The 57102-nt window shown below is 52.6% G+C and carries 53 protein-coding genes and 1 pseudogene (2 of these 54 running past the window's edge); 23 read left to right on the top strand and 31 right to left on the bottom strand.

Annotated elements, in window-relative coordinates:
* The 3 genes in view from JXQ85_RS16435 to JXQ85_RS16425 are tightly spaced (each overlapping or abutting the next) and all read left to right on the top strand, a layout consistent with a single transcriptional unit that may run on beyond the window.
* A protein-coding gene (locus JXQ85_RS16435) for a restriction endonuclease subunit S (protein WP_421750053.1) crosses the window boundary here: on the top strand, window positions 1-997 show its 3' portion. The gene continues 230 nt to the left of window position 1, outside the view; the window shows 997 of its 1227 coding nt (coding positions 231-1227); its start codon lies off the left edge, out of view; the stop codon is at window positions 995-997.
* Window positions 998-1705: a hypothetical protein gene (locus tag JXQ85_RS16430; RefSeq protein ID WP_421750052.1), complete on the top strand. Its 708-nt coding sequence runs from the start codon at window positions 998-1000 to the stop codon at window positions 1703-1705.
* On the top strand, window positions 1702-4569 hold the full coding sequence (locus tag JXQ85_RS16425; RefSeq protein ID WP_421750051.1) for a type I restriction endonuclease subunit R: 2868 nt from the start codon (window positions 1702-1704) through the stop codon (window positions 4567-4569). Before JXQ85_RS16430 ends, JXQ85_RS16425 begins: the two co-directional genes overlap by 4 nt.
* 19 nt (window positions 4570-4588) lie before the next feature.
* Here the strand turns inward: JXQ85_RS16425 and JXQ85_RS16420 are convergent, their stop codons facing one another.
* The 5 genes and pseudogenes from JXQ85_RS16420 to JXQ85_RS16400 form a co-directional block, all read right to left on the bottom strand.
* Complete coding sequence (locus tag JXQ85_RS16420) at window positions 4589-5914, bottom strand: hypothetical protein (RefSeq protein WP_421750050.1); 1326 nt, start codon at window positions 5912-5914, stop codon at window positions 4589-4591.
* A gap of 35 nt (window positions 5915-5949) precedes the next feature.
* Window positions 5950-6597 carry a recombinase family protein gene (locus tag JXQ85_RS16415; RefSeq protein ID WP_421750049.1) on the bottom strand — a complete coding sequence of 216 codons (648 nt, stop codon included), beginning with the start codon at window positions 6595-6597 and terminating at the stop codon, window positions 5950-5952.
* Between the two features lie 576 nt (window positions 6598-7173).
* Window positions 7174-7473 (bottom strand): hypothetical protein, encoded by a 300-nt coding sequence (locus JXQ85_RS16410; protein ID WP_421750048.1) that lies wholly within the window; start codon window positions 7471-7473, stop codon window positions 7174-7176.
* Complete coding sequence (locus JXQ85_RS16405; protein ID WP_421750047.1) at window positions 7473-8159, bottom strand: tyrosine-type recombinase/integrase; 687 nt, start codon at window positions 8157-8159, stop codon at window positions 7473-7475. The genes JXQ85_RS16410 and JXQ85_RS16405 overlap by 1 nt, the downstream gene beginning before the upstream one ends.
* 35 nt (window positions 8160-8194) lie before the next feature.
* Window positions 8195-8677 (bottom strand): annotated as a pseudogene (locus JXQ85_RS16400) (integrase arm-type DNA-binding domain-containing protein); the annotation flags it as partial.
* A gap of 367 nt (window positions 8678-9044) precedes the next feature.
* On the opposite strand from JXQ85_RS16400, the gene JXQ85_RS16395 reads away from it, so the two are divergent.
* Both JXQ85_RS16395 and JXQ85_RS16390 read left to right on the top strand, forming a co-directional pair.
* A complete protein-coding gene (locus JXQ85_RS16395; protein ID WP_421750046.1) occupies window positions 9045-10052 on the top strand; it encodes a class 1 fructose-bisphosphatase in 1008 nt (335 codons plus the stop codon).
* Window positions 10053-10116: 64 nt separating this feature from the next.
* Window positions 10117-11745 (top strand): alpha-D-glucose phosphate-specific phosphoglucomutase, encoded by a 1629-nt coding sequence (locus JXQ85_RS16390; RefSeq protein WP_421750045.1) that lies wholly within the window; start codon window positions 10117-10119, stop codon window positions 11743-11745.
* A gap of 46 nt (window positions 11746-11791) precedes the next feature.
* Here the strand turns inward: JXQ85_RS16390 and JXQ85_RS16385 are convergent, their stop codons facing one another.
* The 4 genes from JXQ85_RS16385 to JXQ85_RS16370 form a co-directional block, all read right to left on the bottom strand.
* Complete coding sequence (locus JXQ85_RS16385; protein WP_421750044.1) at window positions 11792-12850, bottom strand: DUF2793 domain-containing protein; 1059 nt, start codon at window positions 12848-12850, stop codon at window positions 11792-11794.
* Window positions 12851-12972: 122 nt separating this feature from the next.
* On the bottom strand, window positions 12973-13806 hold the full coding sequence (kdsA, locus tag JXQ85_RS16380) for a 3-deoxy-8-phosphooctulonate synthase (protein ID WP_421750043.1): 834 nt from the start codon (window positions 13804-13806) through the stop codon (window positions 12973-12975).
* The gene (locus JXQ85_RS16375) at window positions 13806-14597 is read right to left on the bottom strand and encodes a 3-deoxy-manno-octulosonate cytidylyltransferase (protein WP_421750042.1); all 792 of its coding nucleotides are present in this window, start codon (window positions 14595-14597) and stop codon (window positions 13806-13808) included. The genes kdsA and JXQ85_RS16375 overlap by 1 nt, the downstream gene beginning before the upstream one ends.
* Window positions 14594-15586 (bottom strand): KpsF/GutQ family sugar-phosphate isomerase, encoded by a 993-nt coding sequence (locus tag JXQ85_RS16370; protein ID WP_421750041.1) that lies wholly within the window; start codon window positions 15584-15586, stop codon window positions 14594-14596. The genes JXQ85_RS16375 and JXQ85_RS16370 overlap by 4 nt, the downstream gene beginning before the upstream one ends.
* A 192-nt stretch (window positions 15587-15778) precedes the next feature.
* Here JXQ85_RS16370 and JXQ85_RS16365 point away from each other — a divergent pair, with 192 nt between their 5' ends.
* Both JXQ85_RS16365 and JXQ85_RS16360 read left to right on the top strand, forming a co-directional pair.
* Window positions 15779-16228, top strand: coding sequence for an Lrp/AsnC family transcriptional regulator (locus JXQ85_RS16365; protein WP_421750040.1), 450 nt, complete (start codon window positions 15779-15781; stop codon window positions 16226-16228).
* 113 nt (window positions 16229-16341) lie between these two features.
* Window positions 16342-17448, top strand: coding sequence for a saccharopine dehydrogenase family protein (locus JXQ85_RS16360; RefSeq protein ID WP_421750039.1), 1107 nt, complete (start codon window positions 16342-16344; stop codon window positions 17446-17448).
* A 398-nt stretch (window positions 17449-17846) separates the two neighbouring features.
* On the opposite strand, the gene glpD is transcribed toward JXQ85_RS16360, so the two are convergent.
* Together glpD and JXQ85_RS16350 are read right to left on the bottom strand one after the other, a co-directional pair.
* Entirely contained in the window at window positions 17847-19424 is a 1578-nt protein-coding gene (glpD, locus tag JXQ85_RS16355) for a glycerol-3-phosphate dehydrogenase (RefSeq protein WP_421750038.1), read from the bottom strand.
* 1 nt (window position 19425) lies between these two features.
* A complete protein-coding gene (locus tag JXQ85_RS16350; protein WP_421750037.1) occupies window positions 19426-20190 on the bottom strand; it encodes a DeoR/GlpR family DNA-binding transcription regulator in 765 nt (254 codons plus the stop codon).
* Between the two features lie 246 nt (window positions 20191-20436).
* Between JXQ85_RS16350 and JXQ85_RS16345 the strand changes: the two genes are divergently transcribed.
* From JXQ85_RS16345 to JXQ85_RS16305, 9 genes are all read left to right on the top strand, one after another.
* Complete coding sequence (locus JXQ85_RS16345) at window positions 20437-21141, top strand: ABC transporter permease (protein ID WP_421750036.1); 705 nt, start codon at window positions 20437-20439, stop codon at window positions 21139-21141.
* Window positions 21135-21851 (top strand): ATP-binding cassette domain-containing protein, encoded by a 717-nt coding sequence (locus JXQ85_RS16340; RefSeq protein WP_421750035.1) that lies wholly within the window; start codon window positions 21135-21137, stop codon window positions 21849-21851. Before JXQ85_RS16345 ends, JXQ85_RS16340 begins: the two co-directional genes overlap by 7 nt.
* The gene (locus JXQ85_RS16335; protein WP_421750055.1) at window positions 21851-22651 is read left to right on the top strand and encodes a substrate-binding domain-containing protein; all 801 of its coding nucleotides are present in this window, start codon (window positions 21851-21853) and stop codon (window positions 22649-22651) included. The genes JXQ85_RS16340 and JXQ85_RS16335 overlap by 1 nt, the downstream gene beginning before the upstream one ends.
* A 69-nt stretch (window positions 22652-22720) precedes the next feature.
* Window positions 22721-23146: an NUDIX hydrolase gene (locus JXQ85_RS16330; protein ID WP_421750034.1), complete on the top strand. Its 426-nt coding sequence runs from the start codon at window positions 22721-22723 to the stop codon at window positions 23144-23146.
* Window positions 23143-24255, top strand: coding sequence for a CaiB/BaiF CoA transferase family protein (locus tag JXQ85_RS16325; RefSeq protein ID WP_421750033.1), 1113 nt, complete (start codon window positions 23143-23145; stop codon window positions 24253-24255). The genes JXQ85_RS16330 and JXQ85_RS16325 overlap by 4 nt, the downstream gene beginning before the upstream one ends.
* A 307-nt stretch (window positions 24256-24562) precedes the next feature.
* Entirely contained in the window at window positions 24563-27646 is a 3084-nt protein-coding gene (locus tag JXQ85_RS16320) for an Ig-like domain-containing protein (RefSeq protein WP_421750032.1), read from the top strand.
* 119 nt (window positions 27647-27765) lie between these two features.
* Window positions 27766-29076 carry a TolC family protein gene (locus JXQ85_RS16315; protein WP_421750031.1) on the top strand — a complete coding sequence of 437 codons (1311 nt, stop codon included), beginning with the start codon at window positions 27766-27768 and terminating at the stop codon, window positions 29074-29076.
* Window positions 29073-31319 carry an ATP-binding cassette domain-containing protein gene (locus JXQ85_RS16310; protein WP_421750030.1) on the top strand — a complete coding sequence of 749 codons (2247 nt, stop codon included), beginning with the start codon at window positions 29073-29075 and terminating at the stop codon, window positions 31317-31319. Before JXQ85_RS16315 ends, JXQ85_RS16310 begins: the two co-directional genes overlap by 4 nt.
* The gene (locus JXQ85_RS16305) at window positions 31316-32497 is read left to right on the top strand and encodes an HlyD family efflux transporter periplasmic adaptor subunit (RefSeq protein ID WP_421750029.1); all 1182 of its coding nucleotides are present in this window, start codon (window positions 31316-31318) and stop codon (window positions 32495-32497) included. Before JXQ85_RS16310 ends, JXQ85_RS16305 begins: the two co-directional genes overlap by 4 nt.
* Window positions 32498-32547: 50 nt before the next feature.
* On the opposite strand, the gene JXQ85_RS16300 is transcribed toward JXQ85_RS16305, so the two are convergent.
* The 10 genes from JXQ85_RS16300 to JXQ85_RS16255 all read right to left on the bottom strand — a co-directional run bounded on the left by JXQ85_RS16300 (window position 32548) and on the right by JXQ85_RS16255 (window position 40922).
* Window positions 32548-33276 carry a trypsin-like serine peptidase gene (locus JXQ85_RS16300; protein WP_421750028.1) on the bottom strand — a complete coding sequence of 243 codons (729 nt, stop codon included), beginning with the start codon at window positions 33274-33276 and terminating at the stop codon, window positions 32548-32550.
* Window positions 33277-33476: 200 nt separating this feature from the next.
* Window positions 33477-34673, bottom strand: coding sequence for an MFS transporter (locus tag JXQ85_RS16295; RefSeq protein ID WP_421750027.1), 1197 nt, complete (start codon window positions 34671-34673; stop codon window positions 33477-33479).
* Window positions 34674-34758: 85 nt separating this feature from the next.
* Window positions 34759-35883, bottom strand: a complete 1125-nt coding sequence (locus JXQ85_RS16290) for an EscU/YscU/HrcU family type III secretion system export apparatus switch protein (RefSeq protein WP_421750026.1) — start codon at window positions 35881-35883, stop codon at window positions 34759-34761.
* Window positions 35884-35895: 12 nt separating this feature from the next.
* Window positions 35896-36651, bottom strand: a complete 756-nt coding sequence (locus JXQ85_RS16285) for a flagellar biosynthetic protein FliR (protein WP_421750025.1) — start codon at window positions 36649-36651, stop codon at window positions 35896-35898.
* Window positions 36652-36653: 2 nt separating this feature from the next.
* Complete coding sequence (flhA, locus tag JXQ85_RS16280) at window positions 36654-38750, bottom strand: flagellar biosynthesis protein FlhA (RefSeq protein WP_421750024.1); 2097 nt, start codon at window positions 38748-38750, stop codon at window positions 36654-36656.
* Window positions 38751-38757: 7 nt separating this feature from the next.
* Window positions 38758-39549 carry a lytic transglycosylase domain-containing protein gene (locus tag JXQ85_RS16275; RefSeq protein WP_421750023.1) on the bottom strand — a complete coding sequence of 264 codons (792 nt, stop codon included), beginning with the start codon at window positions 39547-39549 and terminating at the stop codon, window positions 38758-38760.
* Window position 39550: 1 nt separating this feature from the next.
* On the bottom strand, window positions 39551-39820 hold the full coding sequence (gene fliQ, locus JXQ85_RS16270; RefSeq protein WP_421750022.1) for a flagellar biosynthesis protein FliQ: 270 nt from the start codon (window positions 39818-39820) through the stop codon (window positions 39551-39553).
* The gene (locus JXQ85_RS16265) at window positions 39820-40143 is read right to left on the bottom strand and encodes a flagellar hook-basal body complex protein FliE (RefSeq protein ID WP_421750021.1); all 324 of its coding nucleotides are present in this window, start codon (window positions 40141-40143) and stop codon (window positions 39820-39822) included. The genes fliQ and JXQ85_RS16265 overlap by 1 nt, the downstream gene beginning before the upstream one ends.
* A gap of 9 nt (window positions 40144-40152) precedes the next feature.
* Entirely contained in the window at window positions 40153-40563 is a 411-nt protein-coding gene (gene flgC, locus JXQ85_RS16260) for a flagellar basal body rod protein FlgC (RefSeq protein ID WP_421750020.1), read from the bottom strand.
* A gap of 11 nt (window positions 40564-40574) precedes the next feature.
* Window positions 40575-40922, bottom strand: a complete 348-nt coding sequence (locus tag JXQ85_RS16255; RefSeq protein ID WP_421750019.1) for a flagellar basal body protein — start codon at window positions 40920-40922, stop codon at window positions 40575-40577.
* Between the two features lie 68 nt (window positions 40923-40990).
* Here JXQ85_RS16255 and JXQ85_RS16250 point away from each other — a divergent pair, with 68 nt between their 5' ends.
* Complete coding sequence (locus tag JXQ85_RS16250; RefSeq protein ID WP_421750018.1) at window positions 40991-42352, top strand: FliI/YscN family ATPase; 1362 nt, start codon at window positions 40991-40993, stop codon at window positions 42350-42352.
* Between the two features lie 108 nt (window positions 42353-42460).
* Here JXQ85_RS16250 and JXQ85_RS16245 read toward each other — a convergent pair whose 3' ends face one another.
* From JXQ85_RS16245 to JXQ85_RS16225, 5 genes are all read right to left on the bottom strand, one after another.
* Window positions 42461-43282, bottom strand: coding sequence for a flagellin (locus JXQ85_RS16245; protein WP_421750017.1), 822 nt, complete (start codon window positions 43280-43282; stop codon window positions 42461-42463).
* 376 nt (window positions 43283-43658) lie between these two features.
* Window positions 43659-44492, bottom strand: a complete 834-nt coding sequence (locus tag JXQ85_RS16240; protein WP_421750016.1) for a flagellin — start codon at window positions 44490-44492, stop codon at window positions 43659-43661.
* A 130-nt stretch (window positions 44493-44622) separates the two neighbouring features.
* Entirely contained in the window at window positions 44623-45108 is a 486-nt protein-coding gene (locus JXQ85_RS16235) for a flagellar biosynthesis protein FlgI (protein WP_421750015.1), read from the bottom strand.
* A 5-nt stretch (window positions 45109-45113) separates the two neighbouring features.
* Entirely contained in the window at window positions 45114-45380 is a 267-nt protein-coding gene (locus tag JXQ85_RS16230) for a hypothetical protein (RefSeq protein WP_421750014.1), read from the bottom strand.
* A gap of 26 nt (window positions 45381-45406) precedes the next feature.
* Entirely contained in the window at window positions 45407-46543 is a 1137-nt protein-coding gene (locus tag JXQ85_RS16225; protein WP_421750013.1) for a flagellar basal body P-ring protein FlgI, read from the bottom strand.
* 195 nt (window positions 46544-46738) lie between these two features.
* Between JXQ85_RS16225 and JXQ85_RS16220 the strand changes: the two genes are divergently transcribed.
* Window positions 46739-47485: a winged helix-turn-helix domain-containing protein gene (locus JXQ85_RS16220; RefSeq protein WP_421750012.1), complete on the top strand. Its 747-nt coding sequence runs from the start codon at window positions 46739-46741 to the stop codon at window positions 47483-47485.
* Between the two features lie 87 nt (window positions 47486-47572).
* Here JXQ85_RS16220 and JXQ85_RS16215 read toward each other — a convergent pair whose 3' ends face one another.
* The 4 genes from JXQ85_RS16215 to JXQ85_RS16200 all read right to left on the bottom strand — a co-directional run bounded on the left by JXQ85_RS16215 (window position 47573) and on the right by JXQ85_RS16200 (window position 53392).
* On the bottom strand, window positions 47573-48655 hold the full coding sequence (locus tag JXQ85_RS16215) for a flagellin (RefSeq protein WP_421750011.1): 1083 nt from the start codon (window positions 48653-48655) through the stop codon (window positions 47573-47575).
* 12 nt (window positions 48656-48667) lie between these two features.
* A complete protein-coding gene (gene flgK / locus JXQ85_RS16210; protein ID WP_421750010.1) occupies window positions 48668-50086 on the bottom strand; it encodes a flagellar hook-associated protein FlgK in 1419 nt (472 codons plus the stop codon).
* Between the two features lie 24 nt (window positions 50087-50110).
* Window positions 50111-51412: a flagellar hook protein FlgE gene (locus JXQ85_RS16205; protein WP_421750009.1), complete on the bottom strand. Its 1302-nt coding sequence runs from the start codon at window positions 51410-51412 to the stop codon at window positions 50111-50113.
* Window positions 51413-51559: 147 nt separating this feature from the next.
* The gene (locus tag JXQ85_RS16200; RefSeq protein WP_421750008.1) at window positions 51560-53392 is read right to left on the bottom strand and encodes a tetratricopeptide repeat protein; all 1833 of its coding nucleotides are present in this window, start codon (window positions 53390-53392) and stop codon (window positions 51560-51562) included.
* Between the two features lie 142 nt (window positions 53393-53534).
* On the opposite strand from JXQ85_RS16200, the gene JXQ85_RS16195 reads away from it, so the two are divergent.
* Genes JXQ85_RS16195 through JXQ85_RS16175 form a run of 5 tightly spaced genes read left to right on the top strand, consistent with a single transcriptional unit; the run spans window position 53535 to window position 57052 of the window.
* Window positions 53535-54272, top strand: coding sequence for a flagellar hook-basal body complex protein (locus JXQ85_RS16195; RefSeq protein WP_421750007.1), 738 nt, complete (start codon window positions 53535-53537; stop codon window positions 54270-54272).
* Between the two features lie 45 nt (window positions 54273-54317).
* Complete coding sequence (gene flgG / locus JXQ85_RS16190; protein ID WP_421750006.1) at window positions 54318-55103, top strand: flagellar basal-body rod protein FlgG; 786 nt, start codon at window positions 54318-54320, stop codon at window positions 55101-55103.
* Between the two features lie 3 nt (window positions 55104-55106).
* Window positions 55107-55775, top strand: a complete 669-nt coding sequence (flgA, locus tag JXQ85_RS16185; RefSeq protein ID WP_421750005.1) for a flagellar basal body P-ring formation chaperone FlgA — start codon at window positions 55107-55109, stop codon at window positions 55773-55775.
* Window positions 55772-56560, top strand: coding sequence for a flagellar basal body L-ring protein FlgH (flgH, locus tag JXQ85_RS16180; protein ID WP_421750004.1), 789 nt, complete (start codon window positions 55772-55774; stop codon window positions 56558-56560). The genes flgA and flgH overlap by 4 nt, the downstream gene beginning before the upstream one ends.
* A 6-nt stretch (window positions 56561-56566) precedes the next feature.
* Entirely contained in the window at window positions 56567-57052 is a 486-nt protein-coding gene (locus tag JXQ85_RS16175) for a flagellar biosynthesis protein FlgH (protein WP_421750003.1), read from the top strand.
* An 8-nt stretch (window positions 57053-57060) separates the two neighbouring features.
* Here JXQ85_RS16175 and JXQ85_RS16170 read toward each other — a convergent pair whose 3' ends face one another.
* On the bottom strand, window positions 57061-57102 hold the end of the coding sequence (locus JXQ85_RS16170; protein WP_421750002.1) for a flagellar hook assembly protein FlgD. It continues 630 nt past the right edge of the window; 42 of the gene's 672 nt are visible here — the last part of the coding sequence; its start codon lies off the right edge, out of view; its stop codon occupies window positions 57061-57063.

The following is a 57102-nucleotide window of genomic DNA, read 5'->3' as shown; positions in this document are numbered from 1 at the left end:
CATAAAAAACGAGGTTAAATACGGGGACATTCTGTTCCAGCGAAGCTCGGAGACACGCGAGGAAGTTGGGCAAAGCAACATTTACCTTGATGATATAAATTCTGCGGTCTTCGGTGGTTTTGTTATTCGGGGTAGGCCGATTAAGCAATTTGATCCACGGTTCTTCAATGCACTTCTGAAGACCCAAAGAGTCCGCAAGGATATGACGAGTAGAAGCGGAGGAAGCACCCGCTTTAACATTGGTCAAGACAGTCTTTCAGCAGTCGAGGTCAATGTTCCCCCAAAGGTTGCCGAACAACAAAAAATTGCTGGTTTTATTGAGGCGGTGTCTAAAAAACTTACTTTGTTCATGGAAAATCGCGCTGCGATGGAGGACTATAAACGCGGCCTGATGCAGCAGCTGTTTTCCCAAACCCTGCGTTTTACCCGGAACGACGGAACCGCATTTCCGGATTGGGAAGGAAAGAGGTTGGGCAAAGTATTTGTTGAACGAAGTGAGCGCGGAAATGAAGGCGCCGAATTGTTATCCGTGACGATGGATCGGGGTGTTGTCAGAGCCGTGGATGTAGATCGCGCGAATGGCGCAAGTGCAGATAGATCAAATTACAAAACTGTTTATGTTAATGACATTGCCTATAATTCGATGCGGATGTGGCAAGGGGCGAACGGAGTATCTAGTTATTTTGGAATTGTTAGCCCTGCCTATACAGTCATTACTCCAAACAAAGGTGAAATACCTGCTTTCTGGGGTTACTACTTTAAGCTCACGAAAGTCATTCGGGAGTTTCAGCGTTATTCACAAGGTCTGACTTCCGATACATGGAATTTAAAGTTTCCTGCATTGTCATCTTTAAAGTTGCCGGTTCCCCACCCAGAAGAACAACAAAAAATTGCCGATGCGCTGTCTGCCATCGACGCCAAAATCGATGCATTGAATTCAAAAATTACCCAGTTGGAAACCTTCAAAAAGGGCCTTCTGCAAAAAATGTTTGTGTAAATGGATAAACTAAGAATTCTAATTGAAGAGAGTAAAATTGATTTCCCGGAATTTGGTTATTATTTGCCAATTGTCGATAAGGCGCTTCGATATGAGACCGAGCGCCCCGACACGACTATTGAGTGCGTAAATTCCCTTCTCCAGGGGTTTTCAAAGACCATCATCATCGGCCTCGAAAATGGCGTGAATGAAGATGAACTTGATAAACCCTCAGAAGCAAAAAGTGACAAGCTCATCAAGAGAGCGATGAAATGCCTAAGGGAAAACGACGATCAATACGAAGACGACTTTGCTCGTCGCGGTGCGTCTCTCGCTCTATCGATTGCAACACTTAGAAACGCTCGTGGTGACATCACACATGGGAAGGCGGTCCCGAAGCGGCTGAATAGCCATCGAAACCTTGCAGCTTCTTGTAATGAGCTGGGTGGTAGCTTGTTGCGGTATATGTACGCAAGCTATCAATCTATCGCGCTTGAAAGACGTACCTTAGAGAGTGCTGGCACTATTGAGGAAGCGGACACAGGCGCCGATGGTGAATTTGAAGTAAACTATGACGACAATCCTGACTTCAATGAATTTCTAGACGAGCAGAACCCGTTGGATGGCAAGTTGTTGTATAGCGAAGCATTGTTTCATTTGTATTTGGAAGAGTACGTGATTTTGTTGGAAAGCTTCCTTGAGGAACAAGAAGAGGAGCTGGACGAATGACCCAATCCGAAGCTGATCTGGAGTCCGATCTGGTTAACCGGTTGGTCGGACTGGGCTACGCCAAAATCTCTTTACCGAATATGGAAGCTGTCCAAACCAACCTGCGTACTCAATTAGGAATCAATAACGAGATTATATTTTCAGATAGAGAATTCGCCAAAGTTCTGAATCATCTCAATAAGGGTAATGTGTTTCAAAAAGCGGGTATCCTACGCGACCGGATGCATTTGGAGCGTGATGACGGGTCGTCGGCATGGATCAGGTTCCTTAATTGCGAAGAGTGGTGCCAGAACGAGTATCAGGTCACAACGCAGGTTACGGTCGAAAACAAGCGCCAGACGCGCTTTGACGTGACGCTTTTAATCAATGGTTTACCGTTGGTGCAGATCGAGTTGAAACGGCGCGGTGCTGAGTTGAAAGAAGCGTTCAACCAAATCAATCGTTACCACAAAGACAGTTTTTGGGGCGAAGGTGGTTTGTTCCAGTACGTCCAGATCTTCGTGATTTCAAACGGTGTTGATACGAAATACTACGCCAACAACCGCAAGCAGGACTACAAGCAGACATTTTTCTGGGCGGAGGAAGACAACACTCTGGTCACGCAGCTTAGCGCTTTTACCGATGCGTTTTTGGAAAAGTGCCATGTCAGCAAGATGATCGCAAAATACATTGTCTTGCATCAGGAACATAAGATTCTGATGGTTTTGCGTCCATATCAATTTTATGCGGTCGAGGCAATTGTCGAGCGTGTCAAAGCTGGGCGACAAAACGGCTATGTTTGGCACACTACCGGATCGGGAAAGACCTTAACCAGCTTTAAGGCTTCACAAGTTCTGATTGATAACCCGAAGGTCGACAAAGTTGTCTTCGTGGTGGACCGTGCGGATTTGGACTACCAAACCCAGAAAGAATTCAATCACTTTAAAGAAGGCTCAATCAACGGCACCAATAACACAAAGGCGCTGATCAAGCAGATGCTTGGGCGGGACAAATTGATTGTCACAACAATCCAGAAACTAAACACCGCAATCCCTAAGGAGGGAGGTAAAGGTGCGCTGGACGCCGTGAAAGACAAACGGGTCGTATTTATCTTTGATGAATGTCATCGCTCGCAATTTGGCGATACGCACAAGCGGATCGTTCGATACTTTTCAAAAGCTCAGCTGATCGGTTTCACAGGAACACCGATTTTAAAGGAAAACGCGGTGGGTAAGCGCACCACCGAGGATCTGTTCACCAAGCGGCTGCATACCTATGTCATTACAGATGCTATTAGCGACGAGAATGTACTTCGGTTCTCGGTTGAGTACTGGGGTAAGATTAAGCGCAAGGATGGTAGCCTGATCGATGAAGATGTCAGCGCGATCAATATTAAAGAGTTTTACGAAAACCCTGAGCGTATCGAGAATATTGTCGATTGGGTAATCCAAAATCACGATAAAAAGACCCACGGTAAGAAGTTCAGCGCGATGATGTGCGTGGGATCTGTCGATGCCCTGATGACCTACTACGAGACTTTCAAACGTAAAAGAGATGCTGGCGAGCATCACTTGCGTGTAGGGACGATATTCACTTTTGGACCAAATGAAGAAAGCCCGGAGGCGAACGGTGAAATCCCTGATCCGGATCTAGATGTCGTCGAAGGCGGGGGCGATCCGAGTAAGCGCGATAAGCTTGAACTGTATGTAGAAGATTATAACGCTATGTTTAACACCAGCGAGACGGTTAAGGATAGCAGGGGTTTTTACACATATTACAATAACCTGAGTAAGCGTCTGAAGGACCGCGAGAAGGAGGGCGCGCTCGACAAAGATCGGCTGGACATACTGTTGGTCGTAAACATGTTCCTGACAGGGTTTGATGCCAAGAAAGTTAATACGCTCTATGTCGATAAGAACCTAAAATACCACGGTTTGATTCAAGCGTTCTCGCGGACAAATCGAACGATGGGCCAGATAAAATCACAGGGCAACATCGTTTGTTTCAGAAATCTGAAATCTGCGACTGATGAAGCGATTTCTCTGTTCTCGGACAGCGACGCAGACGCAACCATTCTATTAGAGCCTTATGAAGCGTATGTGGATCAATTCAATGATGCGGTCGTTCACTTGTATTCGATTGTAGAAACTGTCGATGGTGTGAATGATCTTCAACGTGAAGAAGACAAACTGGCATTTGTAAAAGCATTTCGCCGCTTAATGCGTATCAAGAACGTATTGACTAGCTTTATCGAGTTCTCCTTCGATGATCTCGATATGAGTGCGCAGACTTTCGAAGACTATGCCGGAAAGTACACCGGGATTGCGGATCGCGTAAGGTCGGAAACAAGCGAAGAAGCAGCGTCGATCATTAATGAAGTTGATTTTGAACTAGAGCTTATTCAACGTGATGAAATCAATGTTTCGTATATTCTTGATTTGCTTTCGACGGCAATTACAGATCTAGACAGCGCTGATAAAGCGAAAGCCGACGCCGCCAAGGCAAAGAAAAAGCACGTATTTGATTTGCTGAAAAATGAGCGGCAGCTACGCAGTAAGCGTGATTTAATTGAGAAGTTTATAGATGAACACATGTCGAGCTATGACGGCGAGGCAAACATAAATGATGAGTTCGCCGCATTTTGGAACGAAGAGCGGAATAAAGCGGTCGTAGCATTTAGCGAGCGTGAGAAGATTGATCAGGTTTTACTGATGTCTATGCTCGATGGATACCGATTTACCGGGAAACTGCCGATCCAGTCGGAAATTGTGGATGCTCTAGAACAGCAGCCGAGCATTCTTAAACGGAAGAGCATTGTTGAACGGGTGAAAAAACAAATCCTCAATCTTGTAAGCGTTTTTGATGAGGGGATCGGAGGCTCGTAGTTTCGGAAATGGAACACGCTTAAATACCCGAAGGTAATTTCATAAGTGTGCGTGCTGCAGCCTCGTATTGATCTGTAGGTACATATATGGATCTTCTGTCGAGCGTTCTCAGGACACCAGCAACTTTTAATTTACGTGCCACATCCAACGCTTTGGAGTTTCGTTCGGGTGCAAATCGACCAAAGGTGTGCAAACTTGAAACTACCATCTGGCAATCTGCTTGATCGCCTAAGACTGTATATATTTTGGAAATAAGGCCGACGACGGTTATAGCTTCTTCAACAATTGGAGTTTCTCGCCTTATTTCCGCAAGAACCCAATTTACCTTTTGTGCCGCATGTTCGACTAGTTGCAGAGCCATTTCTCCAATTTCTTGGTTCGACGCGGTGGTTTGGCGGCGAAAAACGTTTCGAATAGCTCGTCTCCCGAATTCTACTTCAAAACGCACACGCCGATTTGTTTTTGCGTAGACGCGAAGCCATAAGTCGTTTTGAAGCTGGATATTGATAGATTTACTGTTGAAAGTAATTTCCTCATCGGGACGGCGAAACTCTCGATTGCGAATTTTTATGCGTTCGGAAAGTCTTTGGAGTGGAATTGATAGCTCTTCAACGAGTGCGGTTGAGTCTGCGGATGAGAACTCCCAATATACTTCGAGTAATTGAAGTGACCTATAACTTCGCTCTTCAAAACCGATTTCCTCTTCATCCATTCTCCGGCGCAACAGTCCGACAACGGTCTCATCTATTTCATCCAAGTATAAGGTCATTATTTGACTGACAGAATTCTGCAAAACGTATCCGAATGCGCGCGCGTTGCCGATTAGCAGATTGTCAGAGGGCAACAATGGGGTCTCGTTTCTGAACCACCTAGGATTACGTTCGATGGCCAAAAATGGCGGATAGGTTATCCGCGGTCTATATACCCCTCTGAATCGTTGAGCCTGAACAAATCTCGTTAAGTTTAGCGAAGCCCCTATGCACAATGTGACAGTTCCGCCACGTAGAGCAGGAAATCTGGATCTTGGTTTGGCCTTTTTTATTTCGCCTGAGATTAAAGGCCGCGAGGAATATTCGCTATTTCCAGAACCTCCTCGAGAAAACTTAACTGTAGCTTTTGCTCGAACGTTCGTATTGTTTGCAGAGGAGAATAATTGAACTTGCGAGTCCCGAGCAGTCGGAATTTCAAAATGGTCGAGCGAATTGAGCGCATAACAAATTTGGTCGTTTTCGCCGGTAATTTTGTAATCACCAATATCTAGTACAAACCGGTCTATCATCGCATTACCAGAGGTAACTTCTGATACCGAAGAGAAACTGGGAAGGAAGTCATCTATGAGAGTCACGTCTCTATCCCTCTTATAAGCATAAACTGCTTATACTATAGGGACATAAATCTGTGATGTAGTCTGTGAATTGTTGTCGTGTGCCAGCTCTGATTTCTAAATGATCTAAGGCCTATTTGGTTGAAACGTTCTGCAATTGCTCGGTACGACATATTTTCGCTACTTCGAAGTTGGGCAATCTGTGGACCGATTTGCTGGCAGAACTGGTCCGCCGTTTTAGCATTTGTTTTCGCCAACTGTTTCCCAAACTTGCCAAGTTCGACGCCATTGCGTTTGGCGGCAGATAGAGCGGCCTTAGTTCGTTCGCTTATTCGACGCGCTTCTTCCTCAGCCATTGCCGCGTAGACATGCAGCATAAACTTGTCGGCATTCGGCATATCGAGGGCAATAAACTTGATGTTGCTTTCCAACAGGCCGGATATGAAGTGAACGTTTCTAGCTAACCGATCCAGTTTAGCTATCAAAAGCACAGCGTTATTTATCTTACATGCTTCGATTGCTGCACCCAACTCCGGTCTATTGGATTTCCTTCCGCTTTCAATTTCAGTAAATTGGCCTAGGACTTCCAAATTTTCTGAACGTGCGTAATTCAGGGTGGCGGTACGCTGAGCTTCTAGCCCAAGTCCACTTTGCCCCTGTTTGTTCGTGGAAACGCGGTAGTAGGCAAAACACTCTAGTGGCATCTGTTATGTCCTCCATGCACAGGTAAACGTTGGTTTGCTTGTGTACAGATCTGTTCGCCTTCCGCTCCAAATTTTAGGTTTTGGGTGCAATTTTACGAGAGGGCTAGAAATGTGTGTCAGATGTACATCTTATTTTCATTAAAACCCTTATTTTCATTGGGTTTTTCCGCGCTTTTGGCTTGCAATCGATTGAAAGACAGTGACGCTGGGAGAGTTCTAGGGTCAATATCCGTCATTTTATGTTAAGTTACAAAGAGTTACGAAAAGTTAAGCGTGCATAAAATGGGGGTTTTGGCGCCCGCGAGTTCTAGGACATATTTGTCGATTTACGATGCGAAAAGTCTGTTATGTCCTCCGCTTTCTTTTGATCGAATTTTTCAATCTGAAAGTGTTATGTCGAAAAATTTTTTCAGGTGGGAAATTTTGGACAATTGGAAATACAGGGGTACTTGAATTGGGATTTTGGAAAAAATGGGTCCCCCTTAAGCGGGGCAAGAAGATAATAGATGGGCTTAAGCCCTAGCTAAGTTTACTGTCCAATGCTCGGCGAATTTATTGGTTTTGTATTCGCTAGATTTAGCTCTCTATAAAGTCTTGTATGCTTTTGGGGCTATACCAAATCCTTCCGCCCCATTTTTCAAATTCAGGAGGTAAACCGAGACTGCGTCGATTTTGAAGTGTACTAACGGATAAGCCAAGGGCTGCCGCAGCAGCAACTTCATTCATATAACCGTTTTGTAGCTTTTTTGCTTTTCGCGGTGATGAGGATACGGCCATGGTTTGATTCTTGACCTTCGGGTTCCGTGGCAAGTTTGTGTTCGGGTCGCGCAGAATTATCTTTCTCGGTCTTTGGATTTTCGGACGATTGATTGGCATTAATCATCTCCCAGTAATATTTTGAACGCCTTTGCAGTAACCTGATTATGCACATTTTGAATGACGTCGGATCTGGCGTGAACATATCTTTCGGTGGATCTGTATGAACTGTGACCACCGATTGCCGCCGTAGTTTGTAAGTCGCTGACGGCGCTGACTGCGGATAATACGTTGTGCCTAATGTCATGCGGTCTAAAATTTTCGATGTCAGCCATCTGAATTAGTTTAGCCCAAGTCTTTTTGAAGTCCTTAAGTGGCCCTGTTCCCATCGGGTTTGGAAATAGCCAATCTGAATCCTTAGTAGTTTTCATCGCCTCCAAAAGCTTAATCAAATCTGGTGGAATTCCCTGAGACATTGGATCTGTCTTCGTTCGTCTGTATCGTAAGAGGCGTCTTTCAAAATCTATGTCGCTCCATCTTAACCTTAATACTTCGGACTTTCGCCGACCTGTCGCAAATAGAAAAAGAATAGCGTCCAAAGATGGTGAAATATGGGGCTTTTCCGCTTTTAAATGCAGTATTGCTCTACCGAAAGCTGCCAGCTCTTTTTCACTAAGCAACCGGTATCTAGGGTTTTCTTGGAACTTCGATATGTTTTTGGTCGGGTTGGAGCCAAAAGGAAGGTAGCCGTTTTTCTCTGCAAAATTAAAAATATTTCGAAGCAGCCCAACCGCGCGATTGGACATGTAGATGGTATTTTTTTCTTTAATTGTAGGTCGCGAACATCCTCAGGAGATATTCTGTGAATTGGTTTCGTGCCAAATGCTGGAAGCAGAATACTGTTCAGAATTTGACGATACCCGCGCAATGTCGTTTCACGTAAGTGCAGCTCAGCGTAGGTGGACATAAAATAGTCCGCAAAATCAGTAAATGTGGTTCCACCTCGCGCGTTTTTCTTTTCTTGAACCGGGTCTCCACCATCAGCAATTTCGGCAGCGGCTTTCATAGCGCGTATTCGGGCGGCTGACGCTGACAGAGTAGGGTAATCACCTAGTTTTAATTTCCGTTCGCGTCCTTCTAGGTTGCGGTAGCGAACAATAAAACTCTTAGCGCCTTTGGGTGTGATCTTTAGTTGAAGCTTTGGAAAATCTGCGTCTTTAACGAAATAGTCCTTAGTCCAAGGAGGCAAATTCTTTATTACGTTTTCAGTTAGTTTTAGGGTCTCATTTATAGGCCGTTTTATGGTTCTTTTCTTTATGGGCATGAATTTCTAGGACGCATATAGGACACAAAGATGAGGAATTTACGGTAAATTTCGGCTTGGACTTCAGTAAATAATAGTAAAAATATCCATTAAAGTCAAAGCTTTAGGATGGTTTGGTAAGCGTCTGTAAATGCTGAAAATATGGTTTGTAATCAGTAGGTCCGCGGTTCGAGTCCGTGTGGGGGCACCACTTCAAACCTTCCCAAACATATTGTCTTTGCGGTTCTTACGCTGATTTTAATCATGTCGCGCTCATTTCGTCTGATACGATGCAAATTTCGTGATCGGACATCTGGATGTCATGCAAGGATGGTTGGTTCCCAAGCGTTGATCGAATAGACAGGTCTTAAGGATCAAGGGAACCACAATGACCAAAGACGACCATCTGACTTTCCGCCAATTTATGCTGAACGAATACCGTGAACACGGCACGCCAAAGGACTTGATTTTCCTGCTGGAGGATATCGCCACGGCCTGCCGAACCATCTCACATAAAATCCGCAGCGGTGCTTTTGCGGGCACGTTGGGCGCAACCGAAGACACCAATGTGCAAGGGGAAACCCAGAAGCAGTTGGATGTGATCGCCAATGATCAATTCATGATGCATTGTGCTAACTGCAGCCGCGTTGCGGCGCTGGTCTCAGAAGAGTTGGACAATGTGGTTTGGCTCAAAGACAAAGCTGAGGCGGGCGATTATATTATCTATTTCGACCCGCTGGATGGCTCTTCCAATCTGGAATTGAACATCTCTGTTGGATCGATCTTTTCGATAGTTGAGTTGAAAGAACCCTTGGCAGAGCTGACAGACGAAGCGGTGTTGATCCCAGGGTCCGAGCAAATCTGTGCAGGCTATTCTTTGTATGGGCCGTCGACCTCTCTGGTCATCACCACAGGGCACGGCGTCAATGGCTTCACCCATTTGAACGGCTCAGGCGAATTCCTTCTGACCTTCCCGAATATGACTGTGCCTGCAGAAACCAATGAGTATGCAATCAATGCAAGCCGCCAGAAGTATTGGGAGCCAGCCATTGCGCGTTATATCGATGAATGTCTGGCCGGTGTTGATGGCCCTCGAGAGCGTAAATTCAACATGCGCTGGGTGGCGTCGATGGTGGCTGAAGTACACCGTATCCTCACGCGCGGCGGGGTTTTTCTCTACCCGCGCGATGCTGAAAATGCGGCGATGGGTGGCCGGTTGCGTTTGCTGTATGAAGCCAGCCCAATGGCATTCATCATTGAACAAGCGGGCGGTAAAGCTTCGACCGGTGAAGTCCAAATTATGGATCTTATGCCAACAGATCTGCACCAGCGTTGCGGCGTGATTTTGGGCTCCAGCGAAGAAGTTGATCGCATCGACGCCTACCACAGAGACTGATCAGGCCAGACCCATCACCGCCTTCGGGCAGTGATCTTTTTAAGTAAAGATTTCGGAGGTCGCTTTGACCACAATCCACATTTCAACAACGCCTTTTGCCGGGCAAAAGCCCGGCACTTCTGGTCTGCGCAAAAAGACCCGTGAATTCATGCAGCCCGGGTTTCTGGAAAATTTTGCCCAGTCGATTTTCAACGCCATTGAAGGTGCAGAGGGCAAAACCTTTGTGGTGGGCGGCGATGGGCGGTTTTTTAACGCCGAAGCCATCCAATCCATTCTGAAAATGGCCGCCGCCAATGGGGCCTCAAAGGTGTTGGTCGGCCAGAATGGTCTGCTGTCAACGCCTGCCGCCTCTCACCTGATCCGCAAGTATGGCGCGGATGGCGGGTTTATCCTGTCAGCCAGCCACAATCCCGGCGGGATCGATGAAGACTTTGGTTTGAAATTCAACGCGGCCAATGGTGGGCCAGCACCGGAAAGTTTGACCGCAAAGATGTTGGCTGAGTCCGAGGCGATCTCTGAATACGTTCTTTCTGATGCTGCCGACATTGATCTGTCGGTTCTGGGTGAGACCCATTTGGACGCGATGCAGGTGCAAATCATCGATCCGGTCAGTGATTACGCCGCGCTGATGCAAAGCCTGTTTGATTTTAACGCCATTCGCGAGATGTTTGCTGGTGGTTTTCGTATGCGTTTTGACGCGATGCACGCCGTCACCGGGCCTTATGCGACCAAGATTTTCGAAGAGATATTGGGGGCCACAAAAGGCACCGTGATCAACGGTGTTCCGCTTGTGGATTTCGGCAAAGGTCACCCGGATCCGAACCCTGTCTGGGCCAAAGAACTGATGGCTGAAATGCTGGGGGCGGATGCGCCAGATTTCGGCGCAGCTTCTGATGGCGATGGCGACCGCAACCTGATCGTTGGGCCGGGCCAATATGTCAGTCCGTCGGACAGCCTTGCCGTGTTGGCCGCCAATGCGCATCTTGCACCAGGCTATAAGGATGGCATTGCGGGTATCGCGCGTTCGATGCCAACCTCTGCTGCCAGCGATCGCGTGGCCGAAAAGCTGGGCATTGAAAGCCACGAAACCCCCACCGGGTGGAAGTTCTTTGGCAACCTGCTGGATGCGGGGCGTGTGACCATCTGTGGCGAGGAAAGTGCTGGCACTGGATCAGATCACGTGCGTGAAAAAGACGGGCTTTGGGCAGTGCTTTTGTGGCTGAATATTCTGGCTGTGCGCAAAGAAAGTGTCGCGGCCATCATGCAGGATCACTGGCAGATCTACGGGCGGGACTATTACTCGCGTCACGATTATGAGGCGCTGCCAATCGAGATCGCGCAGGGAGTCATGAGCCGTCTTGAAGCGTCTTTTGCAGACCTGCCGGGCACTCAGGTGGCGGGGCTGACCGTGGCGTCAGCGGATTCCTTTGCCTATAACGATCCAGTGGATGGCTCAACTTCAGCCAACCAAGGGCTGCGGATCTTCTTTGAAGGTGGTGCGCGGGCGGTGTTGCGATTGTCTGGCACCGGAACCGTTGGCGCGACTCTGCGGGTCTATCTACAGAATTACGAAGCCGGCGATGGCGATCTGTCCCAAGATCCACAAGAAGCGTTAAAACCCGTGATTGCTGCGGCGCATCAGCTTGCAGGTCTAGAAAAGCTGGGCCGCGATGGCCCAGATGTCTGTACCTAGTGTGTGATTTGCATCGGCATAAAATAACATAATGATAGTTATGCGATTAATACCAGCGACCGATGGCAATCAGACTGACGGTCTGTCCGGTTGTGGAGGTTGTCGCAAATCCTGCAAAAGACCAAGCCATCGCGCTGCCAGCGCGGCCATTGATCCAACCGTTGGCTGAGGACTCCAGTGATCCGCTTGCGGACGGAGTGCTAACGAACGCCATCGGGAAATCATGATTGGCTGTCCCGGACCAAAACAGGCCCGCATTGGCTTGGTTAATATCAACCGCCACCGATGCCGTGCAAATCTGAGTGCCATCTGCAAAGCGTACATAATCGCCCTGTGCGTTTGACCCCTGTTCGATGATTGCGCCTGTAGGCATTCCGCTGCTTTCGGAAACAGTCCCTAGCACATTGCCAGGCCCGTAGGCGTAATCTGCACGGGCAAGCTTTCCCGCCGTTGTGTCTGTTGCAGTTGTCTGAACCGCTGCCCCGCTGGCGTGGCCCGTCGCTGGATCAAAAGACATCGCATCGGTCCAGGCACTGCCATCCGGCGAGACTTTGATGCGGAACTGTGTGTCTCCCGCCAATCCCATTTCAGCATGTCCCGTCCAAGCGGATTGAAACAGCAAGGATGCTGTATCGCCATCTGAAGCCTTGTTGACTTTGATCTGATGCCCTGCCCCTGCATGGGAAAACAAACTGGCAGGTGCGGCCAAGGCCAGTCGATTGGTTGCGTCGTAGTTTGTTCCGATGCCCAGACCGTCAAGATTGTTGTTAGGGGAATTCCAACCCGTGGGGCCATAGACCACCAGTTGATCCCCGGCGATATCCCATGCGCGCCAGCCGTTTTGCGGTGCTTGAAAAACCCATTGATCCCCCTGCCATTGCGCGATGGCCCCGGCCTTTAGGCTCCATGTGCCTGTAGGGTTTGCGCCGATAAAATGCGTCTCGCCTGAAATCGGGCTGGCTGGCGGGGTTTCGGTATCGATCCCGTTCAACACCAATTGCGTGGCCCCATCCAAAAGCAAAAGCGCTTCGTTATGGGTGACATGTTTCTGGGCTTGGGCGGGGGCCATGATGGGCAGCCTGAGGCGAGCAGTTGTGTCTGGCATGATGCGTCCTTCAACGAGAAATGTCCTCTCGCTGATAGCAACGCTTTGGATAGAAAAGATTGAGTGCAGCGTGCGCTGGCCGCGCAACTGTGGGGTGAAACCCCACCCTACGCGACGCGCGTTTAAGCGTTGTGCGCTTTGGTCAATTGGTCCAGCTCGACCAGCTGGCCGATCAAGGTCGCAAGCTTGTCCACCGGGATCATATTTGGTCCATCGCAAGGCGCCATATCCGGGTCTTGGTGGGTTTCGATGAACAGACCAGCCACGCCAACCGCCACAGCTGCACGCGCCACGGTCGCCACGAATTTCCGTTCTCCACCAGAGCTATTGCCGCGTCCGCCCGGTTGCTGAACCGAGTGTGTTGCGTCAAAAATCACTGGGCAACCGGTTTCGGACATGGTCGGCAAGCCTCGGAAATCATTGACCAAAGTGTTGTAGCCAAAGGAGGTGCCACGCTCACAGAGCATGATCTGCTCGTTGCCGGTGGTTTTGATCTTTTCGGCGACATTGGCCATTTCCCATGGTGCAAGGAACTGTCCTTTTTTGACGTTCAACGGTTTGCCCGTATTGCCAGCGGCCAGCAGCAAATCGGTCTGACGGCACAGAAAGGCCGGGATCTGGATGATGTCCACAACCTCGGCCACCGCTGGGCAATGGGTGGTTTCGTGCACGTCGGTGATGACCGGGCAGCCAAAAGTGTTGCGCACCTCTTCAAGGATTTTCAGGCCCTCATCCATTCCGATGCCGCGCGACGAACCAATCGAAGAACGGTTGGCCTTGTCATAGCTCGATTTGAAGATGAACTTAGACCCGGTTGGCGCCATCGCTTCGGCGACCTTTTCGGCCATCATCAGCGCGTGATCACGCCCTTCCAGCTGACACGGCCCCGCGATAAAGGAAATCGGGTTCTGCCCACCAAAGGCGATATCGCCGACATTTACGATGTTCTGTTCCATCAGAGATCCTTCAAAACCGATTCAATCCGAGGCACATCCTCGGGGTTATTCAACTCCCAAAACACGCGACCACGCCCTTCGACGATCACGCAGCGCACTTTGGTGTCATTGACCAGAAAACGCAGCTGCTCAAGCCCCTCAAGGGTCTCAAGCTCGCTCACTGGCCAGCTTGTATAGGCGGCCAGTGCATCCGGGCGATAGGCATAGACGCCGACATGGTGATAAACCGGGATGTAATCCGCAGGCACTTTGTCGGCATCAATATAGGGCAGCACTTCTTTGGAGAAATAGAGCGCGTGGCCTTTGGCGTTAAACACAGCTGTGGTGCCACCGACGCGACCGGCTTTGCGGTCCTCAACGAAGTGGCCATAGGTCAGCGGATCACATTGAAGGACAGGTGTCGCCACCTGTGCTTCCGGGTCGGCTTTCATCGCGGCGATCAGATCTTCAACAAACCAAGCCGGTGTCAGCGGCGCGTCGCCCTGCAGGTTCACGATCAGATCAGCCTCGATGCCTGCATTGGCTACAGCATCCGCACAGCGCGCAGTGCCGTTTTCACAAGATTCAGACGTCATGATCACATCAGCGCCAAAAGCCTCAGCCGCTTCTTTAATACGGTCATCGTCGGTGGCGACATAGACCGCATCGACGCCCTGAACCGTCTGCGCCGCTTCCCAGCTCATGCGGATCAGGCTTTTTTTGCTGCCATCAGGCAGGGTCAATTCAGCCAAAGGTTTGCCCGGATAGCGGGTCGACGCAAAGCGCGCCGGGATCAAGATAACTGTTTTCATGCGACACCTGCGCGCAAAAGGTCGTGGATATGCAAAATGCCCACCGGTTTGCCGGCGTCATCCGTGACGGGCAGTGTGGTGATTTTGCGTTCATTCAAAAGGGCGAGCGCTTGGGCCGCCAACATGTCTTCGGGCACAGAGATTGGCTTTGGGCTGGCGATTTCGCCTGCCGTTTTGCCCATCAGCACATCCATATTGCGTCGCAAGTCTCCATCGGTCACGGCCCCGACCAACACACCAGTTTCATCCAGCACCAAAGCAACGCCAAACCCTTTGGAGGTCATGGTCAACAAGACCTCAGACATTGGTTCGCTTGCGGCGACGATTGGCAGCTCCCCTGCCCCATGCATCAGATCTGCAACACGGCTGAGTTGCGTACCCAGCTTGCCGCCGGGATGGAAGGTGTGGAACTCATCCGTAGAAAACCCGCGTGCTTCCATGATCGCCACAGACAGCGCATCTCCGAGCGCCAAAGTAAGCGTTGTAGAGGTTGTTGGGGCTTTGCCGATTGAGCAGACTTCGGGGATTTTTGGCAGTGCCAATTTGTAATCGGCGGCCTTCATCAAGGTGCTGTTTGGATTGGATGAAATCGCAATCAGCGGGATGTTAAAGCGCCGTGTATAAAGCGTGATATCGCGTAGCTCGGCGGTTTCGCCAGAGTTGGAAATCAGCACACAGGCGTCATAGCGTGTAACCATGCCCAGATCGCCATGGCTTGCTTCGGCACCGTGCACGAAATAGCTGGGCGTTCCGGTGCTGGCCAAAGTCGCCGCGATCTTGCGGCCGATGTGGCCAGATTTGCCCACGCCTGACACAACAACACGCCCCTCAATACCAATCAGGCAGTCGACAGCGGATTCAAAATCGACGGGCAATTCATCCGCCATTTGCGCCACGGCTGCCGCTTCTTTTTGCAGAACCGACTTTGCGACGTCATTGGCAGACTTTTTACCTGCCACTGAATTTTCGGATGTGTTTTCGGAGCTCATATAGTTTGTCACCTATTGGACCGTATGTGGCCCGTTACCGTGACCTCATATAGGGTCGGAGGCATACATTGGTCAACGCGCGCAGGCAAAAGCCGTTCAGAAAGCCATCTTGTGTCCCAATCTGGGAATGACGTGGTAATTGCCAAATGGCGATATGTTTGTCATGACCAAAGGATTAACAGACACTTGTTTATGGATAAGGCACTGCTTGTGAAAGACGCTCTGGATCGCAAGATTATCGCTTCCCTTCAGGCCAATGCGCGCCAATCCACCGCCAGCATTGCAGCGGCTTTGGGGGTTGCACGGACCACCGTGCATGAACGCATTTCGCGCATGGAAGAGCGCGGCGTGATCAAAGGGTATTCGGTTGTACTGGGACAAGCGGATGAAACGCCGATGGTGCAAGTCATCGTGCAATTGTCAGTCAATCAGCCTGAAACCGCTAAGATCATTTCGCGCATCGGTGCTTATCTCGAAGTTAAACAATGCCTGTCCGTGAATGGCGAATTTGATCTTATAATCATCGCCGAGGCGCCAAGGATCGAAGATCTGGACGTGTTGACCGATGAATTTGGGGCCATTCCCGGCGTGATCCGCACCAAAACCCATGTGGTTTTCAGCCGCCGCATTGATCGAAACTGACGATTTGGCGGAATTTTTGTCGATATGACAATCCGATCGATCAACTCGTCATCCTGATCCCTTCATTCCGTACATTCGGCACCGCATGCTTTCCTTAAAAGAAGGAGAGATACATGCGCTGGAATATATGCGTCGTCGGAGCAGGCAAAATCGGGCAGATGATTGCGACGCTTCTTAAACAGTCACAAAACTACGCGGTGACGGTCGCTGACAGAGACCTCGCGGCTCTTTCCACGATACGCGCGTTGGATATTCCGACCAAACAAATCGATGCAACAGACCCTGTTGGTCTGGCAGCGTCACTGGCGGGATTTGATGCTGTGATTTCAGCGGCACCATTTTTCTTAACGCCAAACATCGCCAAGGCGGCCAAGGCTGCTGGAGCGCATTATTTTGACCTTACGGAAGATGTGGCCGCGACGGAGGCTGTGCGCGATCTTGCCCAGAATTCAGAAACCGCCTTCATGCCGCAATGTGGATTGGCTCCGGGGTTTGTTGGCATTGCTGGCGCAGCTCTGGCAACCGAATTTGATACATTGGACAGCTTGCACATGCGCGTCGGAGCCTTGCCACTTTTTCCGACAAATGCGCTGAAGTACAATCTGACCTGGTCCACCGACGGGTTGATCAATGAATACTGCAACCCATGCGATGCGATCGTAAATGGTGAACGCACCAAGACCTCGCCTTTGGAAGATTACGAAATCCTTGGGCATGACGGCGTAGAATACGAGTGCTTTAATACTTCTGGTGGCCTTGGCACTCTGCCTGAGACGCTGGAAGGCAGGGCGCGCGCCGTGTCTTATCGCTCGATCCGTTATCCGGGCCATTGCGACATTCTAAAGCTCTTGCTGCATGATCTGGGGCTGGAACGCCGCCGCGACCTGTTGAAAGAGATTTTTGAATCTGCCCTGCCCCGCACCGATCAGGATGTTGTGCTGGTGTTTTGTACCGCAAAAGGCACCAAAGATGGCGCGCTGCGAGAGCAGAGTTACATCAACAAATCCTTCTCTCGTTTGATTGATGGTGAGGTCTGGAGTGCGATTCAAATCACCACGGCAGCGGGTGTGCTTGGCGTTGTTGATTTGATGCGCACAGGCCAACTGCCGTCCAAGGGATTCGTGCGACAGGAAGAGGTGAAACTCTCTGATTTTCTGGCAACGGAATTTGGACAGCTTTACCGCGCTGGTGATGTGACCGAGGTGCATGCTGCAGCTTGAGTTTGGCTAATTTAACAGCGCATTTTTTTGGGTTTGTTCACATCCTAAGCAAATGTGTGTTTGACAAGTCCTGCCATGCGCGCAACTCTGGTCTCAGGTTGATTTTATTCGACATTCCAGCGCATCAGGGATTTGGAGGATGACGCTGGATATGGCAGGCCGCGCAGCAATGCGCGGCCTCCTCTATTTTCACAAAACTGTTACATATTAAGGCTTTGCAATCGGTTTCAATCCGTTGCCTTCCTTCAAGCCCGCACCTGCGTTTGGCCGAGCGCACTCCATTTGGCCCAATCACGAGTGAATCAGTGTGTAATTTTTCACGGAAATGATTCGGAACCTATGCGTGAAAAGGGGGAAATGCCCCCTTCCAAGTCTCACAGTTAGTGGGATTGTGGATTTTATGCAGCCGTCACCGTGCTTTTTAGAAAGTCCGAAATTCGCCCTTGCTGATCCGCAGTCAGACGCAGACCCAGCTTGGTGCGGCGCCAGAGGAAATCCTCTGCGGTCTGCACCCATTCTTTGTCCCGCGCCCAGTTCAGCTCTGCCGTTGTGATGCCTGCACCAAAGTCTTCTCCAAGGGCCTCGGCATTCTGCGCATCGCCAAAAATATCGAACACTTCGGTGCCATATGTGCGCAGCAGACGCTGCGCATTTTGATCGCTGAGGAACGGATACGTGCTTTTGATTTTAGCCTGCAAATCTGCGACCCCTGCGACGTCGAAATCACCCCCAGCCAAAGTCACGCCTGCCGTCCATTTTTCGGGCAAGTTCGGGAAATAGTCTCCGATCTTTTCAAGCGCGCTTTCCGCTAGTCGCCGATAGGTGGTGATCTTGCCACCAAAGACATTCAGGATTGGCGCGCCGCCCTCATCATTCACCCGCAACACATAGTCCCGCGTTGCTGCCGTCGCGCTGCTGGCACCGTCATTATAAAGCGGACGAACGCCAGAGTAGGTCCAGACCACATCTTCGGTGCTTAGGTTCTGCGTGAAGTAGTTATTGGCAAAGGCCAGCAGGTAATCGCGTTCTTCATCGCTACAGGCGGGCTTTTCCTCAAACGAGCTATGGTCAGCATCGGTGGTGCCGATCAGCGTGTAGTCCTGCTCGTAAGGGATCGAGAAAATAATCCGCCCGTCTTCGCCTTGGAAGAAATAGCATTTGTCGTGATCATAAAGCCGTTTGGTCACGATATGGCTGCCACGCACAAGGCGCACGTTTTCAGAACTGTTGATGCCAGCCACACCCTGAATGACATCCATCACCCATGGTCCGCCTGCGTTCACGATCATCTTAGCGCGGATTTCTTGCTTGGCCTCAGAGTTCACATCCTCGGTTGTGATCACCCAGATATCGCCTTCACGGCGTGCGGATGTGACCTTGGTACGGGTCATAATCTTGGCCCCGCGCGCTTCGGCGTCGCGCGCGTTCAGCACCACAAGGCGGCTGTCCTGCACCCAGCAGTCTGAATATTCATAAGCCTTGGCAAACCGATCATCGAGCGGCGCACCTTCAGGGCCGTTCACGAGATCGACTGTCTTGGTGCCCGGAAGGATTTTGCGACCCCCAAGGTTGTCATAGAGGAATAGGCCTAAACGGATCAGCCAAGCAGGGCGACGGCCTTTCATCCATGGCATAAACAGCGTCAGCAATTTTGAGGTGGGCGTTTCGGAATCAAACCGCATGTCCTTGTGATACGGCAGCACAAAGCGCATGGGCCAACTGATATGCGGCATCGCTTTCAAAAGCGTTTCGCGTTCCTGCAGCGCTTCCTGTACCAGACGGAACTCGAAGAACTCCAGATAGCGCAGGCCGCCGTGAAAGAGTTTGGTTGAGGCAGAGGATGTGGCCGAAGCCAGATCGTTCATTTCCGCCAAGGCTACAGACAGGCCCCTGCCCGCCGCGTCGCGTGCAATGCCGCAGCCATTGATGCCGCCGCCAATTACAAAGATGTCGTAGGTGTTTTCTGTGTCAGACATATCAGTCGTCCAATGAGATAAGTTTCGTGCCCCCGGCTGCTGCCGCTTTGGCAAAACTTTCGGGTGGTCGAGTGTCGGTGATCACATAGTCCAGATCGGCTACGTCGCAGATCCGAACCGGTGCGTTGCGTTCAAATTTGGTGCTATCGGCGACAAGGATTTTAGTGCGTGCATTGGCTAGGATGGCGCGAGCCACGGCGACTTCGCGTTCGTCAAAATCCAACACGGCGCCGTCTTCATCCAGCGACGATGTGCCGATCACGGCAAAGTCGGTTTTGTAACGGTTGATGAACTCCACCGCCTCAGCGCCAACAACAGCGCCGTCAGATTGACGTACCGACCCGCCTGCGATCACCAATGAATTCAGCCGTGCCCCGCGCAGAATGTGGATCACGTTGATATTGTTGGTGATGACGGTCAGGTCTTCGTGGGTCGCGAGTGCTGCAGCGACCTGCTCGGTTGTCGTGCCAATATTGAGAATAACTGAGGCGCCATTTGGAATAAGCGCCGCTGCTCTGGAGGCCATGGCCTCCTTCGCGCTGGCATTGCGTAAACGGCGTTCTTCATAGCCAAAGGATGAGGCCGAAACGAGCTTGCGCGCGCCGCCGTGGGTGCGCGTGGCAAGGCCGCGTTCACAGAGTTCGGTCAGGTCACGGCGGATGGTCTGTGTTGTCACCGCGAATCTGGCCGCTAGATTATCAACATCGACGCGATCTTCTGCGCGCAGCAATTCTAATATATCGTCCTGGCGAGCATTTAGGGCCATGATGTGCCTCGATAAAGTTCATTTTGAGTTCGAAATAGCGCGAATGAACTTATAAATCCAGTGAAATAGGCGCGAGGGTCTGAATATTCTGCATTCAAAGCTCATGTGAAGAAAGACGAGGATCGGAAACCCGGGCGATCAGTGAATGTGAATAATCAACAAAATGCGTCAAATTCCGTCGTTTTTAGGTCGCTTTGCGCGTCAGCTCCTCGTTAAATTGCAGGACCGAACCAAAAGCGGCATGTGATGTCAGATATTTTAGAAGGCCTGCAGGCAGCTTTTTGGCTGATCCTGACTTTGGATGCGGATCTCTTTGAGATCTCGTTGCGGTCGCTCTATGTCACCACCACGGCTGTCATTATATCCTCCGCCATCGGCCTACCGCTCGGATGCTGGTTGGCCCTGCGCCGGTTTCGATATCGTCGCACAGTGATTGCTTTGATGAATGCTTTAATGGGGCTGCCGCCGGTGGTGGTTGGTTTGATCGTGTATTTGCTGCTGTCGCGATCTGGTCCGTTTGGCGTTTTCGGGCTGCTGTTTACACCAGCCGCCATGATCATCGCGCAGGTCATTATTCTGACACCTCTGATTGCCTCGATTGCACATCAGGCAATCCGCGATCTTTGGGCCGAATATCACGACCTTCTGATTTCCATGAACACCACACGCGGGCAACGCATGCGCACTCTGCTGTGGGATGGACGTCGCGCCTTGTTGACGGCCTCCCTTGCTGGCTTTGGCCGTGGCATCGGCGAGGTTGGAGCCATTATGATTGTTGGTGGCAATATTGATCACGTCACCCGTGTTTTAACCACGGCGATTGCACTGGAAACAGGCAAAGGTGATTTTGCCCTCGCACTTGGGTTGGGCTTTGTGTTGATCTTCTTGGCGATCATTGTGAACCTCGCGATCCACCGGGTCTCGCAAACCGAGGTGCGTGGCCGATGGTAGGATCGATTTTCCCGATGCAGGCGGAGGACCTGACCGTTCGCAAAAGTGGGCGCAAGATTTTGCAGGGTGTTTCCGTGACGCTTGCGGCGCAGGGATTGACCATTGTGATGGGTCCAAATGGCGCTGGGAAATCAACGCTTTTGAAAACCCTGCATGGGATGGAACGATTGATTGCTGGCCAAATCTCTTGGTCCCAACCGAATGCGACAGCTCAAGATCGTCAGGCTTTTGTGTTTCAAAACCCAACCCTGATGCGACGCACGGTTTTAGACAACGTCGCTTATCCGCTTACTCTAAAGGGGATACCAAAATCCAAGGCGCGCGACATCGCGGCGGGTTGGCTCGACAAGGTGCATTTGACTAAAGCGCTAAACCAACGCGCCAGCGACCTCTCCGGCGGAGAGCGGCAGAAAATGGCATTGGTGCGTGCCCTGATCCGCGAACCCGAACTGCTGTTTCTGGATGAGCCCTGCGCCAATCTGGATGGCCGCGCCACACGCGAACTGGAAGAGATGCTGCAGGCCACAAATGCTGCCGGAACGCGCGTAATCATGGCCACACATGATCTGGGTCAAGCCAAACGGCTGGCGACCGATGTACTCTTCCTGCATCAGGGGCGGCTGTTGGAACACACACCTGCTGAGGTCTTTTTTAACACCCCACAGTCCCCGCAGGCGCAGGCCTTTTTGAACGGAGATATTGTCGAATGATGCTCAAAGCATTTGCCATCGTGGCAAGCCTTTTCACTGCAACAGTGGTTGCTGCAGATCAGATGAAACTGGCTGTTACAACAAGCTTTCATAACTCAGGTTTGTCAGATGTGCTGTTGCCAGCCATCAAGCAAGATATCGGGCTTGAGGTGCAGTTGATCGTTGTTGGAACCGGTCAGGCGTTGCGCTTGGGGCGTGCGGGCGATGTGGATGCCATATTAGTGCATTCGAAGGCATCAGAAGAAGCTTTTGTGAGCGAAGGCTTTGCGCCCCACCGCCGCGAGATCATGTTCAATGACTTTGTGCTTATCGGGCCAGAAGTGGACCCGGCGGGCATCTCTACAGCGGCAACGGCGGCGGATGCTTTGATGTTGATCCATGCTGCTCAAGCGTTCTTTGTGTCGCGTGGCGATGACAGCGGCACTCATAAAAAAGAAAAAGCCCTATGGCGCAGCACTGGTCTTGATGCAGAGGCTTTGTCAACAGATTGGTACCGCGCAGTTGGGGCTGGCATGGGGGCGGCTTTGAATGTGGCGTCAGGTATGAATGCTCATATTCTGAGCGACCGTGCGAGCTGGCTGAAATTTGGCAACAAGGGCGATCTGGCGCTTCTGTTTGCTGGCGATCCGGTGTTGTTTAATCAATATGCCTATCTCCCGGTCAGTGAAGCGAAACATCCGCATGTTAATGTGATGGCGGCTGCAAAGCTTGAAGATTGGCTGATTAGTGATCGCGCCCAAAGCCTGATTGACGGCTACCGCTTGAACGGCGCGCAGCTCTTTACCTTTAACGCCAAATAAGACCCCTATTCGTCTTGCCATTTGTGGGGCTTCGCCGCAGGCTGGCCCTATATTTTTGCTAGGTGACCTATGTCTTCACTTCGACCCACGCTTGGGGCCATCGCGGTTCTGCTGAAAGATGAAAAATTCCTGTTGGTTCAGCGTGGCAAAGACCCGGGCCGTGGGTTGTGGGGCTTTCCGGGGGGGCATGTTGAACTGGGTGAAACCGCTCAAGAGGCAGCAGTGCGCGAGCTTCTTGAAGAGACCAATATCCGGGCTGAGGCGCAGGATTATTTGACAGCCGTTGATGTAATCGGCCGCGATGATGCAGGGGACGTGAGCTATCATTTTCTGTTGGCGGTGGTGCCCTGCACCTATCAGTCGGGCGAAGCTATGGCAGGTGATGACGCGGCGGCGGTTGAATGGGTGCCCGCTGCAGAGGTGATCGCTGCGGCACGTGGATTGAACCATGGGGTTGTAGATGTCGCCAAACGGGTCTGGGAGCAGCGGCAGTGACGCCCTTACACGGGCTCAAGGTGGTCGAGTTGGCTCGTATTCTGGCGGGTCCTTGGATCGGCCAATCTCTGTCAGACCTTGGGGCCGAGGTTATAAAGGTCGAAAGCCCCGAAGGGGATGATACGCGCAAATGGGGGCCGCCCTTTATCGAGCGCGACGGCGACAAGAGCGCCGCCTACTTTTATGCCGCAAACCGAGGCAAATCCGCTGTGACAGCAGACTTTCGCACCCCTGAAGGTCAGAAGACCGTGCGGGACCTTGTGAAAGACGCGGATATTTTAATCGAGAATTTCAAAGTCGGAGGGCTGGCCAAATATGGGCTGGACTATGAAAGCCTATCGCAGCTGAACCCGAGGCTGATTTACTGTTCCGTGACGGGGTTTGGGCAGACGGGTCCCCTTGCGCAGAAGCCGGGGTATGACTTCATGATTCAGGGGCTTTCGGGATTAATGTCGATCACTGGCGAACCTGATGGCGCACCGCAAAAAGTCGGTGTTGCCGTCACCGATATCGTGACCGGTCTTTATGGGACCATTGGCATTCTGGCGGCTGTTCAGCAACGGCATGTGACTGGAAGAGGTCAGCACATAGATATGTCTTTGATGGATTGCGCGACGGCGCTGCTTGCGAACCAGGCCATGAACCATCTTGTATCCGGGGATACTCCGCCGCGATTGGGCAATGCGCATCCAAACATTGCGCCCTATCAGGTTGTTCCAACCTCTGATGGACATATCATCATTGCAGTTGGAAATGACGCGCAGTTTGCCCGGTTATGTCAGGTCTTGGGTTGCCCCGATGCTGCGACGCAGGCCCAGTATGTGACCAACGAGCTGCGCGTTCAAAATCGCGATCATTTGACCGCTTTGCTTGAGGCGGAAACCGTTAAATTCACGCGCTCTGATTTGCTGGCGAAGTTGGATGCCGTGCAAGTTCCGAATGGGCCTATCAACTCTGTTTCAGAGGCCTTGGCGCATCCTCAAATCTCAGCGCGTGGTTTGAAAATTGCGCCGGAAGGCATTCCAGGATTACGTGGGCCTTGGGTGTTTTCTGATGCTGAACTCTCCATATTGGATAGTGCTCCGCGCCATCAATCGGCCAAAGATTGATCTTCCAAAAGTTGATTAAATTTCTATTTTGCTGCCCAGAGATAAATGCGGTTTTTAAGATACAAAACGGCACTAAGCTCAATGGCGCACGTTATGTAAATTACTCAACTTAAAGGGGGTGGCAAATGTGTCACAATCTCCCCGCAATCGTGCCTTTGTTATGTCATAATCCCGCCTATAATGCGGGAATCTATGTGGAATTCTCCCCGTGCGCTCAGATTTGCTCTGGATTAATCAGATCAAGCAGGTATAAAAATTGCCATTAATAACGGGTTAAAAAAACCCATCATCTGAGCGGTGAAATCTAATGAGTGTACTAAGTTATGCCGTCCGTGGCACGGACGGAGCTGTGGCGCGTGGCCAGACCTCGTCTCTGGACAACAACGTCATTTTTACAGGCAACGTTAAGCATGTTTCGCTTAACCTCTCCCCCGCGGATGTGGTGGGTTATATTCAAAACGGAAATGATTTGCTGATTGAACTCGCCAGCGGCGAAGTGATCAATCTGCAGGGATATTTCATCAACACTGGTGAGGAAAAAGAACTTTTCCTTAGCAAGGATGGTGAATTCCACGAAGTCGATCTGGGGGCGCCAATTGGCAACCAATTCCCAGCGACCTACGAGACAGCGGAACTGTCCGGCAAGTGGTCCCAGTATGATGAGCTGACTTTCCTTGATCTGGAACGTGTTGAGCCTGTTGTGGCTCCACTGATCGCACCTGCTCTGGGTGGTCTGGGTGCCGTGGCCGCAGTTGGTGGCGCAGCACTGGTTGTCGGCGGCGGAGCTGGTGGTTCTGACGCCATCATTCCAACCGTGGATGATGCTGACGTGAGCCGCGTGATCGGCGGCACTGGTCCTGACACAGTGACTATCACAGGTACAGGTGAAGCCGGATCCACAGTTACTGTTGATGTTGGTGGCGAAATCCAGGAAACCACTGTTGGCGATGATGGAACTTGGAGCGTCTCTTTCGAGCCATCCACAATGCCAGCGGACGGCATCTATCCGACGGCCGTTCACGTCGTTGCGCCTGACGGAACTGAATACAACATCGACGGCCCAAGCGTCGATATCGACACAACCGCACCTGACGCGACCGTTTCCGAAGGCACCCTGTCTGTCGGCGAAGTTGTGAACGCAGAAGAATATGCAGATGGTCATGTGATCTCTGGTTCTGGCGAAGCGGGCGCCACCATCGATGTGACCATCAATGGCACAACGCATAGCACAACCGTTGGCGACGACGGCAGCTGGTCCGTGAACTTTGCAACCTCAGAAATCGCGACCGGCGAATATGAGACCGAAGTCACCATCACTTCAACTGATGCGCGCGGCAACAGCGTCACCACAACAGACACGCTGTCTGTCGACACTGTGGCACCGGGCATCGATCTGAACACAGTTGAAGGTGACAATATCATCAGCGCGTCTGAGCTCTCTGATGGTGTAACTCTGACCGGATCTGGCGAAGCAGGTGCGGCGTTGACCATTGAATTCCAAGGTCAGACTTATACGACAACCGTTGGTGACAACGGTACTTGGTCTTTGGATGTGGCGGCTTCCGCCATTCAGTCTGGCACTTACGACAGCACAGTGGTTTTGACCGCAACAGATGCAGCCGGCAACAGCCACAGCGAAAGCTTTACCGTTCAAGTCGATACCGAAGGGTCGGTCAGCTTGAACACACCGATCGAAGGCGACAACGTTGCCAATGCGAACGAAGTGTCTGACGGCATTACGTTGACCGGGACTGCGGAAGCAGGGTCGCAAGTTGTTATTTCTTTCCAAGGCATTAATCGCACTGTGACCGCTGATAGCAGCGGCAACTGGACCGTCGATTTTGCATCAAATGAAATCGCAAGCGGCGACTATGACGCGGATATTTCCATCACGGCAACCGACGCTGTGGGCAACACCAGCACCACAAGCGGCACTGTGCACGTCGATACGGAAATCAATGCATCGATCGACAACGGCCAAGTGGGCGGCGACGATACCGTGAACGCAGATGAAGCCGACAATGGCTTTACGCTGACGGGTCAAGCGGATGCGGGTGCATCTGTGCAGGTAACATTGCATGGCGTGACCAAAACCGTAACGGCTGGTTCCGATGGCTCATGGTCTGCTTCCTTCGCCTCCGGTGAAATCCCAGATGGTGAATATGATGCGGCGGTCAGCGTGACCGCGACAGATACGGCGGGCAACGTCACAACCGTTTCCGATACAATCCGTGTGGACACCGAAGTCTCTGTTGGCACCGACAATGACCAAGCAGGCGGCGACAATATCGCCAATGCTGCAGAAGTCTCTGGCGGTCTGGCCTTCACAGGTACCGCAAGCGCAGGCGAGCAGGTTCAGGTGAGCTTCCAAGGCGTCACCAAAACTGTGACCGCAGGCGCGGATGGGTCTTGGACTGCAAACTTTGCGTCCTCTGAGATTCCACAAGGTGAGTACACAGGCACATTGACTGCAACCGTGACCGATGCTGCAGGCAATACCGCGACATCCAGCCAAGAAGTTCGGGTTGATACGTCGACGCAAACCAGCGTTTCGGTTCAACCAGCGGTGGGTGACGCTGCTGTGAACGCTGCTGAGATGCAGCAGGGTGTGACGCTTGATGGCACCGGTGAACCGGGCGCGTCTATCCGCGTGGAAATTGGCGGCGTGATCCGCGAAACCACTGTGACCGAAAGCGGCACCTGGTCTGTGACTTATGAAAATGGCAGCTTGCCAGGTGGTTCATACACTACCACTGCAAACGTCACGGCAACTGACCTTGCCGGCAACACAGCAACCACAAGCAGTCAGTTCAACGTCGACACAGAGATCTCTAATCCGTTGATCAACGCGGTGACTTTCTCGGATGATGATGTGACGGCTGTTTCGCTGGAAACCGGCGATCAAGAGTACACAATCAATGCTCTGAACGCGAACGGCACACACAGCGAAATGAGCGCGACCGAAGTAGCACTGACACCGGATGAAAGCCTCTTTGCCCTGAACCCAGCGGCAGCAGATGGCACGAACTTGGTGATCTCTGGCGAAGATGCCGCAGGCAACCAGTCTGACACGCTGTTGGTATTGGATGACAATGCGACAAACGCAGGCACGCTGGATCACAACGCTTTGGGCAACTTCAATATTGAAGGCATCGAGCTTGACTACGCATCTGACGTCAACTTGACCCTCACCGAAGACCAAATTCGTGAGATGTCCGATACCTCTGACACATTGACCATCCACGGCGGCAGCGACGATACGATCAACGTATCTGGTGCACAGGCCACCGGTGATACCGTCAATATTCAGGGCGAGGACTACGACGTCTACACCGTTGGTGATGATGGCGTGACGCTGATTGTCGACCAAGACATCAACATGGTCATTTGATCATGATCCGGGCGGGGCTGATCTTTCGGCGCCGCCCCCACCACAGATTGAAAGCAGAGCCAGTGGCCTACACCCGCCTTCTCCTTCCTCTCCTCGCCGGCCTTGCGCTGACGGGGTGCATGTCGGATTTGCCGACTGCCAAGGAATTGATGGCCAAACTACCCGGCTCTGAAACCCGCGCAGAAAAACCAGCGAAAGCTGATGGCGAAGCCGCGCCAAACTTCTTTCAAAAGTTAAAGAACAAGGCTTCACCAGAGATTTCAGACGTGGACACCAGTTCTGAAATCATTGCGGATTTGCAGTCCCGCAGATCGTCGTTGGGCGCAGGCAGCACATATGGCCAGATTGCGCATGCCGCGTTGGCGACTGGGGCAAGCTCAGCTGAGGCTGAATTGCGCACCGCAAAATTGCGCGCTGAAGCCGCGAACAAAAACTGGCTGCCAACGATTGGCCCGTCTATCAGCCTGACATCATTGGGCGAAACCATTGCCAGCCTGTTGGTTGAGCAGGTGGTCTTTGACAATGGCAAACGCAAAGCGGAACGCGCCTTTGCAGCAGCAGACGTCGAAGTGGCGGCTGTGTCCTTATCTGAGGACATGAATGAACGTGTGTTTACCGCCGTTTCTCTCTACGTCACCGCCCTGCGTGGCCAAGCGAAAGCGCAAGAGGGTGAAAAGGCTCTGGGGCGCATGCGGTCTTTGCAGAAGATCGTCGATGGCCGAGTGCGCGGAGGTGTCTCTAACAAAGGCGATCTGCGCACGGTTGATGGCAAGGTGCTGGATCTGAAAAACGCTGTCCAAAACGCAAATGAATCCGCCAATATTGCTATTTCTGAACTGCGCTCGTTAACCAAAAACGACTTCCCAGGAAAACCGGTTGGCGATTTGAACATTGGACGCCCAGCGTCCGTGGATCCTCTGGCTGTGATCCGTGCGAGCGCTGAGGGCAAGCGCAGCGTGGCGCAGGCCAAAGCAGAACGCGCAGCAAAACTCCCAAGCATCAAGGCAACTGCGAATACCACAGGCGATGGAGTGACAGGAGGATTGCGAGCAGGGTCTGATCAGGGCTTTGGTTTTGGCACCGGGGCTGAACTGAAAGCCATCAAAAGCACGCAGGACGCGGCAGAGCGTCAGGTCGTAGAGGCACGTCAGAAATCCGAACGCGCCATTAACCGGATCGAACATCGTATTGCCAGCTTGAAACGGCAGGAAAAAGACGCGGCGGGATTGGCGGCTGAGGGTCAGAAAACCTTCCAGCTTTTTGAAAGTCAGTTCAAAGCTGGTCAAAGATCGATCATCGAAGTCGTTGGTGCCTATGAAAAGTCGATCAACCGCCGTATGGAGCATCTGGACGCGAAATACGACGTCATGATCGCCCAGCTTGAACTGGCTCGTGATCTCGGTCTGCTGGCAAACGGAGATGATATATGACGCAGGGCAAGGCACCCGTGGTTTTGTCGATTAACCCGGTGAAGGCTGTGAAAGCCGCACCGGCAAATGCGCCTGTTCAACCCGAACCTCAGATCACGTTGGAAACGCCTGAAGCTGGTATCACCGATCTGATCAACGGTACTGCCAGCCGGATCCAGCACCGCGCTCAGCTGATTTCCACCCTTGCGAGTTTGCACGGCGAAGACAGCCCAGTTGTAGATATTGCCGAGTACATGTGGACCAACGCGCCGGGCGATGTGTCGATCAAAGCCCTGTCCAAAGCGCTGAAACATGCAGGCGTAGACCCTAAAGTTGCCAATAAAGCCGCAATCGAAGCCAACAGTTGGCCTGCGATCACGTTGATGACCAATGGGCAATCGGTGCTGGTTCTGTCGCAAGAAGACGACACACTCACGATCTATGATCCAAGCTGTGCGGACAATCGCACCGAAGTGCCGGTAAGCGAGTTTGCACCCTTTTTCAGCGGAACGATTTTACGCGCTAAAGTGGGCCTGAAACAGATCGCGGAACGTCAAGTGCCGCAGGTCGCCAAAGGCCATTGGTTCTGGGGTGAGTTTTCCAACTACAAATCTCATATCGGCGAGATCATGTTGGGCTCTTTGATGGCCAATATCTTGGCCGTCGGTGTCGCGCTCTTTTCATTGCAGGTCTATGACCGCGTGATCCCGCACCAGTCGCAATCCACGCTTTGGGTGCTGGCGGTTGGTGCACTGATGGCCGTGGCTTTGGAAGGCGCTTTGAAACTTGCCCGCGCGCGGATGAGTGATGCCGCCGGTCGGCGGATTGAGCTATCGATCCAAAACACATTGATGCGCCGCCTATTGGGTATGCGCTCGGATCAACGCCCCTTGCCCGCCTCTGGCCTTTTTGCTGCGATGCGTGATTTTGGCAGTGTCAGAGACTTCTTTACGTCCTCCACAATCGCCGTTCTCGCTGATATTCCCTTCATTTTGATCTTCCTCCTGCTGGTCGCTTCGATTGCGGGCAACCTGGTCTGGCTCTTGGTCATCGGTGGCTTGCTGATGGTGCTGCCCGCCTATGCGCTACAGAAACGCATGATTGCCCTGACCCGCAAAACGCAGGGTGCTGCGGCCAAAGCGGGCCGTCTGCTGCAAGAGGTCATCACCGAACTCGACACCGTGAAAACGCAGCGTGGCGAAGACCGTGTTCTGCGTCTTTGGGATGAGCTGAACAACCTTTCGACCCATAGCTCTGCCGAGCAGCGTCGCCTCTCCAATATGCTGACCTATTGGTCGCAAGGTGTGCAGCAAGTGACCTATGTCGGCACGGTTGTGGTTGGGACCTACCTGGTTTTCGCAGGGCAATTTACTGTCGGTACGATCATTGCCGTAGGTATCCTGACCAGCCGTACCCTCGCACCGCTGACCCAGTTTGCAGGCATCATGGCCCGCTGGAGCAACGTCAAAGGTGCGTTGGAAAGCCTGGATTCCATTGCTCTTGCGCCACAGGAAAAAGACGCCGACCGCAAATACCTGCGTCGTGAAACACTGGGCGGCAAATTCGAACTACGCGAGTTGGCGTTCAGCTATGATGAGGGCGGCACGCAGACCTTGGACGTACCTGGCGTGGTGATCAAACCGGGGCAACGTGTGACCATTCTAGGCGCGAACGGCTCTGGTAAATCCACGTTGCTGAAATTGCTGGCAGGTCTTTATGCGCCGACCAAAGGCCGGATCATGCTGGATGACACCGATATGTCCCAGATCGATCCACGCGATGTACGCCGTGGTATTGGCTATCTGGGTCAGGACGTGCGCCTCTTTGCCGGCAGCCTGCGCGACAACTTGAACCTCAACCAGCTGGAACGAGATGATGACCGCCTGATGGCGGCGCTTGATTTCGCGGGTCTTGGGCCTTTCTTGCGCGGCCATCCTCAGGGTTTGGATCTGCAACTGCGCGACGGCGGCGAAGGCCTGTCGATTGGTCAACGCCAATCCATCGGCTGGGCGCGGCTTTGGCTGCAAAATCCAAGTATCGTTTTGCTGGATGAACCCACCGCGGCGCTTGATCAGACTCTGGAACGCACCTTGGTAAGCCGCCTTGGCCCTTGGCTTGAAAACCGCACCGCAATCATCGCAACCCACCGCACACCGATCTTGGCGCTCTCAACCCGCACCTTGATTTTGCAGGCGGGCCGCCTTGTGGTCGATGGCCCGCGTGAACAAGTCCTTGCGCATCTCGCATCAGGAGAGCGTTCATGAGCGACTCCCAAGTGGGATTGGATAACGAACTAGACGAACAACTGGGCAGCGCCCGGAAGACCATTCGTTTGGTTGCACTTGCCGTTATCCTCTTCCTGTTGTGGTCAGCTTTTGCTTGGATTGACGAGATTGTCCGTGCGGATGGCGAAGTTGTGTCGTCCTCCCGATCCCAAAGCATCCAAAACCTCGAAGGTGGCATTCTGGCCGATATTTCGGTGCGTCAGGGTCAACAAGTCGAGGCTGGTCAAATTCTGGCAACGCTACAAGATACGCGCTTTCGCTCTGCCTTTGATGATTTGCAGGACCAGATTGATGCGCTGGAAATCAAGCGTATGCGGTTGGAAGCGGAAATCGAGGGCCAATACGAATTTGCTGTTCCTACAGATTTGGCCGAACGCTCACCGCGCATCGTGACCTCGGAACGCGCACTTCTGAAAGCACGTCAGACCGACTTTGACAGCCGCAGCAGCGGGGCCCTTTCGCAGCTTGAACAGGCGCAAAGTGAACTCGCGAATATGCAGCGGCTCTATAAGCAGGAATTCGTTGCCCTGCTCGAGGTCAACAAGGCGCGCACTGAGGCCTCTGAGGCCGAAATTCGCTACATGGATATTGTCACGCAGTCTGAATTGACCCGGGCAGAGGAATATTCAGAAACGCTGCAGGAACTGACCTCCAAACGTCAAGAAATGCGACTGGCCACGGATCAGTTGGACCGCACAATCATAACCGCTCCGATGCGCGGCATTGTGAACAACCTGGGTGTGACAACGATTGGCGGTGTGATCCGCCCCGGGGAAGAGATTTTTGAAATCATACCACTAGACGAAGAGCTGTTCGTTGAGGCCCGCGTGCGACCCGAAAACATCGCAAGTGTTGGCTTGGGACAAGCTGCGACGATTAAGCTAACTGCTTATGATTACACGATTTACGGTACTCTGAAAGGTACGGTAGAGTTTGTATCTGCAGACACTTTCGAAGACGAACGTGATCCGTCTTTGCCGCCTTTTTATAAGGCCACCGTTAATGTCGATCTGGACAATCTAACGGACCGCCAGAAGGCGATTGAAATCCGCCCTGGCATGCGGGCGCAGATTGAGTTGCACACCGGTGAAAAAACCATTCTGCAATATCTGCTGAAGCCACTTTATAAATCCCGCGAGGCCCTGCGCGAACCCTAGGGTATGGCGCAGGCACTACCGAAAACCGGTCTCCAGTTTTCGGGATTTTCTTAACGTAGGCTTGCCCAGCTTTCAGTCATCAAAGCATTCAGCGTCTTGGTATCCAGCGTGGTCCCAACTGAAACTTTGCGGCCCCCCATCGCGGCTTTTGAAGACACAACTGACACCAATGAAGGTTGTTGGCTGTCACCAAACGACAGAACCGGTGCACCTGAAGCGCCAAATTCAACCTGACAGGACATCACCAAAGTCTCACTTTGCTGCGCTAGAACCTGGCATGGGTAGGCAAAGGCAGGATCGTTTTTGTGTCCCAAAGCGTATGACACCACGCCCAACATTTCGCCTTTAGACGGGCGACCGCCCACTGGCACGGGTTTTGCGTCAGAACTGGAAATCGCTGAATTCAGACGTAACAGAGCCACATCATAGCCAAGCTGTGCTTTGCCGCGTTTGTTGTGTTTGTAGTCTGGATGGTGCTTGGCATCAGAAACACCGCGCGTCGCTTTGGCTTTACCGCCAGCCAATCCAGCTTGGAATTTCATTTTTTCCGGGCGGATTTTACGCCCCGAATATGGATCATAAAGGCAATGCGCTGCGGTTAATACGGTGTCTGGCGACACCAAGGCGCCGGTACACATGGACCGACCTCCAAACATAATGCGGCCAATGGCAGACCCGCCAGGCAGGTCACTTACTCGAATTGCCCGTGCCGTGGATTCGTCCCCGGCGATTGAGGGTGTGGCCAAAGCCAAAGCCAAAATAAAAGAAGTTACTCGCACGTATTACTCCACTTTCTTCAACGCTTCGCCTTGTTCTTGATTCTTCAAAACAAGGGTTTGACGCTTTCGTCCCAGCCATAAGGCAGACTGCAAGGGGCAGAAGTCGGGCGTGTGGAGATCTTTTTGGAGCTGCTTTTGTGCTCAAATCGCGGCAAATGGTACGAAATTGGGGCAGACAGGATCAGTCTGAGTGTTGCGACTTATGTGCGCGGCAGGCGCAGGATCAGCGGCACAATGGCAAGGATCAGGATCGCCGCGAACAAATAGGGCGCACCCGGCAAATAGAATGAGGCGTCATTTACAAAGCGCTCAAAAACACCGGTCATCGCCAATGGGGCCACAACAGCAGCAACGGAAGCCAGCGAGGCAATTACACCCTGCACCAATCCTTGTTGGTCCTCACCAACTTGATTGGACGCAATCGCCGTCATCAATGGCGGGGACATATCCGCCATGGCCGCAATGGGTAGGAAGACAACAACCATCCAAACGCTGTCGGCAAATCCAAAGCCAATCAAAGCTACGACAGACGTACCTACGGCAAACATCAGCGTCTTATAGTCGCCAAAGCGTTTGGTCAGCTGCGGCAGGATCCCGGCCTGCACCACAGCGATCAAGATGCCATATGCAGACAGCGACAGACCAATGACAAAGCCGTTCCAGCCAAAGACCTCGCGGCCCCAGAAGGCCCAAAGGGTTGGGTAAACGAGGTTTGCGAATTCAAAGACAAAAAGGCAAATCAAAGGGATCGCCAAACCGGGCACCAAGAAAGCGCGAAAGATGGCGCCAAAGGGGTTCAGGTCGCGACGGCCGAATTTGCGGCGCTTTTCGGGTTTCAATGACTCAGGCAGTACAAAGATACCAAACGCTACATTGGCTGCGGCCAAAGCAGCTGCAATCCAAAACGGCGCTGTGATGTGAATGCCCGACGCCATGCCGCCAATCGCAGGCCCCATAACAAAGCCAATCCCAAAGGCTGCGCCAATCATCCCGAAGGCTGCGCCCCGGTCTTTAGGATCCGCGATATCGGCAATATAAGCAGTCGCTGTCACGTAAGTTGCCCCGGCGACGCCTGCCAGAATGCGCCCAATCAACAAAACCCAATAGGTCTGAGCCAATGCCATGATCACATAATCAATGGCCAGCGTCACAAGCACGGCAATCAAAACCGGTCGACGCCCGATGGCATCAGAAATACTGCCTACAATCGGCCCGCAGAGGAACATGGCCACCGCGTAGGCCGACATCATGACCCCGCCCCAAAAGGCACCCTCTGCTGTACTGCCAGCGCCAACCCGATCCATGAGATCAGGCATGATTGGAAACACGATGCCAATGCCAATCGCATCCAACATCAAAGTCGCCAAAATAAAGAGGAAAGGCCCGCGGAGTTTCATGGCGCCAAGGGACACCGCCCAGTCTCAAAGTGCAAGTTGAAAAGGGCTTACTTGCTGACAGATTTCGGCAGTGCACCAAATCTATTTAATTTGGATCCGTGCGCAGTTCTGATCCCACCGGCGGTTTGCAGCGTGGGTCTTTCTTAAGTGCCATCACAAAGCTGATAATTTCCGCCACAACTTCCCAATGTTCGACTGGCACGCGTTCATCCACATCGATCACATCATAAAGCGAGCGGGCGAGTGGTTTGTTTTCAACAATTGGAATGTCGTGCTCATGGGCGATCAGACGAATTTGCCGTGCCATCAAGTCAGCGCCCTTGGCCACACAGACCGGAGCGGCATCAACGCCCTGTTCGTATTTCAGCGCAACTGCATAGTGGGTTGGGTTGGTTAGGATTACATCGGCCTGCGGAACAAAGGCTGCAATCCGCTGCTGTGAACGCTGTCGACGCAGTTGTGCACGTTTGCCTCGGATCAAAGGATCACCCTCGGCTTCTTTCATTTCGTCGCGGATTTCCTTCACCGACATCATCTGCTTTTTACGCCAATCAAAGCGTTTCCACAGAATATCGATGATGGCGATGGGCACCAGAAAAACCGCTGCCATGATCAACAGCCGGCGCGTGGCATCAGACATATACATAGGAAGGTGTTCTGGTACAAAACCCGTCCCAGTCCAGATATCGCGCACGGCCAGATCCGTGACCCAAAGCGCCATTGCACCAACGACAAAGACCTTCACCAGGCTTTTGATAAACTCGACCAGCGTATTTGCGGAAAACTGGCGTTTTATTCCTTCGATCGGCGAAATTTTCGATAGTTTGGGCTTGATGCGATCCAGCGCCACCACAGTTTCGCCCTGGATCAGAACGCCCGCAACACCACCTAGAAAGATCAATCCAAATATCGGGGCTATGGCCGTCGCCACGCGCGACATGAAATCCCAAAAGACGCCGCCCAAAGTCGCCACACCGGGCCGTTCAATGCCCACATGAATGCGGCCTGCATTGTCCACCAGAGAGGCCAATGCCTCGACCAGCTTTGGCCCCTGCCATTGCAAGGCCACACCAACCACCCCGATCAGCGATACAACCACCATCATGTTCCCGGTTTCACGGGAAGAGGGCACATCACCTTTCTTGCGCGCATCGCGCAGCTTTTTCTCGGTGGGTTCCTGGGTTTTGTTACTCTTGTCTTCTTCTGCCATCGCCTGCGCCCCTTAATGCCGAAACAGGCCAAACCACGTGCTGAATTCCTCCAGCCAGTGATGGATCATGCTTGGGGCGGCGACGGACAGAATGAACATGCCAACCGCGATCAACATAGAGGCGGCGACAAAGAAGACAGGCAATTGAGGCATCATACGGTTCGCCAGACCCATGCCCAGGTTCAAGATCACACCCATTACAAAAAAAGGCGCGGCAATCGAGACACCAATATAAAGGCTTTTGCTACCGGCATGGACCATTTGCTTGGCCAGATCCCCGGCAAAGATCACACCGGGCGGAAACACCACATAGCTTTCCATCATGCCACGCAGAATGATGTGATGTGTGTCGGTGATAAAGATCAGCGCGACCGTGCCAATCAACAGAATAGATGCCACCAAGGTGGCCCCTTCAAACGAACCCAACGACGGGCCAAAGGCATTGGCAAGCCCGCTCACCTGCCCCACTTGGTAACCGGCGAAATCCATGGCCGACAGCAATACCCGCGCAGAAAGTCCGATCCAAAGACCAACGGTAATTTCAGCGGCTAATAGAATGAACATGGCCGACGGCGTGTTAGGTGCGGCGCCGACCACAGGCACGATTGGATATAGCGCAAGACACAGAACCAGTGCAAAGGACAGCCGAGCACGCATCGGAATTTGCGCTTCACCAAAACCCGGTAGGAACATCATCGCGCTGCCGATCCGCCCGACCACCAAAACGTAGCCAAAGATCAGCGTTGAAATATAGGAGTTCAGCTCCATCCCTACCCGCCGATCGTCGCCACGGTTTTCAAAGAGGCCTTGCGATGCACTTCATTGTGCGAAATCACCTGAGTCATTGGGCTGACGCGTTCAAGGATCGAACGCACATAAGGGCGGCTGTCTGGTGCAACCAACAAAGCGGGCCATTGATCGCTAGCCGCGAATTGCTGGATTTCACGACGCACGGCCAAGACAAATTCCTGCACACGCTGCGGGGACATGATGAAATTCGTTTCATCCCCAGCCTTTGAAATTGCGTTGTGCATTTCGGTTTCCCAAGTCTGCCCAAGGGTCACAACGGGCACATAGCCGTTGTCATCCACCAGACCTTGGCAGATCTGTTTACTCAACTGCGCGCGCACATGTTCGACAATGATCTGTACGTTTTTAGTGGTGCCAGAGGCCTCGGCCACCGCCTCGATGATCTTAGGCAAATTTCGGATCGACACGCGCTCGCTCATCAGGGCCTGCAGAACATGCTGCATCAATACCATCGGCGCGTTGTTTGAGATTTCAGTCAGCAGCTTCTGATAATCTTTGCTTTGCCCCTGCACCAGCTCTTGCGTGGCCGCATAGGTCAAAAGTTCAGGCATATGTTCTTTGATGATCTCAGTCAGATGGGTGGTGACCACGCTTTCTGGGTCCACGACCGTCATCCCGCGCGCCTCGGCTTGCGACGCCCGGCTTTGATCCACCCAAACTGCATTCAGGCCAAAGGTTGGCTCGCGTGTGCGTTCACCCGGAATATCAATATCGTCGCCCGAGGGTTCAATCACCATCATCGCACCCGGACGCAATTCGCCCCGTGCCGTTTCCACACCATGGATCGAGATCGCGTAGCTCATCGCGGGCAGCGTCAGATCATCTTTGATCCGCACCGGCGGGATCACAAAGCCATAGTCTTTGATGAAGAGGCTGCGCAGGCTTTTCACCTTGCCCGGCAAAGCCGCATCCGCAGAGTTGATAAGCGGCACCAAGGCGCTACCCAGATCCAGACGCAGATCATCTAGCTTCAGCATGTCTTTGATCGGATCAACCGGTGTATCACCCTGCTCTGCTTTGGCCAATTCAGCCGCCGCTACGCGTGCCGCTTCTTCTTTCAGCTGCCCCTGCATGACATAGCCCAAAACGGCCATGCCTGAGGCCAGCACTGCAAAGACAAGGAACGGGAAGCCCGGCATAAAGCCCACAGCGAAACACAAGGCCGACGCCATATAAAGCGCCCGTGGGAAATTGCCCAATTGGCTCATTACAGCCTCGTTGGCCGCACCCTTTGTACCGCCTTTGGTCACCAAGAGGCCCGCGGACAAAGACACCACCAGCGCCGGAATTTGCGTGACCAAACCGTCACCGATGGTCAGAACGGTGTAGTTATTGGCAGACTGCCCAATGGTCAGACCATGGCTGACAACCCCAATCAGAATGCCACCCACCACGTTGATCAATGTGATGATCAATCCGGCAACCGCATCCCCGCGTACAAACTTAGAAGCACCATCCATCGCGCCAAAGAAGGCGCTTTCATCTTCCAACACACGGCGACGTTCCCTCGCTTCGTTTTCATCGATCATGCCCGCACCCAGATCAGCATCAATCGCCATCTGCTTGCCTGGCATCGCGTCCAAGCTAAACCGAGCTGCAACCTCGGCGATACGGGTGGAACCCTTTGTAATCACGATAAAATTGATGATCACAAGGATCGAAAAAATCACGATCCCGATGATGAAGTCGCCGCCAACAATGAAACGGCTAAACCCTTCAATCACACTGCCCGCAGCATCAGTACCCGTATGGCCCTGACTAAGAATAAGCCGGGTCGAGCTGACATTCAGCGCGAGCCTGAGCATGGTCACAACCAGCAAAAGGGTCGGGAAAGAGTTGAAATCCAGAGGAGTCGGGATCCACAGCGCTACCATCAGGATCAGCACTGCCAAGGACAGCGAAATCGCCAACCCGAAATCCAGCAAAATTGGCGGCAGCGGCACAAAGAGCATGCCCAAAATCATCACAACACCCAGCGCAAAAACGACGTCACGGTTCGCCAGAACCTGTGCGAAGCCGCCTACTGGAGTTTGATTTTCTGTGTCAGTCGCGCTCATTTAGGCCTCAGAAAAATGCTTCGTATTGCGGCAATATCGGCCGAATAGGGGCGTTGGAATAAATCGAATACCCGCCGCTTTCCGAACTGCTCCAGAACACCGGCGGCGGTGGGGCTGGAGGGATCACAACCTCGGCAACTTCAACCGGCACAAAGGACCGCGCCAATGCAGTCAGGCGTTGAATGTCGCGCCCGACAACCTGCCGGTTGCGCCCAAGGGAATCCAAATAGCGGCGCTGGTGTTTTTCAGTGGCGGAGTGATATCGGCCCGCGGCCTTATCCCAAGCACCGGTCTCATGAAACAGGCTCACCAGGAACCGCGCGGCATAGTCGACGTTCATAAAGGGATCAAAGGCTGCATCTTGATGCGGGAACTGTTCACCATGCCAACGCAGGTTGATTTGCATGCAACCCACATCAATGCTGTTGATGCCCTGTGCTTGCTTTTCGCGCACCCAATCCTGCGCGGCTTCGCGCGTAGGAAAAAATGCACCTTCCCCATTGGCATTGACCGTCCATGGCCAGACCGCCAAACCTGCAGGCCCGTTCCGCCCCGCTTCTTGAATGCCGATGGCCAGCAACAAATGCCCCGGAATATCGTAGCGTTGTTCCGCATCCAAAATCGCAGCCACACATTGCGCGCCCGTCGTTGGGCGATCAATCAGCGCGCTATTCTTGGTATCTGGCAAGGATTGTTCCACCGCTTTCGGAGAGGTGAAAAGACTGCCAAACAAATCAGCCTGCACGCTTGTCGCCGCAACACACACCGCAATGACATATGCCAAGAGCGGGCCCCGCATCTTAAAAGCCCCCCGACACGATCAGATCAAATACCTGATTGGACAGCTTGGTGAGCGTGCTGAAAATAAACGGTAGCGTCAGCGCCAAAAGCGCAAAGATCGCTACGATCTTAGGCACAAAAGTCAGAGTCATTTCCTGAATTTGCGTCAGCGCTTGAATGAAGGAAATCACCAGGCCCACGATCAAAGCGCCTGCCAAAATCGGAGCACTCGCCAGCAGAATTGTAGTGAGCGTCAGCCGGATGACCTCGTATGCCCCTGCGCTATCCATCAGATCGGCATGCGCATAACGTCTTGATAAGCCTCCACCAGCTTATCGCGTACCGCAACGGATACACGCACTGTGCTTTCCATGGTCATAGTCGCTTCGACCACTTGCTGAATGCCCGCTTTACCGGTCAGGCCCTGGGTCGCGATTTCATCGCCTTGGCGCACGTTTTCCACGGACTGAGACGCCGCATTGCGCAGCATGTCACCGAAGGATTCAGTCTTTTCGGTGCCTTCTGATACCTGAACCGGAGAATTCAGACCTTTGGCATCGCCATAGGCCCCTTGAATAGCCGCTTGAGACCGGATCGAAGAAAAATCACTCATGGCTCATTCCTATTCTAACATATCAATCAGGCGGTTACGCATCGCCCGCGCGTTTTCCAGCATGGTCAGGTTGGCCTCATAGGACCGGCTGGCTTCCCGCATATTGCTCATCTCAATCAACGGGTTCACGTTAGGCATTTTCACATAACCCGTCTCATCCGCTGCAGGGTGCGAGGGTTCATAGCGCACCGTGAAATCGGTCATGTCGCGCTCGATATCAGCGATCTCAACGTGGGATACACCGGTTGAATCATCCAGTAATTCACCAAAGCTGACGACCTTTCGGCGGTAAGGATCCCCGCCCGGTGTTTCCGCAGTTGAATTGGCGTTGGCGACGTTTTCAGACACCACGCGCATCCGCTCACTCTGCGCGCGCAATCCGCTGGTTGCCACTTTCCCGATAAGGCTAAGACTGTCCATAAGCCGCCCCCTTACCCAGAAACCGCACGGATCATATCATGCGCTTTCCGATAAAGATTGGCCGCGATCTTATACTGCCCCGATGTGGCATTGGCCTCTAGGATCTGCTCTTCCAGAACAACGTTGTTGCCTGTCAGATCCTGATTCCAAGTCGCCTCGCTTTCAAACACACTGGCATCCGGCGCTTCGGCTTGTCCTGTCGCCACTTCCAGATAGGCATCAAAGCTTTCGACCTCTTTCGCGCGGTAACCAGCGGTATCGGCATTGGCGATATTCTCGGAAACCACTTTCTGACGGTCCGAAAGCCACTTCAGCCGCTGCGACGCAAGCTCAAAGATATTTGGCGTTTCGATATTCATCATGGACTCCTGCGGATTTATTGTTGATTATAGCAAGTATAACAAAGATTAAAACAGGGTTTATTCTTGTGTCCAAGGTTTTTTTAGACCTGAAAGCCACAATCGCCTCATTGGAAGCCATGCAAATCATGGGCCGCGTGCAGTCGATTGTTGGCATGTCCCTGACCGTTGCGGGGCTTCAACGCGCGGTTGGCATTGGCGCACGTTGCGTTGTGAAAGGCGTTAAAGGCCCTGTTATGGCTGAGGTCGTCGGTGCCGATGAAAAAGGCCTGCGCCTCTTGCCATTTGGATCATGGGACGGCGTTGCCGTCGGCGATCCGGTGGAATTGGTGCAACACGACGAAGGCATCTGCCCGGATGACAGCTGGATTGGTACTGTGGTCGACGGGCTTGGCCGCCCGCTTGGTGATGCGCCTCGGTTTAAGAAAGGCCGAAATCGATCGTCTGGCCGCAATGGGCCTCCTCCGGCCTTTGGTCGTCGCCGCGTTGGGCAAAAACTGCAGACCCAGATCAAATGCATAGATGTGTTCACCCCGCTTTGTCAGGGGCAGCGCATGGGCGTTTTCGCAGGCTCGGGCGTGGGAAAATCCACCCTGATGGCGATGCTTGCACGCAATACAAATGCCGAAGTCATAGTCATTGGCCTCGTTGGGGAACGCGGCCGCGAGGTGCAGGAGTTCATCCAAGAAGACCTCGGCCCTGAGGGAATGGCACGCGCAGTTGTGGTTGTTGCGACCGGAGATGAGGCCCCTTTGTTGCGCCGCCAAGCGGCTTTCACAGCAACCACGGTTGCTGAACATTTCAGATCTGAAGGCAAACAGGTTCTTCTGATGCTGGATTCCGTCACCCGCTTTGCAATGGCGCAACGTGAAATTGGCCTGTCCAGCGGCGAGCCGCCCACCACCAAAGGCTATCCGCCTACTGTTTTCTCTGAGTTGCCGCATCTATTGGAACGCGCAGGGCCCGGCCGTGATGGCGAGGGCGACATTACCGCGATTTACACTGTCTTGGTGGATGGCGACGATATGAATGAACCCATCGCCGACGCTATCCGCGGCATTGTGGACGGACATTTAGTACTAGATCGCAGCATTGCCGAAAAGAACCGTTACCCAGCGATCAATATCCAACGCTCGATTTCGCGTATGCTGCCCGCCTGTCATACGGACGAAGAATATAAAATCATGCACGAGGCCCGGCGTGCCTTGGCGAAATACGCCGATATGGAGGATTTGATCCGCGTAGGCGCCTACAAGCCCGGTACAGATCCCGAAATCGATGCCTCTGCGGTGTTTTTCAAGGTTGCTGATGCGTTTTTGGCCCAGCGAAAGGCCGAAAAAATGACCTCGGACCAAGCCTTTGCTGAGATCTTTCGCATGCTTTTAGAAGCCGGCATCGACGTGCCTATCGATCTCAGTGCCACCGCATGAAAAAGCCGGCCACCCATAGGGCAGCCGACCATGGCTCCTTCAAAGGAGAATACCAAATCAATCGTTACGAAAAGCCTTTGAAAGAACTTATCGATGCATCCGATTGAATTAACGGAACAGAGACAGCAAAGACTGTGGCTGACCGTTCGCGATAGACAGAGACTGGGTCGCCAGCTGTTGCTGAACCTGCAGCGCCTGCATACGTGCGGCTTCTTCTTCCATATCAGCGTCAACCATCGCAGACACACCTTGATCGATGGTATCTGTCAATGCGCCAAGGAATTCCTGCTGACCTTCCAGAGTTTTCTCAGCGACACCCAAAGATGTTGCCGCGGAAACCGCGTTGCCCAGCTGAGTTTCTGCAGTTTGCAGGTCAGTTGTGGTCACAGCGGAGGAAATATCAACCGCGTCCAGCGCAGTATGGATTGCACGCAGATCAACCTGATCGAAATCGAAAGTTGTAGTGGTGAACGTACCGCCAGAACGGGTCACACCCGTAACGACAGTTTCAGTCGCAGTGCCTTCAACAAGGTTTTCACCGTTGAAAGTCGACTGTTCGATCGCGGCATCAATTTGACCAACCAGACCGTCAAGCTCGGCTTGAATGTCAGCCAGGTTTGCGTCCGGAGTGTTTTGTGCAAACGCAACACGCTCTGCAAATTCACCAGCCAGGTCTTTAACAGTTTCAGCACCCAAACGAGCGGTAGAAACGGAGTTTTTCGATGATGTAAGACCCTCATTAACGGCCTTCAACATGCTGCTATCACCTTTCATGGTCTCGGAAATAGCAAAATATGCAGCGTTATCTTTACCAGAGCTTACCTGTAAACCAGTAGAGACACGGCCTTGAGTTTCATTAAGACCTTTGTTGACAGACTTCAGAGTCTGCAAGGCGGTCATTGCGGAACTATTCGTGAGAATGGACGACATTTAATGCTCTCCTCATTTCTCGGGATTATTTTGACAGTCTTCTGACTGAATTGGTTTGTTAACCGAGTTTTAAAATATCGCGGCGAGGGTTAAAGCGCGTTTAATCTTCTGTGTTCATTTCTGGGCAGATTAGGGCGGAAATAGGGCGCGCACGCCACATTTCAGACATAATGTATTTCAATAAAAACAACGCTTTAGATGTGAGTTTGGCAAACCAGAACTCACACGGTGCCAAATAGGGCAAACAATCCACGATCGCTTGAACCAAATAAGAAAAATCGGCCACCTTTCGGAAGCCGATTTCTTAAACTTTTTAACAGAATCAAACGCTTTGATTCTGATTAAGGGACCGGAACCCGGCCCCTCAACTAATGTATTACCGGAACAGAGACATAATGTTCTGCGGAGCCTGGTTCGCAATCGACAAGGACTGCGTCGCCAGCTGCTGCTGAACCTGATAGGCCTGCAGACGTGCCGCTTCTTCTTCCATGTTCGCGTCAACCATCGCTGATACACCGGAATCCAGTGTGTCGGTCAAAGCATCAAGGAAAGACTGCTGACCTTCGATGGTCTTTTCAGCAACACCCAAAGATGTGGCAGCTGTCACAGAGGCCGCGAGCTGTGTTTCCGCAGTCGTCAAGTCAGTCTGTAGAAGAGCAGGCGTAGTAGAAGTGGTCAAATCAACTGCAGCAAGTGCAGTGTGAATTGCGCGCAAATCAACCTGATCATAGCTCACAGTTGTCGTTGCGAAGGTACCGCCATCACGGCTTACACCAGTTACGACTGTCTCGGTCGCGGTGCCCTCAACCAGGTTTTCACCATTAAAGGTCGCTTGGTTAATGGCCGCATCAATCCGGTTTACCAGACCGTCGAGCTCTTCTTGAATATCTGCCAGGCCTTCAGAACCAGCGTTCTGCGCAAAAGCGACACGCTCTGCGAACTGACCAGCCAGGTCTTTTACGGTTTCCGCACCCAGACGCGCTGTACCAAGGGAGTTCTTCGTGGCAGTCAGGCCTTCGTTGATGGCCTTGATCATACCGCTGTCACCCTTCATGGTTTCAGAGATAGCGAAGTATGCCGCGTTGTCTTTACCAGAGCCAATTTGCAAACCAGTGGAAATACGGCCTTGGGTTTCGTTCAAGCTCTTGTTCACCATGTTCAGGGTGGACAGAGCAACCATTGCGGAGCTGTTAGTGAGAATGGACGACATTTAATGCTCTCCTCATTTCTCGAGATTATAAACAGTCTTCTGACTGAATTGGCTTTGCGCCATGCCACACAATATACATGGCGTGGTTAAAAGGTGGTTCATGTTTTCACACTTTAGCCAAATTTTCGCCTTAAAATTCTCTATCGATCGTCATTTTGGTCACAGTCGAATCGCCGACCTTTTTGCCAGACTTTCCATAGAGCCCATTCAGGCTATGTCTTTGTGTTGCCTTTTCAATTTCGCGCGCAACGGATCCGGCAGCTCCGGCCATACGAGACAGCAAAGTGCTGTTCTCTGTCACGGCGACCCGAAGGTCTTCCAGAAGCTCCGGCAAACGGCGCGCGAGGGCCGCATCTTTTTTGATAAATGGCTCAACCAAAGGGCGCTTGAGTTCGAGCCACTTTAGCAATCCAGATTTCTCTTCGTATTTGTCGCTGACCACATCCAAGTTGCCCGCGTTGATCGCCTCAATTTCACTGCGCAACAGGGCAACGGCCTCTTTGATTTTTTCCGCAAAGGCATCGATGTTTTGCAAATCCATGGGTGATGGATCATCCGCCGCACCAGTGCGCGATTGCTTGCGTTCGCTCATTCGAAATTGACGTGTCGCAATCATCTCTCTCAGCCCTTCTTATACGCGGCCATCATCTGTTGAACATTTTGAGCGAGCCCCAGCCCGCCCTGTTCAACCAAACTTTTTGATAAGGCTTCCGACATAAAGGACCGCCACATTTGGCCGTCATTTTCACCTGTGCCCATGTCGACGGTCTTCATCATTTCATCGACAAATTGGGTGAGAAAAACCGTTTCAAATTCTTTGGCAGAAGCGACTTCACCAGCGTTCAGCGCCCCTTTTTGTTGCGCCATCTGCGCCTTGGCCTGCGCCAAAGAGGTTGTCAGCGAAACATCGACCATCAGATGATCTCCAGATCTGCATGCAAAGCGCCAGATGACTTGATCGCCTGAAGAATAGAAATCGTCTGGCGGGCCCCCACCCCGATGGCATTCAACCCATCCACCAGATCTTGCAGACTGACGTCCGCGTCCAGAATAGTGAACTTGCTATCCTTTTCTTCGACATCAAGTTCGGTGTCTGGAATCACAACCGTTGTGCCACCAATTGAAATCGGCTGCGGTTGTGACACGTTAAAGCGTTCACGTACCTTAACTGTCAGCCCACCTTGGCTGATCGCCACTTGGCCAATCCGCACGTTGGACCCAATCACAATGGTCCCGGATTTTTCATCGATCACGACACGCGCCACGCTGTCTGGCTGCACCTCAAGATTTTCAATAACAGAAACAAACTCAGCGACATTTGCCTTATCTTGGATTTGAATCTCGATAGTTCCAGGGTCCAAGACCTCAGCAAACTGAGCGCCAAGCTCCATATTCACAACGTCCCGCACGCGGGTTGCTGTCGTGAAATCAGGCGTGCGTAAGGCCACGCGAAAGCTTTCAAGTTCGCGCAAGCTAAACGGCACTTCTCGTTCGATGATCGCCCCATTATCAATGCGCGCAATGGTCGGCACACCCTCAGTGATCGTTGCGGCATTGCCTTCGGCTCGAAAGCCCGAAACCGCAACCGCGCCTTGCGCAACGGCGTAAACTTCACCATCCGCTCCGGCCAGGGGCGTCACCAATAGGGTGCCCCCGCGCAAACTTGATGCATCACCTAGGGAGGAAACTGTCACATCAATCGGCGCGCCGCGTCGGCCGAAGGGTGGAAGTTTTGCGGTCACCATGACGGCAGCTGTGTTTTTGGTTTTCAACAGATTGGCGTCAATATTGGCAACGCCCAATCGCTCCAGCATGCCGCGCATGGATTCCCGCGTGAATGGGCTATTGGCCAGCTTATCCCCCGTGCCCAAGAGACCCACAACCAGCCCGTAGCCGATCAAATGGTTCTCGCGCACGCCCTCAAAGCTCGCGATGTCCTTAATTCGAACATCCGCCCTGGCATCATTCACCCAAACCACAACGCAAATCAGCGTCAGAAGATAAAGGGTTGCTGCTCTTAAGCGCTTGGAAAGAGTTTGGTACTGCTCCATAGGTCCTTCCTATATACCCACTCCAAGGATTAAAGAATTATCCTTAATTAGTCTAGTATTAATCCAACTTTAATTCTTATATCAAAGCTTTAACCAAAAATTAATCTTCGTTATTTTTCTTTTTTGTTGTTGAAAGCCAGATTTATCCTTGCTAGCGATAAAGGACAAACAAGAATAAGTGGAACGGAGGTCGCCATGCGCGCCTATGTATTCGAGCCACGCGAGAAACGTCGAGCATCCCTTCAAGCAGAGCTTGAGAACGTTGGCTTGCAACCGCTCTTTGTTGGTGAAGAGTTCTTTGAAACAGGCCTCGCGCCGCTGTCGCAACCCGGCAGTGAACATCGCGCGATCCTGATTGGTGAATCTGCAGACACACATCGGCAGATCCGAGCGGTGCGGGCATCCGGGTGTGACAACCCATTGATTGTATTGCGAGATTTCAGGAACTCCACAGATACAGCGGCAGCGCTGGATCGTGGGGCAGATGATGTCATCGTCAGCCCGATCAAAGGATCCGAAGTATTCTCGCGTATCAATTCCATTGTACGACGCTTCCACGGCCATGCGGCTGAAAGCGTCAGCGTGGGTGAAGTCACAGCCTATTTCGACGGGCGCGACCCGATCGTTTCAGGCGCGCGGATCAGACTGTCCAAACGCGAACATTCGATTTTCCAACACTTGGCGTTGAATTCCAACAAGGTGATTTCGAAAAACGCGATCTATGATGCGGTCTACGGGATGAGCGCTGATCAACCTTTTGACAAGGTGATCGACGTCTACATCTGCAAACTGCGCAAAAAGATTGCTGCAGCCTCTTCAAGCGGTGCGCAATATATCGAAACCATCCACGGGCGAGGCTACAAGCTTAGCGCGCCAGAGGAAGAAGATATCCAGACGCTGGAACCGCTGCGCGCAGCGATGCCCATCGAAGCCCGGATTTAATCTGAATCTCCCCAAGAAAAAGCCCCGCGATCTCAACCGATCGCGGGGCTTTTCATTTTGCAGAAACGGCGCCTCTAACGCCCAATTCTAGCGATACCAATCCAAGATCGTGAGGCCTGAAAGGCGTGAAGACACGCTATAGCTAGCCTGCAATTGGGTCTCCAAGCTGCTCATTTCGGTCGCAACTTCGTATGGATCGATGTTTTCATAGGTGCCGATTTGCTTGCGCTGCACCATGGAAATATCCTCAAGCCGTTCTTTTGCCTTATCAACCACCTGCTGGTTGAAACCCAAATTTGACGATGTCGAAAGCATGCCCTGCGTACCACTCGCCAGAGCCTCTACCGCACCATCCATCCAGTCACGATAAGTGTCTTCATCCGCGATGTCTTGGATGTCGACAGAAGCCAAAATCGCAAGACCTTTGATCACATCACGAAACGCCTGATCGTTGGCTTGCACGCCATATACCAGCTGTTGATCATGGTCGATGCGGCCCGCAATACGATCGTTCGGAGCCCCCAATCCATCCAGCTCTGGCGTGCCATTGTAAAAGCTTTCTTCGAAATTATAGCCTGCCGTTGCATGCGTGCCGTCAAAGACCTGATCAATTTCCGCCAGCATCGTAGCAGCATCACCCGTTGTCGCAGGCCCGCCTCCAACAATGGCCGCCATAATCGCCTCAGGCGACAGGCCAGTTGTTGTATCTGCGGTATCCCAGCGGTTCAACGCAGCTGCATTACTGGTGGTGCCTGAAAACAAGAATTCGCCGTTGAAGCTGATGTTCAGCGTACCTGTTAAGGTTTCCAAAGCCGCACGCGCCTGCGCCTGAATGGCAAAGGCACCAGTGCTGGCACTTTCCTTATTCACAATCGCGGCTTGCAAGACCTCTTCAACCGGGTCTCGCACAGTTTCAATCGCGCTCAACATGGCCTCAAGCTTGTTTTCCAGAACGTTGTTGGCATCCAGATAGGACTGCGTGTTTTCCTCACGCGCCCGCATGGTGATCGCAACACCAGCCCGCGGCCCCAAATCGCCAAACATGTCCGCTCGACGGCCGGTCGAAAGCTCTTGCCCCGCCCGTTGCAGCGCCAGCGTGTTTTCAGAGACACTGCTGCGCATATAATAATTGATCTGATAGGTCGAAATCCGAGTTGAAAGCCAGCTCATGTCAGACCTCCCTTAAACCGCTGCCAAAAGCGTATCCAGCATCTCTGCCACCGCTGTCAGCATCTTGGAATTGGCTGCAAAACTTTGCTCGATCATCATCAGCTTCTGCATCTCTTCATCGATGTTCACGCCTTCAACGTTTTTCCGAGAAGATTGAATGACCTCGGCAGCAGACCGCGCCGCATTAAAACTTTTCTCCGCGCGAGACGTAGCTGTCCCCTGCGCAGTGACCATCTCCGATCCATAATCAAAAAGGCTGATCGAAGCGTTGATACCCGTTCCGGCGTCCGCATTCATAGGGTCATGAATTCCGTCAATGAACGCCTGAATCTGAGTTGTATCAGACGCAGGCCCCTGCGACGTGGCCCCAAGGCCGTCTCGCACCAACCAAGCCGAACCGCCAGATCCGGAATTCACCGCATCATTTACGCGCAACCGCGAGGCCAGACCGTCAAGATTAAGTGGATCAAAGGCAAAGCCGTTGTCGGTGAACAGACCCGCCTGCCCGGCCGCCAAGGACGCGTCTGCATTCTCAAATGTCTGAATCAACCCGCGCGCATATTCATCAAGTTGCAGCTGGAACTCTGGTAGGATTTCACGCTTTAGCTCGGCAAATCCTGCCAGGCTGCCGTACTCCATACCGCGCACGCCCGCGACACCGGGCGTGATTTCTTGGGTGCCAGCAAAAAACGTCCCATCACCAGCGTTATAGGTTACGTCTTGAACCTGATCGCCTTCGAGCAAGGCCGCGCCACCGGTGGTATAGACATTCACCCAACCATCAGAAGTGCGCGATACGCGAATATCCGTAATTCCGGACACTTTATCCAGCACCTGAGCGACCTGATCATCATAAGCTGCAGCCTCTAATGATCCCGGCTCAAAATCCCGGATACGCAGATTGTGATCTCTGAGCTCATAAAGCAGATCGTTCAGATCAGAGACCTCATAACGGATCTCCATGTCCACATCCGCGCGCACACCCGCCAAGCGATCGCTTGCGTCGCGGATCGACATCGCCAGATCTTCAGCTGCAAATACCACGCCCTGCTGCGCTGCTGTCGACGACGGCATGTTCACCAAGGTCGTCAAAGAGGAATTAAACGCACCAAATTTTTCACCCGGCGACGTACCGTCCCCCGGCTGGCCAAGGAACAGAGTATAATCCCGAAGACCTTCGTGGATCGCCTGTTGCTGCGCCATTTTGGAGTTTTCGGTGCGCGACATGCGCACGAGCGCTGCGTCCACCTCGCGGCGCACTTCTGAAATCAAAGCGCCGCCAGTGCCCACCGATGTGCTGACGACCAAGGCGCTGCGACGCGCATAGCCTTCTGTCATCGCATTCGCGACGTTGCCCGCGGTCACACGAGACAAGCCTTGGTTTACAGCAAGTCCCGATGCTGCGGCTGATAATGCGCCTGACAGGCTCATCTAAACAGCCCCTTCCTTACCCGATTAACGTTTCAACCGGGTGGTTTCATCCATCATGTCATCAACAGTTGTGATCACTTTGGCGTTGGTTGAGAACGCGCGCTGAACCCGGATCAAATCCGTCATTTCCTGCGCGATATCGACGTTGGATCCCTCAAGTGCGCCCGAGTTGATAGACCCGGTTGACCCGGAATTTGCTTGCTGTGCGAAGAATCCACCGGTTTCCGCGGTCAGGCTATAAGCGTTGCCTTTTTCTTCAATCAGACCGTTGGGATTGTCCACGACGCCCACTGGAATTTCATAAAGCGCGCGCCGCATGCCGTTGTCAAAGACGCCGTACAATGTGCCCGCCTCATCAATTTCCGTCCGTATCAATTCACCAACGCTGGAACCATCACGTTCAAAGGATTGTGAAAAGTCACCAGCAAATTGCGTGACGCCATTAAAGCTACCCGGCTCACCCAAATCGATTGTAATCGTTTGCGGCGTAGTGCCATTGTTCAAGGTAATTGTTGCCTGACCTGTTGCTGTATCAAAGGCAAAAGCTGAGGGCGCTGTCGCGACAGACGCTGCCCCTGAATATGCTGACGGTGAACCCGCAAGGGCACCAGAGTCATTAAAATCAACGGTCACGCTGCCCAGATCCGTTCCTTCATGATCCGCCATTGTCACGGTCCATTGATTTTCCGTCGCGGTTGGCTGCCAGCTGAAGGAAATCCGTTGTGTTTCACCAAGACCCGTAAAGAGCTCTGAAGATGTTTCAAACGGCGCACCCGGAGTGGCAAGACCAGTGTCTTGTGCAGGTAAGTTACCCAATATTGACATCTCGGAGGTCTGCGCCGCGGATAGGGTCACATTGCCGATGTTTACTGTTTCCATCGAGCCGAATGAACTGCGATCCACTGTGCCCAGATTGCCAGTGGCATCGTAAGGAAACCCAGAAAGATAGAACCCTGCAGCATTCCGCAAATTGCCGTCTTCATCAGGTAGGAATGATCCCGCGCGCGTCAGGTGATAATTGGTTTGAACCGTTTCATTCGGGTTGGCAGAAACAATAAAAAATCCATTGCCGCCAATTGCTAGGTCCGTGGCCGAAGTGGTTGAGATCAAGCCGCCCGCGCGGTTGATGTCCAACTGGTCCTCCGCGACGACCGATAGGACGCCATTCCCAGTCCCGCCACCTGCAGTGGTCGTGACCATATGCGCGAACCCCCGTCGATAGCCGACAGTGTTCGCATTCGCGATGTTTTCAGAAATACCGCCAACAGCGGTAGAGTTCGCTTGAAGACCGCTGACTCCGGTCTGCAATGCACTGGAAATTGACATATCGGTCGCCTCAATTTTTTATTTATTGTTAGTCTTATCCTGCAACCTACAAGATTAAATTTTAAGGAGAGTTAAAGAATAGCCAATTTTATTAATTGATATTCAATTTTATCCTTTGTTTCAGCTAAATACAAAGAACAGCTCATCTTAAAGATCAGACATTTTCATATTTTCCAAAGATTTCTGCAGCCGATGAATGCGTTGATCAGCCCCGTCTTTGGTGAGAGGCATCAACGAAGGTGGCTCGCTTTGAAAACTCTGCGCAAGGTTCATCCAACCCTCAGACTGCGTGAGATTTGGGAAATAGTTGATGATGCGTACGGTCACGTCCGCTCGACCTGCGCGATGAGCAGCAATCAGCAGATAGGTGGCATCATCGGCATCAAAATGACCTGGGAATTCGCTCCAGAGCCGATCATAAAACACAATCGCTTCAGTCCAATCCTTTTTGGCCCAGAGGGCCTGCGCCAAGTTGCGCAAATTCACTGGGGACGGTTTGCTGACATGCGTGCGCAACAAAGCCTCACTATCGCCGAGCTTCGCATAAACACTGGCCCGCAGCCGGTTCACATCTTCGCGCTTCATGGCATCGCTGCTGCCATCCATCGACATCAGCAAGAATTTAGCTTCTTCCAATTGGCCGCCCCGCTCTAGGGCGCGCACCTTCTTCAGACGGACAGAAAACTCCCGATCCAGATCAGCCTTTTCCGGATAATGCACCCGCAGATCCCGCAGCAAATCCAATGTGCGCTGGTATTCTTCTGCGGCCATGCTGGTGCCGCCATTGTCGTAAAGGTAATCGCCAACCCGCTCCACAAATCCCGGGAAGGCATCGTAGTACCTAAAGGCCGGAACCAATTGATAATGAAGCGAAAGCCAGGTGGCCAAAGACAGATCACCCGCCTCGCCCGCATCATAAACGGCTTTTAATTCCACCGAAGCCTGCACCTCAGCCTCTTCTGCTGCGGCTGTGCCAGGAAAGCGCAGCATAATGGTGCCGTAAGTTTTAAGCGCTTCGACATCATCTTGGTTTTTCACCAACACTTCCGCCAAAGTCCGCATCAGCTGGACCTCAAGGAAATCCCCTTTCCACGAGTCCTTACCGTGCTCAAGAACATCCCGCGCTGCCAAGAGCGCCCCGCGCCCACCATCGCGCAATGCCATCTCACTCAAAGACAGGCGCGCCCGCGCTGCGTAGCGATCCCAACCTTTTGCAGCTTCAAAATAGGCCGCCAGAGCCGAAGACTGATTGCCCCGCATCTGCTGTGCCCGTCCGCGCAGGAAATACCCCATCGGCGCATCTGTCAGATCAGGAAATTCATTCAACAAGCGCAGCGCCTGTGTCGCATGCACGTCTGCCCCGATTTCAACCATCGCCTCGGTTAAGATTGGCAAAATGGTATGCGCCACGGGCCGCGTCTGGTGCATCAGCCCCAAAAGCCCCGCCTCCAGATTGTCTGCCAAAAGACGCGCATCGCCGCTCGCGATCCCCTGCAACGCCGCCCAAAAAGAGCGATCCACGCGTGTTGATGCAAACAAGGGGGAGGTTTCGAAATCTTCAACGGGATAACCATCGAGCAAGGATTGCGCGTGCCGCAGTGCTTGCAACCGGCTTTCCAATTGCGGCTCGATGCCCTCAAATCCGCCCAAAACTGACCCCGCCTCATAGACCATCATCTGGCCCATATAAATTTCAGCGATATCCATCATCACAGCCTTACCTTCGACCCCATGGGTCTTGGACAAAGCATCAATTTGCGCGGTCAGGTTTTCGTAAAAGCGCTCTTCTGGCCACCGCCTTAAATCAAGGTCAAACAGCGTTTGAACCCCGGTGCGCGGTGCCAGGATTTCTTCTTTCTTTTCAATCTTTGTGGCCGGAGCCTCAATGACCTCTTCTTTGGGTGCAGAAGCAGCGGAAAGGGCCGTCGCGGAAACGGACCCCATCAAGCCAAGCAAAACTCTGCGCCAGATCGCATTCATGAATTCTTAACTATCCTTGCGAATTTGCAAATACATCTTGTTTTAATCTTTATATTGATGGATAGTTTAACAAGCAATAACCAAGGTTATTCTGTGTTCGCCAGATTTGTTCTTGTTGCAAATCTCAATCCGGGGGGAAGGCATGGGCACCACGAATTACGTATCCCTGTCATTGGCCACCGCGCTGGAGCGGAGCATAGACCTTGCCGCCCACAATATGGCGAACGCCTCAACAGCAGGCTACAAGGCTCAGCATCCCTTGATGGAAGCGGTTGATCCTTCTAATTCCGGCGACAGCACCCAGGCCGTGAACTACGTCAAAGAAAAGGGCATTTTCGTTGACATGTCACAGGGCACGATGGTGCCAACTGGCAACCCATTGGATGTGGCGGTCACCGGTGAATTCTTTCTAGGCTTTGAGGCTCCGGGTGGCGAAACCGCCTATGGTCGCGATGGCCGCCTGACAATTGATACCGACGGTCAGCTGGTTACGATGGGCGGCTCTCCGGTGGTGGATATCAGCGGTGCCCCAATCACCGTTCCAACAGAATCTGGCACCTCGGTCACCATCGCACTAGACGGCACGATCACCGATCAGGATGGCGGTACAATTGGCCGAATTGGCCTGTTTAGTGTCGATAATCCAAATCTTCTTGCCCCCATCGGCAACGGCATGTTCCTCGCAGGCGGAGCAAACGCGGAACAAACCGAAGAAGGCAGTATCTCGCAAGGATACATCGAACAATCCAACGTCCAGCCGGTGGTCGAAATGATCAACCTGATGGATATCCAACGCGCCTACGAACGCGCGGTGAAACTAATGAACGACGAAAACGATCTGACCAAACAAGCCATTCAAAGGCTGGGGCGGGTCGTCTGATCTGACCGCAACCACGCGGTCAGTGATTGAGCAGGAGCAAAGAGCATGAAGGCTTTAGGCATCGCAGCCACAGGCATGTTGGCGCAGCAAACCAATGTTGACGTCATCGCCAACAACATCGCCAACGCCAATACCACCGGCTTTAAGTCGGGACGCGCCGCGTTTCAGGATCTGATCTATCAGACCATGGTCGAAGAAGGCGCGCTGACCTCCTCTGAAGGCACTGCCCGACCTGTGGGTCTGAATGTTGGACTAGGTGTACAGGGTGCCGGCATGGTGCGGCTGAACACACAGGGTGGCCTCATCCAAACGGAAAACCCGCTTGATCTGGCCATCGAAGGTCGCGGGTATTTTGTGGTGAACCGCCCGGACGGATCTTTGGCCTATTCGCGCGCAGGCAACTTCAACCTGTCGGCAGAAGGCACGATCGTCAATCTGGATGGTTATGAAATCGACCCGGGCGTCACGGTTCCAGATGGCACCCGCCGCATCGAAATCAATTCCGAAGGAATGGTGTCCGCCTATTTAGAGAATGAAAACACCCCAACAGAACTTGGCCAATTGACGCTGGCCACCTTCCTGAACGATGCAGGTCTTAAACCAATCGGCAACAACCTATTGGAAGAAACCAGCGCCTCGGGTGAAGCCACCACTGTCACCCCCGGAGATCCGGGTGTGGGTGTGATCCGCCAAGGAAGTTTGGAAAACTCCAACGTGAACATCATTCAGCAGATTACCGATCTGATCCAAGCGCAGCGCGCCTACGAAATGAACTCTAAGTCCATCGAAACCGCGGATCAGATGCTGCAAACTGCCAATCAGATCAAATAAGCCATGACACGCTGGCTCCATAAGCTCCTGATGGCCGCTGCACTGGCCATCTTGCCGATGACGGCAGCTGCCGTGCCGACCACTGATCTTGTATCAGAACGCGCCGAGCAGGAATATGGCCCGGCCATGCCCAACAATGGCAGCTTCGCGATCCGAGTGGCCCAAGGCACCCCCGCAGATGGCGAGTTCATCAATGAATTTTGGATCGATCAGAACACCGGCCAATTTATTGCCAATCTGATCACCGATCGCGGTGAAATTCGCCGCATTCAGGGCCTTGCGATCCTAAGCGTGCCGGTGCCGGTCGTGACGCGCCGCGTTATGCCCGAAGAAATTCTGACCGAACATGACATTCAAATGATCGACATGCCATGGGCGCGTGTGCATGCCTTTGCCATCACAGAATTTGACAATCTGAACGGCATGCAAGTGCGCAGGATGTTGTCTCCGGGGCGTCCAATCCATCGCCAATCCGTGATCCCGCCCGTTGTTGTTTCGCGCGGAGATCGCGTGACCATCCACCTGAAATACGGCCCGCTGCAACTGACTGCAGCCGGCAAAGCCATTAGCGACGCGCACCTCGGACAAGAGCTGCGGGTTGTGAACCTAGCGAGCAATAAAACAATCACCGCCGTCGCCAAGGCTGACGGCACCGTGGAGGCACTGTTTTGACCCTATCCACCAAAGCAAACCGTTCAAAGAAACGGGTTTTGGGACTGATCCTGATCACCGCCGGGCTGGCGGTTGCAGGCTGCACACAAAACTACAAAGAAACCCGCAACCCGCAGTTCAGCGAGATGGACCCGCAATTGGTTCCCGAAGTGAACCGCGTCAGTGTCCCGTTGCCCCGGTCCGAACCAAACCGACGCCCAAAACGGGCCGAGGCCTCCAGCCTCTGGACCAGCGGCACCAGTAGTTTCTTTGACGACCAACGCGCCCAACAGGTCGGAGACATCCTGACCGTCGTCATCAACATCAAAGATGATGCTCAACTGCGCAATCAGTCTGAGCGCTCTCGATCTGGAACACAAAATCTGAACAGTCCAGAATTCTTAGGCTACGGCGGGCGGATTAACGAAGTTCTCCCCGGCATCGGTGCAGATGATCTGCCTACCGGTGGCAACATCATCGATCTGGGTAATACCTCTGCCTCAGCTGGCGCAGGCTCGATCCGTCGAAATGAGGCCATCAACCTGCGGGTCGCTGCCCTGATTATCAAAGAACTGCCCAACGGTAACTTCGTCGTCGCAGGGCGCCAAGAAGTCAAAGTGAACTCCGAGCTGCGCGAGCTGCGCGTCGCGGGCATTATCCGTCCAGAAGACATCGATACGGCAAACACCATCAACTACGATAAGATCGCCGAGGCGCGCATCACTTATGGTGGTCGCGGCCAGATTTCCGTGGTGCAGCAGCCGCGTTACGGCGAAGACTTCTTGGATGTAATTCTGCCTTATTAGAGCCTTATGAAGAAACTAATCATCATATTGCTGGGCCCCCTTTTGCTGGGGCCCACAGGCTATTTTCTTGGCAAGATGATGGCGCCCGACCCCGTCGAGGCTGCCGCCATGGCAGAGGAAAATGAAGCAGGTATTGTTGCGGCAACGCCTGAGGAAATCCTGTATAAAATGCCGCTTGGCAAGTTCACCATTCAGGTCCTGCAGCCGCGCAGCGTGTTGCATATCCTGCTAGATTTGGATGTCTATATTGCAGGTTCAGGCAACTTTGAGCGCCTCAACGGGCTTGAGGGCCGAAACAGGCTGCGCGACGCCACGGTCACTGTGATCTCGGACATGGCAGAAACCACGCTTTGGCTGGACAAAGGCGAAGAAGAACACATTGATCAGGAACAACTGGCCGAAGACATTGTGCGCAAATTGCACCTGAAATTCCGCTCATTGCGCACGGCGCAAATCAATGAATTCAACACCGCGCGCAGCTTGCGCCAATAGGATTATATCTAGCCCGTGCTGGCAGCTAGAATGCCTTCAGCAGGCACGGT

The organism is Cognatishimia sp., assembly GCF_049116455.1.
GTDB lineage: Bacteria > Pseudomonadota > Alphaproteobacteria > Rhodobacterales > Rhodobacteraceae > Cognatishimia.
The sequence above is the reverse complement of the archived record's forward strand: the minus strand, read 5'-3'. Positions and strand labels throughout refer to the sequence as shown.

Excerpts from the sequence above, each read along its gene's own strand:
- JXQ85_RS16430 (WP_421750052.1), top strand. The coding sequence starts at position 998 with ATGGATAAACTAAGAATTCTAATTGAAGAGAGTAAAATTGATTTCCCG.
- JXQ85_RS16425 (WP_421750051.1), top strand. The coding sequence starts at position 1,702 with ATGACCCAATCCGAAGCTGATCTGGAGTCCGATCTGGTTAACCGGTTG.
- JXQ85_RS16415 (WP_421750049.1), bottom strand. The coding sequence starts at position 6,597 with ATGCCACTAGAGTGTTTTGCCTACTACCGCGTTTCCACGAACAAACAG.
- JXQ85_RS16410 (WP_421750048.1), bottom strand. The coding sequence starts at position 7,473 with ATGCCAATCAATCGTCCGAAAATCCAAAGACCGAGAAAGATAATTCTG.
- JXQ85_RS16405 (WP_421750047.1), bottom strand. The coding sequence starts at position 8,159 with ATGTCCAATCGCGCGGTTGGGCTGCTTCGAAATATTTTTAATTTTGCA.
- JXQ85_RS16395 (WP_421750046.1), top strand. The coding sequence starts at position 9,045 with ATGACCAAAGACGACCATCTGACTTTCCGCCAATTTATGCTGAACGAA.
- JXQ85_RS16385 (WP_421750044.1), bottom strand. The coding sequence starts at position 12,850 with ATGCCAGACACAACTGCTCGCCTCAGGCTGCCCATCATGGCCCCCGCC.
- kdsA (WP_421750043.1), bottom strand. The coding sequence starts at position 13,806 with ATGGAACAGAACATCGTAAATGTCGGCGATATCGCCTTTGGTGGGCAG.
- JXQ85_RS16375 (WP_421750042.1), bottom strand. The coding sequence starts at position 14,597 with ATGAAAACAGTTATCTTGATCCCGGCGCGCTTTGCGTCGACCCGCTAT.
- JXQ85_RS16370 (WP_421750041.1), bottom strand. The coding sequence starts at position 15,586 with ATGAGCTCCGAAAACACATCCGAAAATTCAGTGGCAGGTAAAAAGTCT.
- JXQ85_RS16365 (WP_421750040.1), top strand. The coding sequence starts at position 15,779 with ATGGATAAGGCACTGCTTGTGAAAGACGCTCTGGATCGCAAGATTATC.
- JXQ85_RS16360 (WP_421750039.1), top strand. The coding sequence starts at position 16,342 with ATGCGCTGGAATATATGCGTCGTCGGAGCAGGCAAAATCGGGCAGATG.
- glpD (WP_421750038.1), bottom strand. The coding sequence starts at position 19,424 with ATGTCTGACACAGAAAACACCTACGACATCTTTGTAATTGGCGGCGGC.
- JXQ85_RS16350 (WP_421750037.1), bottom strand. The coding sequence starts at position 20,190 with ATGGCCCTAAATGCTCGCCAGGACGATATATTAGAATTGCTGCGCGCA.
- JXQ85_RS16345 (WP_421750036.1), top strand. The coding sequence starts at position 20,437 with ATGTCAGATATTTTAGAAGGCCTGCAGGCAGCTTTTTGGCTGATCCTG.
- JXQ85_RS16340 (WP_421750035.1), top strand. The coding sequence starts at position 21,135 with ATGGTAGGATCGATTTTCCCGATGCAGGCGGAGGACCTGACCGTTCGC.
- JXQ85_RS16335 (WP_421750055.1), top strand. The coding sequence starts at position 21,851 with ATGCTCAAAGCATTTGCCATCGTGGCAAGCCTTTTCACTGCAACAGTG.
- JXQ85_RS16330 (WP_421750034.1), top strand. The coding sequence starts at position 22,721 with ATGTCTTCACTTCGACCCACGCTTGGGGCCATCGCGGTTCTGCTGAAA.
- JXQ85_RS16320 (WP_421750032.1), top strand. The coding sequence starts at position 24,563 with ATGAGTGTACTAAGTTATGCCGTCCGTGGCACGGACGGAGCTGTGGCG.
- JXQ85_RS16315 (WP_421750031.1), top strand. The coding sequence starts at position 27,766 with ATGTCGGATTTGCCGACTGCCAAGGAATTGATGGCCAAACTACCCGGC.
- JXQ85_RS16310 (WP_421750030.1), top strand. The coding sequence starts at position 29,073 with ATGACGCAGGGCAAGGCACCCGTGGTTTTGTCGATTAACCCGGTGAAG.
- JXQ85_RS16305 (WP_421750029.1), top strand. The coding sequence starts at position 31,316 with ATGAGCGACTCCCAAGTGGGATTGGATAACGAACTAGACGAACAACTG.
- JXQ85_RS16295 (WP_421750027.1), bottom strand. The coding sequence starts at position 34,673 with ATGAAACTCCGCGGGCCTTTCCTCTTTATTTTGGCGACTTTGATGTTG.
- JXQ85_RS16290 (WP_421750026.1), bottom strand. The coding sequence starts at position 35,883 with ATGGCAGAAGAAGACAAGAGTAACAAAACCCAGGAACCCACCGAGAAA.
- JXQ85_RS16285 (WP_421750025.1), bottom strand. The coding sequence starts at position 36,651 with ATGGAGCTGAACTCCTATATTTCAACGCTGATCTTTGGCTACGTTTTG.
- flhA (WP_421750024.1), bottom strand. The coding sequence starts at position 38,750 with ATGAGCGCGACTGACACAGAAAATCAAACTCCAGTAGGCGGCTTCGCA.
- JXQ85_RS16275 (WP_421750023.1), bottom strand. The coding sequence starts at position 39,549 with ATGCGGGGCCCGCTCTTGGCATATGTCATTGCGGTGTGTGTTGCGGCG.
- fliQ (WP_421750022.1), bottom strand. The coding sequence starts at position 39,820 with ATGGATAGCGCAGGGGCATACGAGGTCATCCGGCTGACGCTCACTACA.
- JXQ85_RS16265 (WP_421750021.1), bottom strand. The coding sequence starts at position 40,143 with ATGAGTGATTTTTCTTCGATCCGGTCTCAAGCGGCTATTCAAGGGGCC.
- flgC (WP_421750020.1), bottom strand. The coding sequence starts at position 40,563 with ATGGACAGTCTTAGCCTTATCGGGAAAGTGGCAACCAGCGGATTGCGC.
- JXQ85_RS16255 (WP_421750019.1), bottom strand. The coding sequence starts at position 40,922 with ATGAATATCGAAACGCCAAATATCTTTGAGCTTGCGTCGCAGCGGCTG.
- JXQ85_RS16245 (WP_421750017.1), bottom strand. The coding sequence starts at position 43,282 with ATGTCGTCCATTCTCACGAATAGTTCCGCAATGACCGCCTTGCAGACT.
- JXQ85_RS16240 (WP_421750016.1), bottom strand. The coding sequence starts at position 44,492 with ATGTCGTCCATTCTCACTAACAGCTCCGCAATGGTTGCTCTGTCCACC.
- JXQ85_RS16235 (WP_421750015.1), bottom strand. The coding sequence starts at position 45,108 with ATGATTGCGACACGTCAATTTCGAATGAGCGAACGCAAGCAATCGCGC.
- JXQ85_RS16225 (WP_421750013.1), bottom strand. The coding sequence starts at position 46,543 with ATGGAGCAGTACCAAACTCTTTCCAAGCGCTTAAGAGCAGCAACCCTT.
- JXQ85_RS16220 (WP_421750012.1), top strand. The coding sequence starts at position 46,739 with ATGCGCGCCTATGTATTCGAGCCACGCGAGAAACGTCGAGCATCCCTT.
- JXQ85_RS16215 (WP_421750011.1), bottom strand. The coding sequence starts at position 48,655 with ATGAGCTGGCTTTCAACTCGGATTTCGACCTATCAGATCAATTATTAT.
- flgK (WP_421750010.1), bottom strand. The coding sequence starts at position 50,086 with ATGAGCCTGTCAGGCGCATTATCAGCCGCAGCATCGGGACTTGCTGTA.
- JXQ85_RS16205 (WP_421750009.1), bottom strand. The coding sequence starts at position 51,412 with ATGTCAATTTCCAGTGCATTGCAGACCGGAGTCAGCGGTCTTCAAGCG.
- JXQ85_RS16200 (WP_421750008.1), bottom strand. The coding sequence starts at position 53,392 with ATGAATGCGATCTGGCGCAGAGTTTTGCTTGGCTTGATGGGGTCCGTT.
- JXQ85_RS16195 (WP_421750007.1), top strand. The coding sequence starts at position 53,535 with ATGGGCACCACGAATTACGTATCCCTGTCATTGGCCACCGCGCTGGAG.
- flgG (WP_421750006.1), top strand. The coding sequence starts at position 54,318 with ATGAAGGCTTTAGGCATCGCAGCCACAGGCATGTTGGCGCAGCAAACC.
- flgA (WP_421750005.1), top strand. The coding sequence starts at position 55,107 with ATGACACGCTGGCTCCATAAGCTCCTGATGGCCGCTGCACTGGCCATC.
- JXQ85_RS16175 (WP_421750003.1), top strand. The coding sequence starts at position 56,567 with ATGAAGAAACTAATCATCATATTGCTGGGCCCCCTTTTGCTGGGGCCC.